Source organism: Pseudomonas sp. HMSC066A08 (genome assembly GCF_001813025.1).
GTDB classification, from domain to species: domain Bacteria; phylum Pseudomonadota; class Gammaproteobacteria; order Pseudomonadales; family Pseudomonadaceae; genus Pseudomonas; species Pseudomonas aeruginosa.
On record NZ_KV811290.1, the window covers coordinates 257679 to 312474 of the forward strand.

The window sequence follows — 54796 nt, forward strand, 5'->3', positions numbered from 1 at the left end:
CCTCACGCCTTCGCGCCTGCGGCGCTGCGCTTGCGAACAATCCCACGGCCAGCGCTATGGCGCGTCGCGCTCCTTCAGCACGGCTTCGACCTCCAGATACACCTGCGCCAGAAGCCGGTCGGCCTGCTGCACGTCGTCGCCGGCATACGCCAGTACCAACAGCGTGAGCGGATGAACTTCCATCACCTCGCACAGTTCGTCCAGCTTGCTCAGGGTCGGGCTTTTCAGGTTGCGCTCCAGGGTACTCAGATAGGTGCGGCTCGACACGTCAGAGAACGCTTCCTGGCTCAAGCCACGCGCTTTCCTGATTGTCTTTAACGCCTTCGCCAACGAATACCCAGCCGCCACCTTTGGTTCCCCTCAAAAACCAAGATGACAGCCCATTGCGCTCTATAGGGCTACAATCTATAGTGTTCATTCGGTGCCGCCGCTTCCTGCTCCGTGCCTTTACGGAAATCCGCATTTGCGGATGGCTCCAAATCCGGGGAATCGCATTCGTGTCTTTCCTGACCTGCACAATGCCGCTTCTGCGTTTCCGTGCATGTACGGATTCGACGGCTTGCGCTTTCCTGCTTTCGCACAAAAGCACGCTTCCGCTTCGCCCGTTCCACGCTTTGGCGGAAATCAGCATCCCTACATCGTCGGATTCGTGGGAGTGCTGTCCATGACCCTGCCGCTCATCACCGCCGAACAGCGCGCGCAACTGCTCGCTGCCGGCGAGGCGCGCGCCGCCGGCCAGAGCGTTGACCCGATGCCGGCGGTGCGGCTGTTCACACCCGATGCGCACGTCACCTGGCTGCTCGCTGCGCTCGACCCAGCGGATGGCGATACGGCCTGGGGACTGATCGACCTGGGGATTGGCATGCCTGCCTTGGGGACGGTGAATCTGTCCGAGCTGGCAGCCATCGTCGGGCCGTCCAAGCAGCCCGTGATGCGCGATCGTTACTTCTTGGCGGTGCGGCGACTTTCGGAGTACGTCCGCCTGGCGCAGGAAAACGGCTCGATCACAGACTGATGCACGCCAGCACATTGGAGCCAAACGGGGCGCATTGTGACTATTTTGGTCTGATTCAAGACTGGATCGGTCTGAATCTGCATTCTTGCACCAACGCAGTGCGCTTCTGATGCAAACAGTCATGATGCCGGGCGCGGCATGCGGCAGGGTGTCCCATGCTGCCCGCCATTCTTTCGGCGGCGCAGCCGTCGCATTCAAGCGATTTCAGCAATGCCCCGGAGCGAATCTGTCTTGACACCCGTAATTTCAGCTTACCCCGATTTCGATGACGACTTGATGGCGATTCGATAGCTCCCGCGTGGCGGAATTCGTGGCGACGTTCCTGATGAACGACAGGGAGGTTGCGTCATGGCCGCACCGAGCGCCGAGCACTGGTATCCGACGGCTGCCTATCTCTACACCCTGCACTTGGACGGCCCCGCGCTGGCTTGGGAATACCTGCGCAGGAATCGCGATTACCGGATCGACTGGCTGCGCCCGCGCCGGCGGCTGGAGGCCGCCAAGCGCTGGGGCCTGCGCTTTCTGGAAGATCCGGCACTGGATGCGCGCGACGCGCATCCGGCCTGGTTCCCCGACCATGATGCCGTGCTCCAGCTCCACCCGGATGCCGACCCGCCCCCCGAAGCCCACTGCTTCGAGTTCTGGCGCGTCCCTGGCCGCAAGCACCTGATCCATGACGGCAAGCGCCTGGTGCTCGTAACGCGCTGGCCTGGCTGCTGCATGCGGCTCGCGCTCGCGCCGGACCTGGCCGATGGCATGGCCTACCTCTACGCCATCCGCGCCTGCGCCACACCTTGCGCACGCTGCGGCGCGCTGGCGGCCGGGCTAGATGCCTTGGCCGTGGCCACGGCTGCCGCCCCCGCGGCGGCGGCCCGTTCCCGACCCACGCCCGCCGCGCTACTGGAACTGCATACCTTGCAGGCGCTCGACGCGAGCCTCGCGGGCGCGTCCTTGCGCGAGGTCGCCGAAGGGGTGTTCGGTGCGGATGCCGTCGTGGCCGACTGGCATGCCGACAGCGCCTTGCGTGCCCGCGTGCGCCGGCTGGTGCGTCGGGGCAATGCGCTGATGCGCGGCGGCTACCGCCGGCTCGCGCAGCTTCCGCCGCACTAGGGGGGGACGTTTCGCGTCCGCTGCAAAACGTCCCTGAACAGAAAGCCTTGCTTTCTTGAGACTGCCTCCATCCGGCCGCGCTGGTGCTGCCGGCTTTATCGAACGATGGAGGCACATCCCATGCGACCCGCTCCCTTGCGGCCTGCTGCCGCTGCCGCACCCACGCAGCCCCAACGCTACCTGACCAACGACGAGGCCGCCGACTACCTGCGCCTGTCGCCGCGCACGCTGGAGAAACAGCGCGTGATCGGCGGCGGCCCGAAGTTCCGCAAGTTCGGCCGCCGCGTCATGTACGCCGTGAGCGACCTTGATTCCTGGGCCGACCAGCGCAGCTACGAGGCCACGTCCGACCCGGAATACGCCGAGCGTCATGCGGGCGACTACCGTGATGGCCGCTGATCGTCGGCTCGCCGGTGGCTGCCGTCATGTCCAGCCCATCGCTGCCATTGGAGCAGCGAGCGAAGCAGCGCGAACAGCTCGACCTGTTCCGCGCGTTGCCGGGCGACATGGCGCCGCGCGACAGCCAGGACCTCATGGCCTTTCCGTTCTTCAGCCTGGCGAAGTCTCGGCGCGTTGCGCCGATCGACTTCCGCAGCGGCAACGTCACCATCCGCGTGGAGGGCACCATCGAGCACGGCATCGCCACGATATGGGATGCCGACGTGCTCATCTGGGCCGCCTCGCAAATCGTGGAAGCGCGCGACGCCGGCATTCGCCCGTCGCGCTGGATACGCGCGACGCCTTACGAAATCCTCCGCTTCATCGGGCGCGGCACGTCCCTGAACGACTACCTGCGCCTGAAAGCCGCGCTCGACCGGCTGCAATCGACCAGCGTAGCCACGTCCATCCGCGAGACCACCGGCCGGCGCCTGCATCGCTTTTCATGGGTGAACGAATGGCGCGAGCTGGCCGATGCCAGCGGCACGCCGCTGGGCATCGAGCTGATCCTGCCGGACTGGTTCTATGCCGGCGTGCTCGACGCCGCCCTGGTGCTGACCATCGACCCCGCGTATTTCCGGCTCAAAGGCGGCATCGAGCGGTGGCTGTATCGCCTGGTGCGCAAGCACGGCGGGCGGCAGGAGTACGGCTGGCAATTCGACTTCCGGCACCTGCACCGCAAGTCCGGCAGCGCAGCGCGCTTCTCGGACTTCGCCTACGACCTGCGCGTGCTGGTCGCACGGCAATCGTTGCCCGGCTACGTCCTCGGCATCGAGCGCCTGACCGGCGACAACATCGAACTGCTGACCTTCCGGCCCGTGTCGGCCACGGCACGGGGATAACTGCGGGAAAACGTGTGGACGGCCTCGTGCTATCAGGAGTACCGGGTATCGTGCTATCGGGAGTACGCCTATCGTGCTATCAGGAGTACGAAAACGCCGCAAAGCCAGTAACGGCGCGGGTTTGCGGCCCCTCTAACTTACCTAACTATAAATCTCTAACTTTTAGTAGAAGCGCGCCGTTTCGGTGGACAACCGCAAAACGGCACGGCCAGACCGGCTTTCCAGCAGGGAGGGCCGCGTCATGATCGTCGCGTTGTTGAACCAGAAAGGCGGCGTGGGCAAGACCACGCTCGCCACCCACATCGCAGGCGAACTCGCGCTGCGCGGCCAGCACGTCATCCTGCTGGATGCCGACCCGCAAGGCTCATCGCTGGACTGGACACAGCGCAGAAGCCAGCAGGGATTGCCCCGGCTGTTCAGCGCCGTGGGCCTCGCCCGCGAGACGCTGCATCAGGAAGCGCCGGAGCTGGCCCGCCGCGCAGATCACGTCATCATCGACGGCCCACCGCGCATCGCCGCCCTGGCGCGCTCCGCGCTGCTGGCGGCAGAGCGCGTGCTGATCCCCGTACAGCCCAGCCCCTACGACGTATGGGCCAGCGCCGAGATGGTGGCACTGATACGTGAGGCACAGGTGTTCCGGCCTGCGCTGCGCGCGGCCTTCGTCATCAACCGGCGCGTCAGCACCACCATCATCGGCAGGGAGGCGCGGCAATCGCTGGCCGAGCAGCCGCTACCAGCACTGCGCTCGGAGATCCACCAGCGCATCGTCTTCGCTGACAGCGTGGCCGCTGGCCGGCTCGCCCGCGAAACCGCGCCCGACAGCGCCGCCGCACGCGAGATCGCCGCGCTCACCGACGAACTGCTGCGGTGGCCGACATGACAGCGAAGCCACCACCACGCGGCAAGCGCGTCGGCATCGGCGCACGTCCGCCCGCGAATCCTCACGCCGAGGCGTGGATTCGCCAGGGCGATGCCGATGCGCTCAACAAGGGCGACCTCTACACGGCTCGCCTGACCCTCGACGTGACGCCCGGGCTGCGCGCGCGCATCAAGATCGCCGCCTTCGGCCAGGGCGTGACCGTGGCCGAACTGCTGCGCGGCCTGCTGGAGCGGGAGTTTCCCGACAAGCGCCCGGAGAACCTGCCATGAACGCATCCGCCTTGCCTGCCGCTAACGCGGCGATGGCTGCACCGGCTGCTGCGCCGCCGCCTTCGCTTTCGGCACTCGCCGGCCAGGCCGGCAACGTGCCGCTGACCCGCGTATCGCTCGCCTACATCGAGCCGCGATTCAAGCTCTACCTGCGATTCGGCGAACCGGCGCGCACGCTGCGGCTCGACCGCTGGCGGCGCTGCGCGGTGTTCCTGCCGCGTGCAATGTTCTGCCGCGTGCGCTGGGAAGCAAACGACTACGGCACGATCCGCTGGCAGCTCATGGTGATGCAAGTCGCCACGCCGCTGGACGACATGCAGCGCATCCCTGGCGTGCGGCCGGGCGCACGCCTGCTGCTGCACGCCGAAGGCGAAAACGCGGTGCGTGCCGTGCTGGAACGCATCGACGGCATCGACGCGCAGGGCATCGCTGCCATCGACGTGTCGCCCGCGTACTGGCGCACGCTGGGCAACCGTCTGGCGGCCCGCCTGCCGCTGCCCGAATACACCGCCGAGCGGCATGCTGCCTGGCTCGCTGGAAGGGCGCTGCCATGACGACCCAATCCAACACCACATGCACGCACGAAGCCGTGCCGCATCCTCGCTCGCGCCTGCGCGTTCGCATCGTGCTGGCGGGCTTCGCCGCTGTCGGCCTCGCTTCGCTGGCCTGGGCGGCTTTCGTGTCGCCGCTGCCACGTCTGACCTACAACCCGTCCGACAGCGTGGCGGTCGGCTGGTATCGCATCGAACCGTTCGACCCGCGCACCGCCTCGCTGCCACGTCCGCTGTCCGTGGGCAGCATCGTGCTGGTGCCGCTGCCCAACAGGGCCGCCATGCTGGCTGCGCAGCGCGGCTACCTGCCGACCCGCGTTCCGCTGCTCAAACGTGTGGGCGCGGTCGCGCCGCAACACGTTTGCATCGTCGCCGGGCAGGTACGCATCGACGGCGTGCCTACGGCCGCCGCGCTGCCTGCCGACCGGCTGGGCCGGCCGCTGCCATCCTTGCAGCTTTGCCGTCGCCTCGAAACGGGCGAGCTGTTCCTGTTGAGCGTGACCAATCCGGCATCGTTCGACAGCCGCTATTTCGGCCCGGTCAGCGCATCCGCCGTGATCGGCGTCGCGCATCCGGTCTGGCTGGAGACACGCCCGTGATGGCCGCCGATTCGCTGCACGTTGCCGTGCATCTCATCGTGCCATCGGGCATGTCGTTCCGGCTGCTACCGCCGTGTCGTCGCGCGTGCAGCGCGGGCGCATTCGCGCCGCGCTTCGCGCAACATCCGGCGCAGCCGTCCAACGTGCAGGCGTCTTGCCTCGAACGCGCCCGGCCTGCGGCCATTGGCGCGTTCGCCGGCGGGCGGGCTGCAAGCAGCACAGCGCCGCCGGGCCGCCGACGCCCGGAGCGACAGCGAAGGGCAAAGGCGGAAGGCAAGACAAAAGGACGCGGCACCGGGCCGCGTCGAAAGCCTGTCTGCACATGGGGGTGGCGCGGCACGCAGCGGCTTCGCCGCCGTGCCGCGTGGGGCGCGAGGCCCGCGCCAATGCAGGCATGTCCGCGTGCTTCGCACGACCGGACATGCCAGAGCTTGCCGAGGGAACTGCCATGAGCGACCGCCGCGACGACGATTTCCGGGTGCGCCCGAGCGCCCCGAAGAACCGGGGCAAGGGCCAAGGGCAGAGCTTCGTTTCCAAGGTGCTCAAGCAGGCTGGCAAGGCCAGCAGCGGCAAGTCGGCGGTGCGCCGTCCTGGCACTGGAGGCAACGGACAGCGTGCTGGCCAGCGGCCCGGCTCGCGCCTGGGACGCGGCCATACGGCGGCGCGTTTCGCCGGGGCGAAGCTGACCCCCATGTCGCGGCGCGTGACGATCAAGACCCTGCTGGTCAATCAACGCAATGCCAGCCCGCAATCGCTCGCCAAGCATCTGCGCTACATCGAGCGCGACGGCGCCGGCCGCGATGGCGAACCGGGCCGGGCCTACGGCCCGCAGACCGACGAGGCCGACCTCGACGCCTTCAAGGAGCGGGCCGCCGACGACCGGCACCATTTCCGCTTCATCGTCTCCCCGGAGGACGGGGCCGAACTGGACGACTTGCGCACCTACACCCGGCATCTGGTGAACCGCATGGAAGCCGACCTGGGCACGCGGCTGGATTGGGTGGCGGTCGATCACTGGAACACCGATAACCCGCACACCCACCTGATCGTGCGCGGACGCGACGACACGGGCAAAGACCTCATCATCGCGGGCGACTACATCGCCCACGGCTTCCGCCATCGCGCCGCAGAACTGGCGACGGAATGGCTCGGGCCGCGCACCGAGCTGGAGATCCAGCAGACCTTGCAGCGCGAGGTGGAACAGGAGCGGTGGACGAGCCTCGACCGCACGTTGCAGCGCGAGGCCAGCGAGGATGGCCGGGTGCAGATCGAACGCTTCAACGAACCCCGGCTGCAACGCCAGCGCCTGCTGCTGATCGGCCGCCTGCAACGCTTGCAGCGCCTGGGCCTGGCCGACGAGACGCAGCCTGGCACCTGGGCCATCCATGCGGACGCGGAGAAGACCTTGCGCGCCCTGGGCGAGCGCGGCGACATCATCCGCACCATGCAGCGCGCCATGAGCGGCCAGCCGCGCGAGCTGGCGGTGTTCGAGCCGGGCGAGGATGGCCGAACCGTCATCGGCCGCGTGTCCGCCAAGGGGCTGGCCGACGAGCTGCATGACCGCGGCTATCTGGTCATCGACGGCGTGGACGGAAAGGCCCACTACGTCGCGTTGAACGCCCGCGACGAGCTGGCGAACTATCCCACCGGCGCGGTGGTGGAAGTGCGCGGTTCCGCCGAGGTGCGGGCGGCCGACAAGAACATTGCTGCGCTGGCGAGCGATGGCCTGTATCGCGCCGATCATCACCTGGCGATCGAGCAAGGCCGGGCCAAGGCCGGACGCGACCCGCAGGAAGTCGTCGCGGCCCATGTCCGCCGGCTGGAAGCACTGCGCCGGGCCGGCATCGTGGAGCGCGTGGTCGAAGGATTATGGAAGGTGCCGGACGACCTGGCCGAGCGTGGCCGCCAATACGACGCGCAGCGGCTGGGCGGCGTGGCGGTGGAGCTGAAATCGCACCTGCCCATCGAGCGGCAGACCCGCGTCATCGGGGCGACCTGGCTAGACCAGCAGTTGATCGGCGGTGGCCGAGGGTTGGGAGACCTGGGCTTTGGCAGCGAGGTCAGGACCGCGCTCCAACAGCGCGCCGATTACCTCGAAGAACAAGGGCTGGCCCAGCGGAAGGGGCAGCGCGTGATCCTGGCGCGCAACCTGCTGGCGACACTGCGCAATCGGGAGCTGGAGCAGGCCGCGAAAGGCATTTCCGCCGAGACCGGCATGGAACATCGCCCGGTCGCCGACGGGCAGCGCGTCGCTGGCATCTACCGGCGCAGCGTCATGCTGGCGAGCGGGCGCTACGCGATGCTCGATGACGGCATGGGGTTCAGCCTGGTGCCGTGGAAGCCGGTGATCGAACATCGCCTGGGCCAGCAGCTTGCCGCGACCGTGCGCGGCGGCGCCGTGTCTTGGGAGCTGGGGAGGCAACGAGGCCCCGCCGTGGGCTGATCCCTTGTCCCGGCGACCATCGCCTTGACTCCACGAACGTCGGACAGCCAGCGATCCGTCAGGCGGCTGCGCCGCCTCGCTGGATGCGCCACAAGGCCAACGTGCCGGCGCCCATCAAGGCAGCAGCGAGACCGAACCCGAACACTGGCGAAACCGCCGTCCAGAGCAAACCGACCGTCGCGCTGGAAAGGAATTTCGCGCCGCCATTGACCGTGCCCAGCGCGCCGTAGCTGGTCGCCAGCGTTTCGGAACCCACCATGTCGGCCGTCACGGTGGATTCCAGGGCCTCTTGCACCGCGACGTACAGCCCGGCGGCAACGAAGACGCCAGCGAGCAGCGGCACGCTGGCGGTGTGGAACCAGAAGGCCAGGACCATCAACACGGCCGTCAGTGCGCCGAGCGCGTATCCCACCACGAGCAGCGGCAGCGAGCCGATACGGTCGGCCCATGCGCCGATGGGATAGGAGGCCAGCACCTGAACCACGTTGCGGCCGACGTACAGCAGCCCGGCGACCTGCGCGGCCTGTACGACGCCGAGCGACGACGTGAGCAATTGCGTCGCCCCGAGAATCAGCAGGCTGTGCGAGAAGTCGCCCAAGCCGAATATCCCCACCGCGCCCAGGTAGCGCTTGAAGCGTCCCGGCAGGCCGCGCAGCGTGCTCCACAGCCGCAGGCCCGGATTGGGCGAATGCTCCGGGTCTTTGACCAGGGCCAGGAATGCCAGCACGGCCAGCACGCCCGGAATCACCGACAGCCAGAGGACGAAGCGAAACGGCCCGGCCGCATCGTCCCAATGCAGGGACTGCGCCCAGCCCAGCACGGCCACGCCCAGCAAGGGGCCGATGACCGCGCCGATGGTGTCCACCGCGCGGTGGAAGCCGAAGGCACGGCCTCGCGTTTGCGGGCTGACGGCTTGGATCACGATGGCGTCGCGCAAGGGGCCGCGCAGTCCCTTGCCGAACCACGACACCAGCCGTCCAAGCAGCAGCAGCGGCCAGCCCGCCGCCAGCGCGATGAAGACCTGCCCCACCGGCGTCAGCGCATAGCCGACCAGCACGAGGCTCTTGCGGTGGCCGAGCTTGTCCGCGATGTGGCCCGACACCATCTTGGTGAAGCTGGCGACGGCATCGGCAATGCCCTCGATGATGCCCAGCGCCGCCGCCGGGATGCCCAGCACGGCCAGGAAGCCGGGCAGGATCACCGTCGTCGTTTCGTAGCAGAAGTCGCCCAGGGCGCTGGTCAGTCCCGCGCCGGCGACGGTGCGATTGAACCAGCCCTTCGTCGTGGCGGGGGCTTCGGGAGCCGCTTCTTGTAATTCATTCTGCATGGAGGGCAATTCGTGATGTGGGTCGTTAAGCGGCCGCAGGCGCAGGCGCGCGGCCAGTGTCGGGGGCAGCATGGGCAGGCTCCGAGGTCATTGCGGTAACTCGAAGCGTGCGAGGACGGGGTAGTGGTCCGAGGCGCCATCCGTGGCCGGCGTGCGGATCACCTCGTAATGCCGCGCCGCCTGGGCGAGCGAAGCGGAGGCCAACAGGTAGTCGCAGCGCATCGTCGCAAACTCGGTGCCCGTGAAGCCGGCCGTGGGCACGGTTGCCACCTTGGCCGGGTCCAGCCGGTGGCCTAGATCGACCCACCCAGCCGCCTCCAGATGCGCCAGCACGCTGCGGTCGGCGCTTTGCAGATCGTCGGCCAGGTAGCGGGCGCGATGATGCGCCGGCAGCGCGTCGAAACCTTCCGGCTCGGGATCGTGCGGCGAGGCCGAATTGAAGTCGCCAGTGACCAGCGTGAGCCGGTCCGGGGCGGCCTGCACCGCCAGGTAAGCCGCTTCGCGGCGTCGTACCTCGGGGCCGTTGGGGCACAGGTGCGCGCTGATGAAGGTGATCGGTTCGCTGCTGCCCGGCACGGCCACCTTGAGCGTTGCCAGCGCGTGGTGGAAGTGCGCGCCATCCGCGTCGAAGGCCAGCGGGCGCAGCGGCTCGCGGATGAAGATGGCGACGTTTTGGCCGGTGCGTGGCGCGATGGCGAGAAAGCCGCGCATGCCGATGCGATCTTCCGTGGCATACAGCCACGCGCCGCCATTGGCATCGAAGCCCTTGGCTTCCTGCATCAGAAACACATCGGGCCGCACTTGGTTGATAAGGTCGATTTGCGCCTGGGCACGTGCGTCGTTGGCGCCATCGCGGCCGGCGAACAGGGTGTTGTAGGTCAGGACGGTCAGTTTCATTGCGGCTCCTTTCAGCGGTTTTCGTCGTGTGACTCGAAGACCCGCTGGGCATAGGCGTCGAGCAGCGCCTCGCAGCGCTGCAGGCGCTGCTGCGCCTCGGCGGCCCGCGTAGCGCCGTAGAAGTCGAGCTTGCGAATCTTCTCCAGCCACGTCTGGAGCTTCTTGAGGTCGGCGTCGTTTTCTTCGAGTTCTGCGTAGGTGAAGTGGCTGGCCGCCGTCTCCTTGGCAATCTCCGCGTCGAAGTCGTCGCATTTGGCGATGAATTCGGTGTATTGCTCATCGCGGTCGGCCTTGAAGCGCGCCACGACTTTTTCCTCCTGGGACTTGTCCAGCGCGACGGTCTCCAGCAGCACCGACTCCCCGGCAATTTCGTCGATTTCGTTCTCGATGATCTTGAGGCGGCGAGTGTGGTCGTCGGTCTTGGGTAGCAGGCAGACGCCGTTCTGCAAGTAGATGGCTCCCATGCCCTTGAGCCTGCGCCAGATAGCGATGCGCTTCTTGGCGGGTTCGGCGGGCACCTTGTACGTGAGCAACAGCCAGTTCTGAATTTTCATGCGAACAATCATAATGAAACCACCGTAACAAATCAACTGTTTCAATAAGGCATCCCTGTTGTTCTGGATACACACGTCCTATGAAATCAATGTGGACGCGCCAACGGGGATGCGGTAAATTACGTGGTAGGAGATGGCGTTCCTCCTTTAACCGCAGCGATTTCTTAGCTGCTGATGACGCCTACAGACACCTGACCACGGTCGGGGGCTGTAGGCGCTCGCGTTCACATCCCTTGCCGTTGGTCAGCCCGATTCATTTCGAGCAGACATGACCAATGCGCCGATTCCGTCCCGAACAACTTGAGCTGCTGCCCTACATCGGCAAGTGGCTTGTCATCGCCAGCCTGGTTGCCTTCCTGGCAGGCACCGCTTCCGCCTTCTTTCTCGTGTCCCTGGATCGCGCCACCGCGTGGCGCGAGGCGCACCGCTGGGTCATCTGGCTGCTGCCGGTAGCCGGCTTCGCTGTCGGGTGGATCTACCACCTGATGGGCAAGACCGTCGATGGCGGCAACAACCTCATCATTGACGAGATCCACGACCCCAAGAAGGTCGTGCCGCTGCGCATGGTTCCGCTGGTGCTGGGCGGCACCGTCGTTTCCCATCTGTTCGGTGCCTCGGTAGGCCGCGAGGGAACCGCCGTGCAGATGGGCGGCGCGCTGGCCGACCAGTTCACCCACCTGTTTCGCATGAAGCACGAGGACCGGCGCATCCTGTTGATGGCCGGCATCAGCGCCGGCTTCGCGTCCGTGTTCGGCACGCCGCTGGCCGGCGCCGTGTTCGGTCTTGAAATCCTCGCCATTGGGCGCATGCGCTACGACGCGCTGTTCCCGTGCGTCGTGGCCGGCATCGTCGCCGATCAGGTCTGCTTGGCCTGGGGCGTCCACCACACGCACTACGTGATGGGCGAAATCGTGCCCATCAGTTTCTGGAGCGTGATGGCGGTGGTCGCGGCCGGGATCGTGTTCGGCCTCGTGGGCATGTTGTTCGCCACGGCCGCCCACAAATTGAGCGCGTGGGTCAAACGCCTGATTCACTACGCGCCGCTTCGGCCCGCTGCTGGCGGCATCGTCATCGCCACGGCGGTGTGGGCGCTCGATGCCTACAGCTACATCGGCCTGGGCATCCCTGACATCGTGCGCTCCTTCCAGGAGCCGATGGCGCCCTGGGACTTCCTCGGCAAGATGGCGTTCACGGTCGTCTCGCTGGGCACGGGATTCAAGGGTGGCGAAGTCACGCCGCTGTTCTACATCGGCGCGACGCTGGGCAACGCCCTGGCCCCGCTGCTGCAATTGCCGTTTCCCATGCTGGCCGGCATCGGCTTCGTCGCCGTGTTCGCGGGCGCTGCCAATACGCCCATTGCCACCACGCTCATGGCGATGGAACTGTTCGGCGCGGAAATCGGCCCGCTGGCCGCCGTCGGCTGCATCACGGCCTATCTGTTCTCCGGCCACACGGGCATCTACCACGCGCAGCGCGTGGGCCACAGCAAGCACAGCAAGCACCGCAACGCCGTTCCCGAAGAACTGCGCATTGCCGACCTCGCGCATTTCCGCAAACAGAAGGACGAGTCGGCGAAAGAAGTCCCGCCGGCGCCGGAGAACAAGGCCGAAACATCCGTCACGACCAAGGAAAACGCCCAATGACCTCAAAAGCCAGTCAGCAGCATATCGCCGCCTTGCGGCTGTATTTCCCGATCGCCACCAAAGCCAAGGTCACGCGCTTCTGGCATCACTTGAGCGCGCCGGCGCTGGCACATCATCTGCTGACGGTCGCCAAGCAGGCCAACATCGTGCAGGCCATGCTGCATCAGGTCAGCTCCGGCTACCTGCCGGGCGAACGCATGTCGCACCACCATCCCGAATTGACCGGCATGCGGCATCCGCAATGCCTGGAGCTGCTGGATACCGAGGAGCGCCTGCGCGAGTTCATGCACGAGCACGCCGAGGAACTGCGCAAGGTGCATGCCGTGCTGTTCCTGTGCGAATTGCCGCTGGGTCGCCACCGCGCCGCGCATGCGACACATGCCAGCAAGGCCAGCTAACGATGGCTGGCGCCTACGCAATCCTCGCGGTGAGCATCGGGTCGGTGATCGGCGCGCTGATGCGCTACGGCCTGAGCTTGAGCATGAACGCGCTTGCGCCGCACATCCCAATGGGCACCCTGGCGTCCAACCTGATCGCGGCCTACATCGTGGGTGCCGCCATCGCCTATTTCGGCTCGGAGCCGAACCTGTCGCCGGCCTGGCGGCTGTTCGTCATCACCGGCCTGGCCGGCGGCTTATCCACCTTCTCGACGTTCTCGGCCGAACTGCTGACGCTGCTGCGCGACGGCCGCCTGGGGTGGTCGGCCGGCATGCTGGCACTGCACGTGGGCGGCTCGCTCGCGATGACGGTGCTTGGCATGGCCACGGTTTCCCTCATTCGCCAACCATGACCCAAGGAGCTGCTATGAAAGGCTATCAACTCACGTTCTTCACGGGACAAGACCGCAGGCACCGGCACACGCCCATTGGCGAGTGGTTACTGAAATTCGCCAAGGAACAAGGCGCCGTCGGCGGCACGCTGGTCGGCGGCGCGGAAGGATTCGACCACGCCGGGCGCTTCCATTCCGCCCATTTCTTCGAGCTGGCAGACCAGCCGCTCGCAATCACCGTCTCGGTGGACGAGGCGGCCTGCCAGCGCCTGATGGACGCGCTCGCCCAGGAAGAAATCAACCTGACCTACGTGAAAGTACCCGTCGAGTACGGGCGCGTGGGGAAGGCTGCGAAGTGACCGGCATGCCATGCCGGAGGTGTTCATTACTCATACACAAGGAGAGCCATCATGTTGACTGTTCGCAATCTTCCCCCTGAACCCACTTTGTCCGACTGGTTCCGGGACAACAACAATCTGCTCGCTGGACTGATCTTGTGGGCGGCTGTCCTGTTGTGCATTGCCGGTGCGGCTCCGCGCTTGGTCGAGTCCGCTTGGTACAACGTCAGCTTCGTCGAAGGCGGCTTGATGTACGACCGCATGCCGGATGAAGCGGCGTGCCGTGCCAGCGTGGCGGACAACACCACCGCCTGCCTCTCGGGTGCGGAACTGGACGGGAGCGGTTCCGGCCATTGAGAACACCTCATGTTGAGCAGGGGCCGCGGCATTGCTCCCGATGCCCCGGCGCCCTGCGCAATGTACTTCCGCCTTTTGCATCGGAGTCAGCTATGGAGTCTGCGATCCAGACGATACACGCCCGCGAAATTCTGGATTCACGTGGCAATCCCACCATCGAGGTGGATGTGCGGCTTACCGGCGGCGCGACCGGCCGGGCAGCCGTACCTTCGGGCGCATCGACTGGCATCCATGAGGCGGTCGAGTTGCGCGACGACGACCCGCACCGCTTTGAAGGCAAAGGCGTGCGCAGAGCCGTCGCGCACGTCAACAAGGCCATCGGAGCCGTCTTGCATGGCCTGGACGCGCAGGATCAAGCCGCCATCGACCACGCCCTGATCGCGTTCGACGGCACGCCGAACAAGGCCCGGCTCGGGGCCAACGCCATCCTGGGCGTCAGCCTGGCCGTCGCGCGGGCTGCGGCACAGACGGCCGGGCTGCCGCTGTTCCAGTACCTGGGCGGCGCGCAAGCCTGCCGTATGCCCGTGCCCATGTTCAACATCCTCAACGGCGGCGTGCATGCCAACTGGCAGGGTACGGACTTCCAAGAATTCATGATCGCTCCGGTTGGCGCGGCAACCTTCGCCGAAGGCGTGCGCTGGGGTGCGGAGATTTACCATCGCCTACGCGCCACGTTGAAAGAACGTGGCTACTCCACGGCGGTCGGCGATGAAGGCGGCTTTGCTCCCGCCCTGAAGCACAACAGCGACGCGGTAGAGCTGATCCTCGCGGCCATCGAGAGCGCCGGCTACACGCCCGGCGAGGATGTGGTGATCGCGCTCGATCCTGCATCCAGCGGCTTCTATGAGAACGGCCTGTACCACCTGCGCAGCGAAGACCGCCATGTCACGGCGGAGCAGATGGTGGAGCTGTATGCCGACTGGATCGCCAGGTATCCCATCGCCGTGCTGGAAGACGGACTGGCGGAAGACGACTGGACTGGCTGGAAGCTGCTGAATCAGGCGCTGGGAAGCAGGATCGAACTGGTGGGTGATGATCTGTTCGTCACCAACGTGGAACGCATCGAGCGCGGCATCCGCGAGGACGTAGCCAATGCGGTGCTCATCAAGCCCAACCAGATCGGCACGCTCACCGAAACCCGTGCCGCTGTGGATACGGCCTATCTGGCTGGGTGGGGTACAATGGTGTCGCACCGCAGCGGCGAAACCGTGGACAGCTTCATTGCCGACCTCACCGTGGCGCTGGGCACGGGCCATCTCAAAACGGGCGCGCCATGTCGTGGCGAGCGCGTCGAAAAGTACAACCAGCTCATGCGCATCGAAGAAGTGCTGGGCAAGGCCGCCGTCTATGCCGGACATGCCGCATTCGTGCGGTGACTGATCTTTTAGCTACATGGAGCAGACCTTATGACGACCATCATCCTGACACGCCACGGCCACGTGGATTGGATTGCCCCCGAACGTTTCCGCGGACGGGCCGAAATCCCACTGTCCGAGCTGGGACAGCGGCAGGCCAAGGCCCTCGGCCAGCGCGTGGCCCAAACATGGAAGCCCGACGCGATCTACACCAGTCCGCTGGGCCGTTGCGTGCGGACTGGCGCGGAGATTGGCGAAGCAACGGGCGCCAAGCCTGAAGTTCTCGATGACCTGGCCGACACGCACTACGGCGAATGGCAGGGTCTCACGCATGATGAAGTGCGCGCCCGCTGGCCGGAGGAACATCGGATCTGGTTCGAGGCGCCGGACCTCGCCGCCATCCCCGGCGGCGAAACGCTCGCTCAGGTTCTGGTGCGTGGCATCAGCGTGCTGCAACGGGTGTTGAAGAAGCACAAGGGCCAGACCGTGGTTCTGGTCGGTCACGACAGCATCAACCGGGTGCTCCTGACGCATGCCCTCGGCTTGCCCTTGTCCCGCTATTGGCGGATCAAGCAGGAGCCGTGCTGCATCAATGAAATTTCCATTGATGGAGAGACCTTCACCATCCAACGCATCAACGAAAGCCATCACTTGATCGATGTAGGCCGATGAAGTGATCTAGGCGCCAACGACAGGGACGCGATAGATGGAGATTCGACACCTACGCTGCTTCTTGGCTGTTGCGGAAGAACTCCACTTCGCCCGTGCAGCGGAAAAACTGCACATCGAGCAGTCGCCGCTTTCACGCGCGATCAAGGAGCTGGAGGAAGAACTCGGCGTGGTGCTGTTCGCCCGTACCACGCGCAGCACGCGCCTAACCCGCGCCGGCAAGCTGTTTCTTGAGCATGTGCCGCGCGTCTTCACGGCATTACAGCAGGCCCGTGACAGCGTGAAGGCAGCGGCCAACGGATTTCATCGGCAGTTGCGAATCGCCTTGTCCGATGGCATTACGCCATCGCGCCTGCCCGCTTTGCTGGCACTCTGCCGGCAAGAAGAACCCGAGGTCGAGATTCGGCTGTTCGAGGTGCCGCTGTCGCAGCAAATCAAAGGGCTGAACGACGACCTTTACGATGTGGGATTCGCGCGCTCCGATGAAGTCGGTGATGGAGTCGTCGCCTTGCCGGTCTGGACCGACCCGCTGGTGGTGGCAGTGCCGGCACGACACGATTTGCTCAAGTACAAGAGGATTCCGCTGGAGGAAGTGCTGCGCTTCCCGCTGGTGCTCTGCGATCCACAGGCATGCGAGGGGCACGCGCGGCAGGTCGAACGGGTACTGCGCCGCGTTGACATGGAACCGCTGGTTGCCGAGCGTGTAGCCTCCTGCGACTTGATGATGGTGCTGGTATCCGCAGGCTTCGCCCTGGGCCTGACTGGAGCCTCGCACATCGCGGCCAGCCGGGAGCAAGGCATTGTCTTGCGCCCGCTGGCTGGCCGCTCGCCGGTGCTGACGACCTATCTGCTGCGCCCGGAAGGTGAACCTTCGGAAACGCTGGCCCGATTCATCGAGCGCGTGCAGTCCATCGAATCGCCCGAAGCCAGCAGGCCCGCTCCCGCATTGGAGCGCTATCCCGACAACTTGGAGGAACCCAATCCATGAAGAAGACACTCCCGCTTTTACTGGCTGTGGCGTTGACGGCCTGCGGCCAGTCCGAGACGCCCCGGAATACAGACCTGCCGACCGTTGAAGAACTGGCATCCAATCCCGAACGGCTGAAAGAGCTGCGCCAGCAGTGCAAGCTGGAGCGCGCCAAGCTGGGCGACGAACTGTGCAACCGCGTGGCCGAAGCCACGCGCAAGCGGTTCTACGGCGATGGCAACGTGCCCTACACGCCGCCGAAGGAATCGCCGAAGTTCTGATCGTCGGCACGTCGCCACGAATCTTCCGTTTTTTCGCTCAACACGCCGCAACGCGCCTTCGCTTGCGGCGTTTTTCTTTTCTGCGCCCCTGCGCGAACCCTTGCTTTTTGCTCGACCTTTCTCCCGATAACGGTCTTTGACCGGCGCCGATCCGACTCCGATCCTCACGTGTGCGGCACGTTGTTGTGCCGCTTCTGAATGAGGAATCAACGCAGGAGAAATCGGAGGCCAGTCAATGCAAGCTCAGGGCGTGCTGTTCGGGCAGATCGCCGTCGTTTTCGGCATCGTGACCGCCGGCGTATGGAGTGCAACGCAATGGACAGCCGCCGCCCTGGGCTATCAACTACGCCTTGGCTCGCCGTGGTTCGATTTCCTTGGAACGCCCGTCTATCACCCCTGGCGGCTCTTTGAGTGGTGGTTCTTCTTCGATGCCTACGCGCCGCATGTCTTCGACATTGGCGGGGCTATCGCAGGTGGCAGCGGCTTGGTGGCCGTTGTCGTCGCCATCGCCATGTCGGTGTGGCGCTCGCGGCAATCGCGCCTTGTCACCACCTATGGCTCCGCGCGTTGGGCAACTGACGAGGAAATCAAGCGCGCCGGCTTGACGCAGACTGCGGGCGTCTTCCTGGGCCGGATGCTGGGCAGGCTCCGTTACTACCTGCGGCACTTCGGCCCCGAACACATCATCGCCTTTGCCCCCACGCGCACCGGCAAGGGCGTCAGCATGGTGATACCGACGCTGCTGTCCTGGCTTGCATCGGTGGTCATTCACGACATCAAGGGCGAGAACTGGAAGCTGACTTCCGGCTGGCGCAGCCGATTCAGCCACTGCCTGCTGTTCAACCCCACCGATCCGGCATCTGCTGCCTACAACCCGCTGCTGGAAGTGCGGCGCGGCGTACATGAAGTCCGCGACGTGCAGAACATCGCGGACATTCTGGTCGATCCCGAAGGCGCGTTGGAGAAGCGCAACCATTGGGAAAAGACCTCGCACGCGCTGCTGGTCGGCGCGATCCTGCATGTGCTCTATGCAGGCGAGGACAAGACGCTGCGCGGCGTCGCCAACTTCCTCAGCGACCCGGCTTGCCCGTTCGAGCTGACGCTGCACCGGATGATGACGACGAAGCACCTGGGCGATGCACCGCACCCGGTTGTTGCATCCGCTGCGCGGGAAGTGCTCAACAAGTCGGACAACGAACGCTCCGGCGTGTTGAGCACCGCCATGTCTTTCTTGGGCCTGTATCGCGATCCCACGGTGGCCGCAGTCACCTCGCGATGCGACTGGCGCATCGCCGACCTTATTTCCGCCGAACGGCCTGTGTCGCTGTATCTGGTGGTGCCGCCTTCGGACATAAGCCGAACCAAGCCACTCGTGCGCCTGATCCTCAACCAGATCGGCCGCCGGCTCACCGAGTCCCTTGATGGTTCGGATGGCATCCAGCGCAAGCGGGAACTGCTGCTGATGCTCGATGAGTTCCCCGCGCTGGGCCGACTGGACTTCTTCGAGACGGCCCTTGCGTTCATGGCCGGCTACGGCATCCGCAGTTTCCTCATCGCGCAGTCGCTCAACCAGATCGAAAAGGCTTACGGCCCGAACAACTCCATTTTGGACAACTGCCATGTGCGGGTCGCGTATGCGACCAACGACGAACGCACGGCCAAACGCATTTCCGAAATGCTCGGCACCGCCACCGAACTGCGGGCGCAGCGCAACTACGCGGGCCATCGCCTGGCACCGTGGCTCGGCCACCTCATGGTGTCGCGTCAGGAGATGGCTCGACCGCTGTTGACGCCGGGCGAGGTGATGCAGCTCCCCCCCGACGAGGCGGTGGTCATGGTCTCCGGCCATCCGCCGATCAAGGCGCGCAAGCTGCGCTACTACGAAGACGAGAACTTCACGCGCCGCGTGTTGCCGCCGCCCACGCTCGCGGCCGGGCAGTACGCCGACGCGCCGCCATCGCGGCCCGACGACTGGAGCGGCTTGGCGATTCCTGCCGTTCCTGCCACACCAGCCGCGGCATCCACCGATGCCCTGGGCGGCACCGATGACGGCGGCCCGCGCCGCCAGCCCGAACTCTCCGAAGCCGTCGCCTACGACCCCGAGCCGGATGCACAGGCTTCCGACCTGGCATTGCTCGACGACGACGACCTGGCGCTGCCGCTTCCCGGCCAGCTCGACCCGGCCATGCAGCGCACGGCTCGGCTGGCTTCCCTCGACCCTAACGACGGAATCGAGCTATGAGCCAGTACCGCCTCAATCTTTTCATCCAGCACGAGCACGCCAAGCGCCTGGAAGAACTGGCCGCCAAGAAAGGCGTGTCCAAGTCGTCCATCGTCGCCGCGGCGCTGGCGTCCTGGCTGTCGCCTGACGCGGCCGACCAACGCGAGGCCGCCATCGCCAAGCGGCTCGATCGCCTGTCGCGCCAATTCGAGCGCCTGGAGCGCGACCAGAACATCCAGATCGAAACACTGGCGCTGTTCGTCCGCTACTTCCTGACAGTCAGCACGCCGGTTCCCGAAGCGCATCAGGAAGCGGCCCGCGCCCAAGGCAAGGCCCGTTTCGAGCAATTCGTCGAACAGCTCGGCCGCCACCTGCTGCGTGGCCGCAGCCTCGTGCGCGACGTGGTGGAAGAACTGCACCCGGACACCGCGCGGATGGATGACGCGGCGGCGCTGGCCGAAGCCCAGGAGCGTGCCTCATGAGCGCCGTTCCGCAACTTCCGCCCGAGCCTCGTTCGTCCGCCGCCACGTCGCTGGATCGCCGCATCCAGATGCTGCGCACAGCGATGGGTCCGCTGATCGCCGCTGCGCTGGAAGACCCGGACGTGGTGGAAATCATGCTCAACCCCGACCGCACGCTATGGGTGGATCGGCTGTCGTCGGGCCGTGCGCCGTTGGGCGTGGAACTGTCGGAAGCCGATGGCGAACGCATCATCCGTCTGGTCGCGGCCCATGTCGGCGCGGAAGTGCATCGCGGCCAGCCGCTGCTGACCGCCGAGCTGCCCGAGACGGGCGAGCGCTTCGAGGGCATCTTGCCGCCGGCCGCGCCCGGCCCGGCGTTCGCGCTGCGCAAGCGCGCCGTGAGCATCATCGGCTTGGATCGCTATGTGGCCGACGGCATCCTGACCGCCGGGCAGACCGAGTTCATGCGCCGCGCCGTGCGCGAGCGGCAGAACATTCTGATCGCAGGCGGCACCAGCACCGGCAAGACCACGCTGGCGAACGCGCTGCTGGCCGAGATCGCGGCCACCGGCGACCGCGTGCTGGTGCTCGAAGACACCATCGAGCTGCAATGCGCGGCCCGCGACCATGTGCCGCTGCGCACTCGTGCTGGCGTCGTGACCATGACCGAGCTGGTGCGCGCCACGATGCGCCTGCGCCCCGATCGCGTGATCGTCGGCGAGGTGCGCGGTGGCGAAGCCCTCGACCTCATCAAAGTGTGGGGCACGGGGCATCCGGGTGGCATCGCCACCATTCACGCGGGTTCCGCGCTGGGCGCGCTGCTGCGCCTCGAACAGTTGATTCTCGAAGTGGCGGTGAACCCGCCGCGGGCGCTGATCGCCGAGGCAGTCAACGTCGTCGTCCACATCGCTGGCCGTGGCCGCAAGCGCCACGTCGAAAGCATCGCTCGTGTCGTCGGCTTCGACGGCACCGGCTACCGCCTGGCGGATGCACTGGAAACACCGTTTCCCGAGCTGCCGCCGCTTCCTTCCCCGTCCCCTGACCAACCTGGAGAACTGCCATGACGCAGACGAACGCTGCTGCTTTCCGTTTTTCCGTAAATCCGGCTTCGGGCCTCGCACGCCTGCGGCGCCTCGCTGCGCCGGCACATCACGGCCTGCTGCTGGCCGCCCTCATGCTGATGACGGCCGGCACGGCGAAGGCCGCCGGTTCTTCGATGCCGTGGGAAGGCCCGCTGCAATCCATCCTCGACTCCATTCAGGGGCCGGTCGCGCGCATCGTGGCGGTCATCATCATCATCGCCACGGGCCTCGCGCTGGCCTTCGGCGACACGTCGGGCGGCTTCCGCAAGCTCATCCAGATCGTGTTCGGATTGAGCATCGCGTTCGCCGCGTCCTCGTTCTTTCTGTCGTTCTTCAGCTTCTCCGGCGGGGCCGTTGTATGAGCACGGCCAGCGACCTTCCGGGCTTCGAGGTGCCGCTGCATCGCTCGCTGACCGAGCCGATCCTGCTGGGCGGTGCGCCGCGCACGGTCGCCATTGCGAACGGCACGCTGGCCGCCGCCGTCGGGCTGGGCCTGCAACTGTGGATTCCCGGCCTAGTGCTCTGGATCGTCGGCCATTCGCTGGCGGTGTGGGGCGCACACCTCGATCCGCAGTTCATGCAGGTCTTCGCCCGCCACATCAAGCACAAGCCGCTGCTGGACGTGTAGGGAGATGCCGCGATGCTGAACCTTGCCGAATACCGCCAGCGGCCCGCGCTGCTCGCCGACTGGCTGCCCTGGGCCGGACTGGTGGCGCCGGGTGTCGTCTTGAACAAGGACGGCAGTTTCCAGCGCACGGTCCGCTTTCGCGGCCCCGACTTGGACAGCGCCACGCAGGGCGAATTGATCGCCACCTCTGCGCGGCTCAACAACGCACTGCGCCGGCTGGGTTCGGGCTGGGCGCTGTTCATCGAGGCCGAGCGCCGGCCGGCAGCGGATTACCCGCACTCCGAATTTCCCGAGCCGCTGTCCTGGCTGGTCGATGAAGAACGCCGCGCCGCCTTCGAGGAGTCAGGCCATCACTTCGAGAGCGGCTATCACCTGACGCTGGCCTATCTGCCGCCCGAGGAATCGCGCGCCCGCGCGGCCAAGCTGCTCTACGAGAACGCGCCCGGCGACGGCGTGGACTGGCGTGGCCGGCTCGATGCCTTCTTGGCAGAAACGGATCGCGTGTTCGACCTGCTCGACGGCGTGATGCCGGAGATCGCCTGGCTGGACGACAGCCAGACGCTGACCTACTTGCACGCGACCGTCTCGACGCGGCGCTACCGCATCGGCGTTCCCGAGGTGCCGTTCTACCTCGACGCGCTGCTGGCCGATTCCGCCCTGGTCGGTGGTCTTGCGCCTACCTTGGGCGACCAACACCTGCGCGTGGTGTCGGTGCGTGGCTTTCCGACCTCGACCTGGCCGGGCCTGCTGGATGACCTCAACCGCCTCGGCTTTGGCTACCGTTGGAGCACGCGCTTTCTCTGCATGGACAAAGCCGAAGCGGAAAAGGAACTCGGCCGTCTGCGCCGCCAGTGGTTTGCAAAGCGGAAGAACGTCGTCGCGCTGCTGCGCGAAACGATCTTCCAGCAGGAAAGCCCACTGGTGGATACCGACGCGAGCAACAAGGCCGCCGACGCCGATGCCGCCTTGCAGGAATTGGGCAGCGATCAGGTCGCGTTCGGCTACCTCACCGCCACGGTGACGGTGCTCGATGCCGACGCGGCCGTGGCCGACGAAAAGCTGCGCATGGTGGAGCGCGTCATCCAGGGCCGGGGTTTCGTGACCATCCCCGAAACGCTCAACGCCGTCGATGCGTGGCTGTCGTCCATTCCTGGCAACGCTTACGCCAACGTGCGCCAGCCCATCGTCTCCACGCTGAACCTGGCGCACATGATGCCCTTGTCGGCGGTGTGGGCCGGTCCCGAGAAGAACGACCACCTCGACGGCCCGCCGCTGATCGTCACGCGCACCGATGGCGCCACGCCTTTTCGGTTGGTCACGCACATCGGCGATGTGGGGCATATGCTGGTCGCCGGCCCGACGGGCATGGGCAAGTCGGTCTTTCTGGCGATGCTGGCCTTGCAGTTCCGCCGCTATTTCGGCTCGCGGATTTTCGCGTTCGACATGGGCCGTTCGATGCGCGCCACCATCCAGGGCCTGGGCGGCGAGCACTACGACCTCGGCGCCGATGGCGGCATCGCGTTCCAGCCGCTCGCCCGCATCGACCGGGAAGGCTACCGCTCCTGGGCCGCCGAATGGGTGGAAGGCCGCCTGCTGCATGAAGGCGTGACCGTCGGCCCGGATGAGAAAGCGGCCATCTGGTCGGCGCTGGGCAGCCTTGCCGGCGCGCCGCTGGAACAGCGCACGATGACCGGCCTTTCCGTGCTGCTGCAATCGAACGCGCTGCGCCAGGCACTCGCGCCTTATGCCCTGGGCGGCGCGCACGGCAAGCTGCTGGATGCCGACCATGACCGCCTGGGCATGGCCGACGTGCAGGGCTTCGAGATGGAAGAACTGATGCACAGCCCGGCCGCCGTGCAAGCAGTGCTGCGTTACCTGTTCGCCCGCTTCGACGAGCGTTTCGATGGCGCGGCCACGCTGCTGATTCTCGATGAAGCGTGGCTGTTCCTCGATGAGCCGTCCTTTGCCGCCCGCATCCGGCAATGGCTCAAGACGCTGCGCAAAAAGGAGGTCAGCGTCATCTTCGCCACGCAGTCGCTGGCCGACATAAAGGACTCGACCATCGCGCCCGCGATCATCGAGAGCTGCGCGAGCAGAATTTTCTTACCTAATCCGCAGGCCACCGAGCCACAGATTCGCACGATCTACGAGGGCTTCGGCCTCAACAGCCGGCAAATCGAAATCGTCGCCACCGCACAGCCCAAGCGCGATTACTACTACCAATCGCGCTTAGGCAATCGCCTGTTCGACCTCGACCTGGGGCCGGCTGCGCTGGCGTTTGCCGCCGCTTCTACACCGCAAGACCAACGCGACATAGATCGCGTGCTGATGCAGGCCGGCGCCCCCGGCTTCACCGGCGCGTGGCTGCGCCATCGCGGCCTTGATTGGGCGGCGGACCTGCTGCCCGAGTTCCCCGGCCTCGCGCCGGCTTCCGCTTCCTTCCTTTCTCACCCACTGGAGAACCTGCGATGAAAGTTCATACCCCCAAACTCGCCGCACTGGCCGTTGCCTGCACGCTGGCCTTCGGAGCTGTGCAGCCCGCGCATGCGCTTTTCGGTGTTGGCGACATCGTGCTCGACCCAACCAACCTGGTGCAGAACACGCTGACCGCCATTCGCACCCTGGAACAGATCAACAACCAGATCCAGCAGCTTCAGAACGAGGCGCAGATGCTGATGAACCAGGCGCGCAACCTTGCCAGCCTGCCGTCCAGCGTGGTCAACCGTCTGCGCACCAACCTGGCGACGACGCAGCGGCTGATCGACGAAGCCAGGGGACTGGCCTACGACGTGGCGAACGTGGATCGGGAATTCGCCCGTCTGTACCCGGAGCAGTACGCCGCCACCGTGAGCGGAAATCAGATGTACGAGGACGCCCAAGCGCGCTGGAAAAACACGCTCAACGGCTTGCAGACCACCATGCGGATGCAGGCCCAGGTGTCGCAGAACCTGGGCGAAGACGAAAGCGTGCTGGCCGACCTTGTGAGCAAGAGCCAGTCGGCCGAAGGGGCGCTCCAAGCGATGCAGGCGATGAACCAGTTGCTGGCCTTGCAGGCCAAGCAGTCGATCCAATCGCAGCGGCTCCAGATCACCCAGGACCGGGCGACCTCGTTGGAGCTGGCGCGGCAGGCGGCGGCTACCGAGCGCGCCCGCGAGGTGCGGCGGCGCTTCCTCGGCACGGGCACGGCCTACACGCCGCAGCGCGTGGACTTCTATTCCAACTGACGGGAGACGGCCATGCGATGCGTCCTTGCCCTCTCGGTTTCGTTGCTGGCTGTGCTGCTGACCGCATGCGGCCAGCAGCCAGCCGGGGACCTGGCCGATACGTTGAGTGCCGACCCCGTGCGGCTCAAGGCACTGCGCGCGCAATGTGCGGCGGATCGGCAGGCCGCAGGCGAGGACGCCTGCCGCGCTGCCGCCGAAGCGTTCCGACGGCGTTTCTTCGCCGGCCAGGCCGGGCCGGACGAGTACCAGACGCTGGCCGATCTGCCGCCGATTCCGCCGAGCTTCGATGAACCCATCGGGGAGGACGCGCCGTGAATGACGTAACCATCATCGACCGCTTCCTCGACACGTTCTCGCGCTACATCGACTCCGGTTTCGGTCTGCTGCAAAGCGAAGTCGCGTTCCTGACCGCCACGCTCATCGTCATCGACATGACCATCGCCGGTTTGTATTGGGCGATGAGCCACGCCACCGGGCAGGGCGAGGACGTGATCGCCAAGCTGCTGCACAAGGTGCTCTACGTCGGCGCCTTCGCTTACATCATCAACAACTTCAATCTGCTGGCCGGCATCGTGTTTCGATCGTTCGCCGGGCTGGGCATCACGGCCACCGGCTCGGCCATCACGATGGAGAACTTCCTGCAACCGGGGCGGCTGGCGAAGACCGGCATCGACGCGGGTGCGCCGATTCTGGAGCAGATCGGGGACATGGCCGGGTTCCCCGAGGTGTTCGTGAACCTCGACCCCATCGTGGTGATGTTCATTGCCTGGCTGGTCGTGGTGCTTTGCTTCTTCGTGCTGGCGATCCAGCTTTTCATCACGCTCATCGAGTTCAAGCTGACCACGCTCGCCGGCTTCGTGCTTGTGCCGTTCGCACTCTGGAACAAGACGAGCTTCCTGGCGGAAAAGGTGCTCGGCAACGTGGTGTCGTCGGGCATCAAGGTCTTGGTGCTGGCCGTCATCGTCGGCATTGGTTCGGGCCTGTTCGCGGAGTTCCAGGTTCATCCCGATGAACCCTCCATCGACCATGCGCTGGTCATCATGCTTGCGTCGCTATCGCTACTGGCTTTGGGAATATTCGGGCCGGGTATCGCCACGGGGCTGATCTCCGGCGGCCCGCAGCTTGGAGCCGGTGCGATGGCCGGCGCGGCGCTGGGCGCCGCCGGTACGGCTGTCGCCATCGGCGCCGCAGCGACCGGCGTAGGCGGTGCTGTGGCGGCCGGCGCTCGCATGGCACCGGCCGCCGCCAAGCTGGCCGGCAGCGGTGCGCGTGCCGCCACGTCGGCAGCCGGCAGCGCACGATCGGCGTTCCAGGCCGGGTCCGCCGCCGCAGGTGGCGGCGCCAAGGGCGCGATGGCTGGCTTGGGCAACGTCGCCAAGACTGGCGCACAAGCCGCCGGCCGCAGCGCGGCATCCCGCACGTCCGCCTTCGCTCAGAAGATGACCGGCCCATTCCGCGCCGGATGGAACGGCACGGCTACAGAAGGCGGGACCGCTTCCGGCGGCGGTGCTGCGGCAAGAGCCGCTGCATCCGGGCATGGCGATGCCGGCGAAGCCGCCGGCGGTTCCGCCAATGCGCAGAAGCAAGAACAACCCGCCTGGGCCAAGCGCCTGCACCGCCGCCAGCAGATCACCCATGCCGCGACCACCGCTGCACACACGCTGCGCGGTGGCGACGGTGGCGGCTCCGCGCAAGGCCCCAGCCTGCGCGATTCCGATTCATAAGGAGAAACGACCATGCGATTCAAGCGACCGCAGGTGCGCTATGCCGACACGCCGCAGCCTGCCACCCCCTATCAAGCCGCAGGCCAGGTGTGGGACGACCGTATCGGTTCGTCCCGTGCTCAAACGAAGAACTGGCGCCTTATGGCCTTCGGCTGTCTCGGACTGGCACTGCTGCTGGCGGGCGACCGCATCTGGCATTCCACGCAGTCGCTGGTGACGCCCTACGTCGTGGAAATCGAGCGAGGTGGTCCTGTTCGCGTCGTGAGCGAGGCCACCACGCCGTATCGGCCGTCCGACGCGCAGACCGCCTATCACATCGCGCATTTCATCACGCTGGTTCGCTCGCTCTCCATTGACCCCATCGTGGTGCGACAGAACTGGCTCGATGCCTACGACTACACCACCGACAAGGGCGCGGCCGTGCTCAACGACTATGCCCGCACCAATGACCCGTTCGCCCGCATCGGCCGCGAGTCGGTGACGGTGCAGATCACCAGCGTCGTGCGCGCAAGCGACACGTCTTTCAACGTGCGCTGGACGGAACGCCGCTACGTCAATGGCGCGGCCGCCGGGCTGGAGCGATGGACGGCCGTGGTGTCCGTCGTCCTGCAAACCCCACGCACCGAAGAACGCCTGCGCCGCAACCCGCTGGGCATCTACGTCAATGGCCTGTCGTGGAGCCGCGAGCTGGATTCTTCCGAAGGAGCCAAACCATGAACCTGCCTTTCCGCTTTTACGTTTTGCCGATGGTGCTGCTGGCCCTGTCGGGCTGCGCCACGCAGGGCAAGCCGCCGCCCGTGATTTCGCTGGATGAGCCGGTGCAAGCCCAGCCGCTGCCCGAACCGCCCAAGCCGGTGGAAGTCGTCGCCATTCCCGAGCCGCTGGCGCTGCCGGCGCAGTTGAAGCCGCTGCCGGAGGTGGACGAAGCCAAGCCCGCGCCGGAACCGGCCGACGAAACCATGCGCGTTTCCCGCGCGAACGCCGAGGCACGCATCGCACCCACGCGCGAGGGCTACGTCAATGCGATTCAGGTCTGGCCGTACACCGATGGCGCCCTCTATCAAGTCTATGCCGCGCCGGGGCGCGTCACCGTGGTGTCGCTCCAGCCGGGCGAGGAACTGGTGACGGTTGCTGCTGGCGATACCGTGCGCTGGATCGTCGGTGACACATCCAGCGGCAGCGGAGACGAGCTGCGCGTCAACGTGCTGGTCAAGCCCATCCGCTCCAGCCTCAAGACAAATCTTGTCATCACCACCAATCGCCGGACATATCTGCTCGAACTGACCTCGACGGAAAAAGCGTGGATGGCCTCGGTATCCTGGGACTATCCGAAAGACCGCATGCTGGCGTTGCAGCGCCAGGCACAGGCGGCGCAGGCGACCGCGCCGGTGGATACCGGCCTGTCGCTGGAACGCATCCGCTTCCGCTACGCGATCAGCGGCAGCAATCCGCCTTGGAAGCCGCTACGCGCCTTCGACGACGGCGAAAAAGTCTATATCCAGTTCCCGCCGGGCATTGCGCAAGGCGAGCTACCGCCCTTGTTCGTGATCGGCGCGCAAGGCGACGGGCAACTGGTGAACTACCGTTTCCGCCCCCCTTATTACATCGTCGATCGGCTGTTCGGTGCGGCTGAACTGCGCCTGGGCGGGGACGGGGGTGACATGGTGCGCATCGAGCGCACGGATGGCACGCGGGGGAACTGACCATGAGCCAGGATGAAACCCCGGATGTGCCCATTCCCGACGCTGCGCCGAAGGTCGCGCCGGAGAATGTGGCGCTGCGGGCGCAGCCGCGCCCGGTGACGCGCCTCAATCGGCGCACGTTGGCACTCATGACAGGCGGCCTCGGCATCGCCGTGCTGGGCGCCACACTTTGGTCGTTGCAGCCGGCGCATCGGCGCGGAGCCAACGAGCCGGCCGAGCTATACAACGTAGATCGCGTCTCGCGTTCCGAAGGACTCGACCAGCTCCCGGCCGACTACTCGAAGCTGCCACCGGCCTTGCCGCCGGAAGTGCCCGAGTTAGGGCCGCCATTGCCGGGCGATCTTGGGCCAGCCATCGTGAGGTCGCAGCAGCCGGCGGTGGCCAGCTACGCGCCGCCCGGCCAAGACCCGGCGGCGGCCGAGCGCGACGCGCGGCGCAAGGAGGCCGAAGCCGCGGCGGGTTCCTCGGTGTTCTTCCGCACCAGCACGCAGAATGCGGCGCCGGTGGCGCAGTCGCAGGTCGCCGCTGCGCCGAGCTTCACCGCCAATGCGGCCTTCGACCCGCTGGCGGCCGGGCCAGCCTCGACGGCGGCCCAGCCTGCCGATCCGACCGCCGTACAGAACCGGCAAGACCAGAAAGAGGCATTCCTGAAAGGCGCCTCCACGGAAACCCGCAATTCCGGCAACCTGACGCTTCCGGCATCGCCCTATCAGGTGATGGCCGGGACAGTCATCGCCGGGGCACTGGTGACGGGCATCAAGTCGGACTTGCCGGGCGATGTGATTGCCACTGTGACGGAGCCGATCTATGACACGGCCACCGGGCGCTTCCTGCTGATCCCGCAGGGTTCGCGCATCCTCGGCCGCTACAACAGCCAGGTCAGCTACGGGCAGAGCCGCGTTCAAGTCGTCTGGAACCGGATCATCCTGCCCGACACGTCTTCGCTCACGCTCGACAACCTGGCCGGCACTGATCCGGCCGGCTACGCCGGCCTGGAGGATGGCGTCGATTGGCATTGGGATCGCATCTTTGCCGGCGCGGCGCTGACCACGCTGCTGGGCGTCGGTGCCGAGCTGGCCGCGCCGGAGAACCGGCAGGACGGCGATCGCGTCATCATCGCCGGCCGCGACAGCTTGCAGGACAGCGTGAACCAGGTCGGCCAGGAGATGACCCGGCGCAACCTCAACATCCAGCCCACCTTGACCGAGCGGCCGGGCCTGCCGGTTCGCATCATCGTCAACCGGGATCTGGTGCTGCGCCCCTACCAACCGCTGTTCTTCAACCGAGGGACTTCACGATGAGCATGACCAAGAAGCTGCGGCTTGGACCGCTGCCGAAGACCGAGAACGTCAAGCTGACCTTTCCCTGCCCGGCCAGCCTGAAAGCCGACCTCGACCGCTACGCCGCGCTGCACGCGCAGGCGTATGGCGAAGCGGTCGATGCGGTCACGCTGATTCCGCACATGCTGGAGGCATTCATGGCGGGGGATCGGGGGTTCAGGAAGGGAACGACAGTCAAACCCGCGCCACCGAAACAACCATAACGAAACCGTGCATCGACCTGACAAAGCGCAGCCCACAGGCTGCGCTTTTGCTTTGGGAGGCAGATTGAGGCAGTTCGGGGGCTATGATAAAAATGCGACGGTGCCCGCTGCGACGCTCCTACGCTTGTCACCGCGAAGCGCCTATGCAGCACCTAGCGCGAAAAGCAGCAGGGGCGCGCGACGGCCGAAATCTAGCCAAACCCGTTGTCCCATAAGACCTTTCGCACCGCTGCATGTCCGCATCAATGGCTTGACAGCGGACATTTTTTAATGCGTGGACGAAGGGCCGAAATAGCAGGCAGGGTTCGGAAGCGATGCATGCCCCTCTCGCGACGCGGAGGGGCGGCGGGGAGGGTCAGGCGGCCTTCGGTTCCGGTTCGAACTGGTCGCGGTACTGCTCGATGAGGTGCAGGTTATTGTGCTGCCAGGGGTGGAAGTCCTTCTTGTAGAAGTCCAGGTAGACGCCCACCAGCGAGCGGAACACGCCGTCCTTGCCCCACAGCCACTTGATGCCGTCGCGCCAGACCTTGAAGTTCCACAGCAGGCCGTCGCGCTTGAGCATGTGGACCAGGCCCTTGGTGGTGTCGAGGGCGAAGAAGAAGGTGCCCTGGACCATCGCCCGGCGGCGCAGCCTGGCCTTGCCGTTGACCAGCATGAATACGTCGTAGGCCACCGCCTTGTGCTCGGTTTCCTCCAGTGCGTGCCAACGCCACAGGCGGGCCATGGTCGGGTCGGCGCCTTCCAGCCACCTGGGGTTGCTCAGCAGGCCGTCGGCCATGATCGCGGTGAGGTGCTCCAGGGCCGCGGTGGCCGCCAGTTGCCGCGACGGGTGCAGTTTCTGCTGGGCGAAGCGGATGCGCCGCTTGGCGCCGCCTTCCAGGCGGTCGATGTCGTAGCCGAGGGCGCGCAGGCGGTCGCTGTAGACCAGGTGCTCGCGGCTGTGGTGGCCTTCCTGGCCGATGAAGCCACGGATCTGCTGCTTCAGGGCCGGGTCCTCGACCCGTTCGCGGTAGTGGCGCACGGAGTCGATGAAGAAGCGCTCGCCATCGGGGAACAGCACCGACATGGCGTTGAACATGTGGGTCTTGAAAGCGTCGCCGCTGTGCCAGTGGCGCGGCATCGGATCGGGCAGGTCGAAGTCCAGATGACGCGGGCGGATCTCCAGACCTTCGGGGGTGGTGCTGGCCATAGCGGCTCCCTGTGATGGTGAAGGACCATGGGATCGACTATCGCTTGCGGGGGGTAGCCTCACAAGGTTATCTTCTGCCAACTTTCCGGTCATATCCGGCCAGCGGTCAGAACAATAAACAGCCATGAAACAACCGCTCAATTTCACCGCCGAACTGGTGCCGGTGGCCTATGCCGAGGCACTCCTCGATCTCGTCGCGGAGTACGGCGTGTCCCGCCAGGCGCTGTTCGACGCCGCTCGGGTACGTCCCGAGGTGCTGGACAGCCCGAACGGCCGCCTGTCCTTCCTCGACTTCAACCAGCTCACCTACAGCGCCCAGGCCCTGTGCGGCGAGCCGGCGCTGGGGCTGGTGCTCGGCCAGCGCCTGAACGTCTCCGCCCACGGCATCCTCGGCTACGCGGTGCTGTCCAGCGCGAACCTGGGCAAGGCCATCCAGTTCGCCCTCAAGTACTACCGGGTGCTCGGCCTGGCCTACGAACTGGAACTGGTGCTCGATGACGGCCGCGCCGAGTTGCGCGCGGTGGAGTCGATGCCGCTGGGCGCCGCCTCGGTGTTCGCCGCCGAGGGCCTGATGGCGACGCTGTATTCCATCGCCTGCTTCCTGGTCGGCGAGCCGTTGCAGGACGTGCGGGTCGGCTTCGCCTATCCGCCGCCGGCCCATGCCCGGCGCTACGCCGAGGTGTTCGGGGTGGCCGCGGAGTTCGAGCAGCCCTGGCACTGGCTGAGCATGCCCAGCGAGTACCTGGAACGACCGATGGCGCTGGCCAACCCGGCCACGGTGCAGATGTGCGAGCAGCAGTGCGAGGCGCTGCTGGCCACCCTGGACGTCCAGGAAGGCCTGCTGACCCGCGTGCGCCGCCTGCTGCTGGCGCGTCCCGGCGACTTTCCCGATCTCGAACAGGCCGCCCGCGAACTGCACACCAGCGGGCGCAGCCTGCGCCGGCACCTGTCGTCGTTGGGCACCACCTACCAGCAGGTCCTCGACGATGTGCGCAAGCGCCTGGCCCTGCAATACCTGACCACCACCCAGCTACCGCTGTACGAGATCGCCCTGTTGCTCGGCTTCAACGACTCGTCGAACTTCCGCCGGGCGTTCCGCAAGTGGACCGGCAAGCTGCCCAGCGACTACCGCGAAGCGCCCTGAGCCGACGCCGGTGGTCCTCGGCAGCGGATGGATGTGCCATGCTTGGCGTTTCATAGAAATCCATGGCGCGCTTGCCGCGCCGACCGTGATCGGAGTCTTGCATGTCGACATCCCCCGCGCTGATCCGCGAAACCTTTCCCGTCGGGCCTTTGCAGTGCAACTGCACCATCATTGGCGATCCGCTGACCAGGAAGGCCATCGTCGTCGATCCGGGCGGCGACCACGAACTCATCCTGCAGCGCCTCGACCGCCTCGGCCTGCAGGTGGTCAGCATCATCCATACCCACGCGCACCTGGATCACTTCCTCGCCTCCGGCGAGATGAAGAAGCGCACCGGCGCCAGCCTGCACCTGCACAAGGACGACCAGTTCCTCTGGGACAACCTGGAGATGCAGTGCCAGCTGTTCGGCGTGCCCTACACGCCGGTGCCGGCGCCGGACCGCTGGCTGGCCGACGACGAGGAGCTGGCCTGCGGTTGCGGAGTGGCACTGCACACGCCGGGGCATACGCCGGGCTCGATGAGTTTCTGGTTCCCCCGGGCGAAGCTGCTGATCGCCGGCGACACCCTGTTCCGCCGTGGCATCGGCCGCACCGACCTGTGGGGCGGCGACTCGGCGGCGATCCAGCGTTCGATCAGGCAGCGCCTGTACAGCCTCGACGAGGACGCCACGGTGGTCGCCGGCCATGGCCCGGACACCACGCTGGGCGAAGAGATGCGCGAGAACCCCTTCGTCAGGGGCTGAAAAGGATTTTTCCGAGCATCGGGAATTTTGCCACTTGGCTATGCTCTAAGATATCGGCCGCCCCTCACGCAGGGGCGTTTCAGTACCTCGAGGAGTAGTTTTCCCATGTTCACCTCCCGTTGCCTGCCTCTGGCCGCAGCCGTCACCGCACTGGCGCTGCTTGCCGGTTGTGCCAACAACAACCCCTACGACACGCAAAGCCAAAGCCAGGGTGGCATGAGCAAGACGGCCAAGTACGGCGGACTGGGTGCGCTGGCCGGCGCCGTCGCCGGCGCCGCGATCGACCACAACAACCGTGGCAAGGGCGCGCTGATCGGCGCTGCCGTTGCCGGCGCCGCCGCCGCGGGTTATGGCTACTACGCCGACAAGCAGGAAGCCGAGCTGCGTCGGCAGATGGAAGGCACCGGCGTGGAAGTGCAGCGCCAGGGTGACGACATCAAGCTGATCATGCCGGGCAACATCACCTTCGCCACCGATTCGGCGAACATCGCCCCGAGCTTCTACGCGCCGCTGAACAACCTGGCGAACTCGTTCAAGCAGTACAACCAGAACACCATCGAGATCGTCGGCTACACCGACAGCACCGGCAGCCGCCAGCACAACATGGACCTGTCCCAGCGTCGTGCGCAGAGCGTGGCGGGCTACCTGACCGCCCAGGGCGTCGACGGCACCCGCCTGAGCACCCGCGGCATGGGCCCGGACCAACCGATCGCGAGCAACTCCACTGCCGACGGTCGCGCGCAGAACCGGCGCGTCGAGGTCAACCTGCGACCGGTTCCGGGCGCCCAGGGCCCGGCGCAGACCCAGCCGCAGTACTGATCGCGGCCTGGACGAAAGAGCCCGCCATTCGGCGGGCTTTTTCATGGGGTGCTGTCGGCGCTCTTCGTCCTACGCCTTGGCGTTACCGGGAAACTCGCGGTGCAGGCTGTCGAGCAACTGGTCCTTGCGCTCCCACAGCTGGTTGACCCATTGCTGGAACTCCGCGCGGTAGCCGGCGTCCTGGTCGTAGCTCTTGCCGACGAACTGGCGCGGGATGTCCAGTTCCTCGAAGCGCACCACGACGTCCTTCAGGCGTCCGGAAAGCAGGCACCAGAAGGTCGGGCTGCCGTCCGGGTAGTGGATGGTCACGTTGACCAGGGTCTTCAATTGCTCGCCCATGGCGTCGAGGACGAAGGCGATGCCGCCGGCCTTGGGCTTGAGCAGGTGGCGGAACGGCGACTGCTGCTCGTCGTGCTTGGCGCGGGTGAAACGGGTGCCTTCGAGGAAGTTGAACACCGCTACCGGGATGCGGCTGAACTTGGCGCAGGCCTTGCGCGTGGTCGCCAGGTCCTGGCCTTTCTTCTCCGGGTGCCTGGCCAGGTAGGCCTTGCTGTAGCGCTTCATGAAGGGGAAATCGAGGGCCCACCAGCACAGGCCGATGATCGGGACCCAGATCAGTTCCTGCTTGAGGAAGAAGCGCAGCAGCGGGATGCGTCGGTTCAACTGGTATTGCAGGACGAGGATGTCGACCCAGCTCTGGTGGTTGCTGGTGACCAGGTAGGAGTGTTGGTACTCCAGGCCCTCCAGGCCCTGGACGTTCCAGCGGGTGCGCTGGACCAGGTTCATCCAGCCCTTGTTGCAGGCGATCCAGCCTTCGGCGATCAGGCTCATGATCTTGCTGCACAGGCGCTGGGCGGCGGCGAACGGCAGGAGCAGCTTGACCAGGGTCATGCCGAACAGCAGGCAGGCCCAGCACAGGGTGCTGGACACCAGCAGCAGGCCGGCCAGGGAGCCGCGCAGGAAATGGGGTAGAAACGACAGCATCAAGGAGTCCTTGTACGTAGGCGCCCGGCCAGGGCCGGGCGCGTGGAGCGGGGCGTGGTCCCGCCGTTCACATGGCACATCCTCGTGCCTGGCCGAAGCCAGTGCCGCCCATTGGGCGGCGTTCCTTCAGGCCGGGGCCTGGGCGTCCGCCTGGATGGCGGTGAGGGCGATGGTGTAGACGATGTCTTCCACCAGCGCGCCGCGCGACAGGTCGTTCACCGGTTTGCGCAGGCCTTGCAGCATCGGCCCGACGCTGACGCAATCGGCGCTGCGCTGCACCGCCTTGTAGGTGGTGTTGCCGGTGTTCAGGTCGGGGAAGATGAACACCGTGGCCTGCCCGGCCACCGGGCTGTTCGGCGCCTTCTGGCGGCCGACGCTGGCGATGGCGGCGGCATCATACTGCAAGGGTCCGTCGATCAACAGGTCGGGTCGCTGCTCGCGCGCCAGGCGGGTGGCTTCGCGAACCTTGTCGACATCGACCCCGGAACCGGAGTCGCCGGTGGAATAGCTGATCATCGCGACCCGTGCCGGGATGCCGAAAGCCTGCGCCGACGCGGCACTCTGCACGGCGATCTCGGCCAGGTCACTGGCCGAAGGATCGGGATTCACCGCGCAATCGCCGTAGACCAGCACCTGGTCCGGTAACAACATGAAAAACACTGACGACACCAGGTTGTAGCCGGGCGCGGTCTTGATCAGTTGCAGCGCCGGGCGGATGGTGCTGGCAGTGGTGTGGATGGCGCCGGAGACCAGGCCGTCGACCTCGTCCAGGGCAAGCATCATGGTCGCCAGGACCACGCTGTCCTCCAGTTGCTGCTCCGCCATCGGCGCGTTCAACCCCTTGCCCTTGCGCAGTTCGACCATCGGTTCGACGTAGCGCTGCCGCACCAGGTCCGGGTCGATGATCTCCAGGCCTTCCGGTAGCACGATGCCCTGGGCCTGGGCCACCGCCTGGACCTCTTCCGGCTTGGCCAGCAGCACGCAGCGGGCGATGCCGCGCGCCTGGCAGATCGCCGCCGCCTGTACGGTGCGCGGCTCGCTGCCCTCGGGCAGGACGATGCGCTTGCCGGCCTTCTGCGCGCGTTGCACCACCTGGTAGCGGAACGCCGGCGGCGACAGGCGCAGTTCGCGCGGCGTGCCGCAGCGCTGCTTGAGCCATTCGAAATCGATGTGCCCGGCGACGAACTCGGTGACCCGCTCGGCGCGCTCGCGGTCGTCCACCGGGATTTCCTTGTTCATCCGGTTCAGGTTGGTCGCGGTGTCGTAGGAGCCGGTGGCCACCGACAGCACCGGCAGGCCGCCCTGCAGGGCGCCGCGGCAGAGTTCCATGATCCGCGGGTCGGGCGGGAAGTCGCTGCACAGCAGCAGGCCGGCCAAGGGTACGCCGTTCATCGCGGCCAGGCTGGCGGCGAGGATGATGTCGTCGCGGTCGCCAGGGGTCACCACCAGTACGCCGGGCTTGAGCAGTTGCACGGTGTTGGGCACGGCGCGGGCGCATAGCACGATCTTCTGCACCCGGCGCTGTTCGTAGTCGCCGGCGTTGATCACCCGTGCGCTGAGCAGGTCGGCGATGTCGCGGGTGCGCGCGGCGTTGAGTTCGTCCTGCCAGGGAATGCAGCCGATCAGGCGGAAGTCGTCGCGCAGCAGCGGCGAGTGCTCGGTGAGGCGCCGGGCGAAGTCCGCCACGCCGTCCTCGGCGCTGGCCGCGTCGGCCTCGCCGCGGACCTTGTTGAGGATCACCCCGAGCACCTTCGGATCGCGCGGGCCGCCGAACAGCTGGGCCTGGATCTCGATACGGTCGGTCAGTTCGGTGAGCGTCTCGTTTTCCGGCGCGGAGACCAGGATCACCTCGGCGTCGAGGCTCTTCGCCAGGTGGAAGTTGACCCGCGCGGCGTAGCTGGCGTGACGGGTCGGCACCATGCCTTCGACGATCACCACGTCCTTGTCGGCGGCGGCGCGCTGGTAGAGGCTGATGATCTCTTCGAGCAGTTCGTCCAGTTGGCCGTCGCCGAGCATCCGCTCGACCTGGGCCAGCGGCAGCGGCTTCGGCGTATCCAGGCCGTGGGTGCGCGCCACCAGTTCGCTGGAGCGCTCCGGGCCGAGGTCGCCGGGATGCAGCTGGGCGATGGGTTTGAAGAAGCCGACCTTCAGCCCGGCGCGTTCCAGGGCGCGAAGCAGGCCGAGGCTGATCGAAGTGAGGCCGACGCCGAAACCGGTCGGGGCGATGAAGAAGGTATGCATCTGGGCTCCTTAAGCCGTGCGTTTGGCCTCACCGCCTGGTCGGGCGGGGGCGTCGATCCAGTTCAGTCGAGCAGGGCCAGCGTGTCGAGGGCGATCTGCCGCTCTTCGTTGGTCGGGATCACCAGTACCCGCGGATGCCCCGCGGCCTGGATCGGCCCGGCGACGCCGCGCACGCAGCGGGCGTTGGCCTCCTGGTCGAGGCGCAGGTCGAACAGCCGCAGGTGGGCGGCGGTCTTGGCGCGCACCAGCGGCGAGTTCTCGCCGATGCCACCGGTGAAGATCACCCCGTCCAGTTGCGGCAGGGCGCAGCTCATCGCCGCCAGGGACTTGGCCAGGCGGTAGCAGAACACCTCGATCGCCAGGGCCGCGCCGGGGTGGCCCTGCTCGCGCTCCTGCTCCAGGGTACGCATGTCGTTGGACAGGTCGGAGAGGCCGAGCAGGCCGCTTTCGTTGTTCAGCATCGAGTCGATGCGCTCCAGGCTCCAGCCCAGGGTCCGCGCCAGGTGGCTGTGCAGGTTGGGGTCGACGTCGCCGCTGCGGGTGCCCATCACCAGGCCTTCCAGCGGGGTCAGGCCCATGCTGGTGTCGAGGCTCTGGCCGTTGACGATGGCGCAGGTCGAGCTGCCGTTGCCGAGGTGGGCGCTGAGCCAACTGCTGTCGCCGACCGCCAGCCCGGCCATTTCCGCGGCGCGGTGGCTGACGTAGCGGTGGCTGGTGCCGTGGAAGCCGTAGCGGCGCACGCCATGCTCGCGGTAGAGGGCTTCCGGCAGGGCGTAGCGGTAGGCGTGTTCCGGCAGGCTCTGGTGGAAGGCGGTGTCGAACACGGCGACGTGGGGCAGCTTGGGAAACAGCGTCATCGCCGCCTCGATGCCTTGCAGGTTGGCCGGATTGTGCAGGGGCGCCAGTGGCGCGGTGGCCCGGATCGCCTCGACCACCCGGTCGTCGATGCGCGTGGCATGGGTGAACAGCTCGCCGCCATGCACCACCCGGTGGCCGATGCCGTGGAGCTTGCCGCCCGCGGCGTTCTGCACCATCGGCAGCAACTGGGCGAGGGCGGCGCGGTGGTCGGCGTTGGGAATCATCAGGCTGTCGCTGTCGCCGCCGCGCTTCCAGCGCAGCACCGCATCGCGGCTGCCCAGGCGCTCGGCGAGACCGTGCAGGGGAAACAGGGAGTGGGCCTCGTTGACCAGGGCGAACTTGATCGACGAACTGCCGCAGTTGATCACCAGTATGTTGCGTGAGGGCATCACTGCTCCTTGGTCTGCTCTTCTTCTTCCCGGGCACACCAGCCGCAGCGAAATTCGCGGCCGAGCTGTCTGTGCCGCTCGTTTTCGTCAAGGACCCAGGCGCGCGATTGCCAGGGCGGTTGGTGGCGCAGGTGTTGAGTATGGCCACAGGACAAGACTGCCACCCAATGGCCTTCCTCGTCCTGATGAAAATCAATCACCCGCGACGGCGCTCGCGCGCCCCGTTCATCAGGGGCGCGGTCGCTTTCGGGGCTATTGATGCGTACACTTACGCATTCATCTTCTTTATCGAAAAGGTTTCGAACCATGCAGATCGCGGCCAACAAGGCGGTTTCCATCGACTATACCCTGACCAACGACGCCGGGGATGTCATCGACAGTTCCGCTGGTGGCGCGCCGCTGGTCTACCTGCACGGTGCCGGCAACATCATCGTCGGCCTGGAGAAGGCCCTGGAAGGCAAGAACGTCGGTGACGAACTGAGCGTCGCCATCGAGCCGGAAGACGCCTATGGCGAATACAGCGCCGAACTGGTCGCGACCCTGACCCGCGAGATGTTCGAAGGCGTCGACGAACTGGAAGTCGGCATGCAGTTCCACGCCTCGGCTCCGGACGGCGGCATGCAGATCGTCACCATCCGCGACATCGACGGCGACGACGTGACCGTCGACGGCAACCATCCGCTGGCCGGCCAGCGCCTGAACTTCAAGGTCAAGGTAGTCGACGTGCGCGAGGCCAACGCCGAGGAAATCGCCCACGGCCACATCCATGGCGAAGGCGGTCACCACCACTGATCGGCGTTCATTCGCCGATTGATGGCCTGGGCCGTCCGCCGGCGGAACTGCTAAGCTGGTATAGCGAAAGGCGCCTGTGGGCGCCTTTCGCGTCATGCGCCATGCCTGGGCTCTTTACCCCGTCCCTGGGGATGCGCCGCAGCCAGGGTTCTTGCCTGGTGCGGGGCTTGGCACGTTGTGTCGCTGAATGCGCAAGGAGTACGTCATGAGTGCCTTTCACGATCTCACCCTGCAGGGGTTGGATGGACAGGACCTGCCGCTTTCCCCGTTCAAGGGCAAGGTGCTGCTGGTGGTCAATGTCGCCTCCAAATGCGGCCTGACACCCCAGTACGCCGGCCTGGAGAATCTCTACCAGACCTACCGCGAGCGCGGTTTCGCGGTGCTCGGCGTGCCCTGCAACCAGTTCGCCGGGCAGGAGCCGGGCAGCGAGGCGGATATCCAGTCCTTCTGCAGCCTGAACTATGGCGTCAGCTTCCCGATGAGCGCCAAGGTCGAGGTCAACGGCAGCGCGCGGCATCCGCTCTATCGCCTGCTGGCGGGCGAGGGCGCGGAGTTTCCCGGCGACATCACCTGGAACTTCGAGAAATTCCTGCTCGGTCCCGACGGTCGCGTGCTGGCGCGTTTCAGCCCGCGCACGGCGCCGGACGACCCGGCCCTGGTGCAAGCCATCGAGAAGGCCCTGGGTTGATCTCCCGCGGGACGCGTTCGCGTCCCGCCGCTTCCTTTCCTGTCTTGCGCCGCTTCATGACGCAACGCGATAAGCCTCTGCCTGTAACGCTTGATCACCGCCGTTGATAATGCTGGGCGGACGAGACGACCGGTCATATTCTCTCGTTCCATGACTAGCAACCGACTCGACAAGCGCGAACTGATCCTGGCCAAGGGCTCCGAGGTCATGACCCGACGTGGCTACCACGGCACCGGGGTGCTGGAGATCGTCCAGGCCGCGCGCATCCCCAAGGGCTCTTTCTATCACTACTTCGATAGCAAGGAAGCTTTCGCCCAGCAGGCCCTGGAGCACGTCTACGCGCCGCGCCTGGCGCGCTACGCCCAGGCCCTCGGCGATAGCCGCTTCAGCCCGCGCGAGCGGGTGCTGCGCTACTACGGCGAGCTGCTGGAGCACTTCGCCCGCCAGGAAAAGCCCGAATACCACTGCTTCATCGGCAGCCTGAGCTTCGAGATGGCCGAGCTGTCGCCGCCGATCGCGGCCAAGGTCGAGTCGATCCTGCAGGCTTCCGCGCGAATCCTCCAGGACTGTCTGGAGCAGGCGCGCGAGGCCGGCGAACTGGCCGCCGACGAGGACTGCGCGAGCCTGGCCGGCTTCATCGGCTTCGCCTGGCAGGGCGCCCTGGCGCGCTTCAAGGTCGGCGCCGGCCTCGCTCCGCTGAATGCTTTCATGTCGCGCCTGGAGCTGCTGCTCCGCGCCTGATACCTGCCCGAACCTCCCATTCCCCCTCAGGAGTCCGTCCATGAGTGCCCCCGTAGAAGCCCTGTTCCAACCGTTCCGCCTCGGCGCCCTGGAACTGCCCACCCGTGTGGTGATGGCACCGATGACCCGCAACTTTTCCCCCGGCGGCGTACCCAACGCCAAGGTCGTCGAGTACTACCGCCGGCGCGCCGCCGCCGGCGTCGGCCTGATCGTCAGCGAAGGCACAACGGTCGGCCACAAGGCCGCCAACGGCTATCCGAACGTGCCGCGCTTCTATGGCGAGGACGCCCTGGCCGGCTGGAAGCAGGTGGTCGACGCGGTGCATGCCGAGGGCGGGCGCATCGTTCCGCAGCTCTGGCACGTCGGCAGCGTTCGGCGCCTGGGCGTGGAGCCGGACGCCAGCGTGCCCGGCTACGGCCCGATGGAGAAGGCCAAGGACGGCAAGGTGCTGGTCCACGGCATGAGCAAGGCCGACATCCAGGACGTCATCGCCGCCTTCGCCCAGGCCGCCCGCGACGCCCAGGCGATCGGCATGGACGGGGTGGAGATCCACGGCGCCCACGGCTACCTGATCGACCAGTTCTTCTGGGAAGGCAGCAACCAGCGGGACGACGAGTACGGCGGCAGCCTGGCCAATCGCTCGCGCTTCGCCGTCGAGCTGGTGCGGGCGGTGCGCGCGGCGGTCGGCGCGGATTTCCCGATCATCTTCCGCTTCTCCCAATGGAAGCAGCAGGACTATTCCGCGCGCCTGGTGGAAACCCCGGAGGGCCTGCGCGAGTTCCTCGCGCCGCTGGTGGAGGCCGGCGTCGATATCTTCCACTGCTCGACCCGCCGCTTCTGGATTCCCGAGTTCGAAGGCTCGGAACTCAACCTGGCCGGCTGGACCCGCGAGCTGACCGGGAAGCCGACCATTACCGTGGGTAACGTCGGCCTGGACGGCAGCGAGTTCCTGCAATTCTTCGGCAAAACCGACGAGGTGGCGCAGCCGGCGAGCATCGACGGCCTGGTGGAGCGCCTGGACAAGGGCGAGTTCGACCTGGTCGCGGTGGGCCGCGCGCTGCTGGTGGATCCGGAATGGGCGGTGAAGGTCCGCGAGGGGCGTATCGGCGACATCAAGCCGTTCAGCCGCGAGGCCCTGGCCAGCCTGGTCTGAGGCCGCGTCCGCGGCGCACCGGCCCGGCGCCGCGCCGGCAAGGAGATCCCACCCCTCGGGGTGGGATTTTTCATGCCCGTGATTTTTCCGAAAACCCGCCGTGCGGCCGGCTGACTTCAAAGTCCGAAACGGGCATTGTATGACCGCCAACACAACAATAGGCCGAGAAACGGCCAGAGGAGCGAATCCATGCGTATCGGCCTAGTGGTCGACGCGACCTGCGACCTGCCGCCCGAATTCCTCGCCGCCCACGGCATCCGCGTGATGCCGATCGGGATCCGCCTGGGCGAGCAGCGGCTCATCGATCGACGCGACCCCGACACCACCCTGAGCTTCTACCGCGACCACCTGCCCAAAGTCGGCAGCAAGGACGGCAGCCAGCCGCTCTCCGCCGCCGAGTTGCAGCAATGGTTCCTCGACGAACTGGTGACCGACTTCGACTACGTGGTCTGCCTCACCGTCGACAGCCTGCGCAGCCCGATCTTCGAGCACGCCACCCAGGCTTCCTTCGGCCTGCTCCAGCATTACCACGAGCGCCGCCACGAGGCCGGCATCGCCGGTCCCTTCACCCTACGCGTGCTCGACAGCCACTCGGTGTTCGCCGGCATCGCCTGCCTGGCGGCCGAGGGCACGCGCCTGCTGGCGCAGGGCAGCCACCCCAACGCGCTGCGCACGCGCCTCGAACAGCTCAGCCAGCAGACCTGCACCTACCTGGTCGCCGACGACCTGGGCCACTTGCGCCGGCGCGGCTTCCAGAAAGGCGATCGCAGCGGTTTCGTCGACCGGGTCAAGGGCGCGGCGCTGGGGTTGGGCTCGCTGCTCGACGTCAAGCCGGTGTTCAGCCTGGCCGATGGCGAGGACAAACCGGTGACGCTCTCGCCGAGCTTCGAGAAGTCGGCGGAGAAGCTGTTCGGCTATGCCCTGGCGCGGGTACAGGCGGGTGAGTTGCTGGCACCGCAACTGGCTCTCAGCTATGCCGGCGATCCGACCGCGCTGCGCGATCTGCCGGGCTTCGCCGCGCTGGAGAACGCCTGCCGCGAGCGCGACATCCACTTGCACCTGGGCATGCTCAGCCCTACCGGCGGTATCAACCTGGGCGCCGGGGCCATGAGCCTGGGCTTCATCGCCACGCCGAAAGCCTTTGCCTGAGACCTACTCGCGGCTGCGTGGCAAGGCTCCGCCGTCCTCTGCCGGCGGCCGCTCGGGCTTCGACCGAGCGGGCTGGACCAGCGGACTGGCGCAGGCGTCCTCCAGGTAGTTCTGGAAGTGCTCGACAATACTGTCCCAACCTTGCCGGCTGGCGTGTTGGCGGGCGTTGAGACGGACCCGGCGCAGGCGTTCCTGGTCGTCCAGCAGCCAACTGGCGACTTCGACGAAGCCGCTCTTGTCGCCCGGCGCGGCGAGCACGCCGTTGTGCCCATGGCGGATGTGCTGGCCGGCGGCGGCCTGGTCGAAGGCGACCACCGCGAGGCCGGCGGCCTGGGCTTCGAGGACCACGTTGCCGAAGGTCTCCGACAGGCTTGGGAAGAGGAACAGGTCGCCCGAGGCGTAGTGGGCGGCCAGGGTTTCGCCGCGCTGGACGCCGCAGAACAGCGCTTCGGGGAGGTCGCGTTCGAGGTGCTTGCGCTCCGGCCCGTCGCCCACCAGTACCAGGCGCAGCTTCAGTTGCGGATGGGCGGCGCAGAGCGCGCGGAAGGTGCCGCCGAGCAGGCCGAGGTTCTTCTCCGCCGCCAGCCGGCCGACGTGCAGCACGGCGATGTCCTGTTCGCCCAGGCCCCAGCGCCGGCGTAGTTCGGGATCGCGCCGGGAGGGATGGAAGAGTTGGCTGTCGACCCCGCGGGAAAGCAGGTTGAGACGTTCGAAACCGCGCCGCTGCAATTCCATGCGCTGGCTGCCGCTGGGCACCAGGGTCATCTGCGTGCGGTTGTGGAACCAGCGCAGGTAGCCGGTGACCAGCCGGGTCAGCGGACCGAAGCCGTAGTGCTCGCTGTACTGCTGGAAGTTGGTGTGGAAGCCGCTGACCGCCGGGATGCCCAGGCGCCGCGCGGCGCGCAGGGCAGAGAAGCCGAGCGGGCCTTCGGTGGCGATGTAGAGCACGTCCGGGCGCTGGCGCTTCCAGCAGCGCAGCAGCTTGTGCAGGCTCGACATGCCCCATTGCAGGCCGGGGTAGCCGGGCAACGGCCAGCCGCGGGTGAGCACCAGCTCGGCGTCGCTGCGCCGGCCGTCGTCGCCGGGCTGGCGTGGGCGCACCACCTGGACCCGATGGCCAAGCTGCTGGAGGCCGGCATGCAGGCGACCCAGGGTATTGGCGACGCCGTTGACTTCCGGCGGGTAGGTTTCGCTGATCAGGGCGATGCTTAGAGGTCTGCTCATGACGTCAGTGTCGACCGACGCCGTGTAGCGGATGTGAAGTTTTGGTGACGCTTGCGTGACGGCGCCCCTGTCGGGGCGCCGTGGATTTCAGCGTTGCAGCAGGCGCGGGTTTTCCTCACCGAAGATCTGCTTGCGCAGGGCCTTGAGGCGTTCGTCGATGGCGGCGTGACGCTGCTCCTCGCCGTCGACGCTGGCGAGCACCTCGGCGATCACCTTGTCCGACTCTTGTGCGTATTCGCGCAGTTGCTCTTCCTCGCCAGGCGTCGGCGCTTGCTGCTGGACGGAGGCGTTGTCCTTGAGCGCCATCCAGATCTCGAAGTCGAGCGCCTCGCGGCGCCTGGCATCGGCCTCCACATAGGGCGTCAGACGCTGGATCTCCTCGAAGGTCTGGCGCGGATCGGCGCCGACCGCCACCTCGCGCTTGAGCTGTTCGATCAGGCCTTCGGCGGCCTGCTTGCGTTCGATCTCGGACATCTGCCCGGCGTTGCGGCCGAACTCGCCGAGTTGCTGTTCCAGGTTGTCGGGAGCGGTGGCTGTATTCATCTCGGGGGCTCGGGAAGGAATGGAAGGTTTTGCCGCCGGCGTGGCCTGCGGGGGAGACGCGAAGGGCGCGACGGGCGCCGGCTCCGATGGGTAAAACAACAGGACGGCGCCGATGGCCGTGCCGCAGAGCACCAGGGCCAGCAAGGTCCAGGTCAGGGTAGGTCTCATGCGATGGAGTCCTCGCTTCAGGTCGCTGCGATGTCGAGCAATGGATCGCTCCTGCTCGGCTTGCCGGTCTCGACGTGTCCGGCCAGGCGGCGGAGATAGTTGGCTTCCGTATTGCTGGCGGTCACGCTGAGGTCGTACCAGCCCTGGCTGCTGCGTAACAGCCACACTTCACTGATCGCCTGGTTCGGTTCGAGTTCATAGCGACGGCTGCCTTCCCGGGTATAGGCCGGGTTGGGCGTCACCGTCACGCTGCACGGCAGGCGGCCGAGATTGCGGATGTTCAACTGCAGGTTGCCGTTGCGTTGATAGGTGACCGATACCTCGGGCCGCGCCATCTGCGCGGCGAGATGCAGGTTGCCGTGGAACTCGCGGAAGAAGCCGTTGGGGCCGTGCACTTCGAAGGCGTAGCGGCCGTTGGCGTCGAGCAGGTCGTCGAGTTCGTCGTTGAGAGTCCGGCCCAGTTCCTCTCCGCTTTCCTGGACCACCGGATAGCTGGTCACGGTATAGAAGCGCGGATTGCCGACTTCCCGCGGCTGCACCTGGAATACCGCAGCGGAGTGTCCCTGCGGATTGCCCGGCAGGTTCATGCCGTCGTTGCCCAGGGTCAGGCGCAGCCTGCCGGCGGCGATGTCGAGGGCCAGCGTGGCGTGCAACTGGTAGGGCACCGCGAGGGTAGGGCGCTGGCCCTTTTCCTGGCCGGGCAGGCTCTTGGGCTCGTAGGACCAGTACTTGGGGCTGGGCCGGTAGAACTGCTGCCAGTAGGCGTCCTCCTTGCGCGCGTCGCTCTGCGGGACGTTGGTCAGGTCGGGGGCGACCTGGGTATCGCCTGCGCCCTGGAAGTCGAACAGCGAAGTCAGGTCGCCGCAGACGGCACGCCGCCAGGGCGAGATGTTTTCCTCGACGACGCCGAAGCGGCGTTCGAGGAAGCGCAGCACCGAGGTATGGTCGAACACTTCGGCGCTGACCTTGCCGCCCTTCGACCAGGGCGAGATGGCGATCAGCGGGACGCGGTGGCCGAGCCCGATGGGCAGTCCGCTGGATGCCTCGATCTCGCCGGCGGTGCTGACCGTGGAAAGGCCGACGCCGTCCTTCCACGGCGGCACCGGGGCGCTGGCGTGGTCATAGAAGCCGTCGCCCTCGTCGTAGTTGAGGATGAACACGGTCCTGGCCCAGACCTCGGGGTTGCTGGTCAGCGCGTCGAGCACCCGGGTCACGTAGTACTCGCCGAACGAGGGACCCCACCAGGGATGCTCGCAGTAGCAGTAGGGCGCGACGATCCACGACACCTGCGGCAGCGTGTTCTCCTGCACATCCTTGCGCAACTGGTCGACGCCGCGGGCGAGCATGGCGCGCTGCCAGAGGTCCGAATCGCGCGGGGCGTTCTTGAAGTTCCTGAACCAGGCGAGGGCGTTGCAGTCATAGTTGTTCTGCTCCTGGAGCCGGTATTTCCAGTAGGCGTCGACGTACAGGTACCAGAGCGACGAGGAGCGGTAGCCGCCTTCCTGGTAGACCCGCCAGTCCACGCCAGCGGCGCTTAGCCGCTCGGGATAGGTGGTCCAGTCCACCGTGCCGCTGGCGCCGATGGTGCCGTCGCCCATGTCGTTGCCGATGTGTACGTCCTTGCCGTCGCCGCTGGGGGCGGCGCGTCCGCTCATGTGGTAGAGGCGGTTCGGATTGGTCGGGCCCATCATCGACTGGTGGTAGGCCTCGCACAGGGTGAAGGCGTCGGCCAGGGCGTAGTAGTAGGGAATGTCGCCGCGCTTGAAGTAGCCCATGGCTTCGGGGTACTGCACCGCCATCCACTTGTCGTTGCGGCCCTGGTTCCAGATCGCGTGGAAGGCCGACCATTCATGGTTCTGCGAACTCACCCACTGGGCGCTGGTGACCTTGGTATCCCAGTGATAGGGGGAGAACTCGTACTTGTAGTTCTGGTACCAGACCGGCTTGCCGTCCTGGCGCTTGAGCGCGCGAGGGTCGTTGAAGCCGCGGACGCCGTTGAGGTGGCCGAAGTAGTGATCGAAGCTGCGGTTCTCCTGCATCAGGATGACCACGTGCTGGACGTCCTGGATGGTTCCGGTGCGGATGTCCGGCTCGATGGCCAGGGCGCGCCGAAGGGTCTCCGGGAACAGCCCGGAAAGGCCGGCCAGGGTAGCGGCCTGGGCGCCGTGCTTGAGAAAGGTTCGACGGCGGAATTTCCAGTTTTCGGTCATCGTTTTATTTCCCGGGTGGTTTTTTGATTTCCATCAATCTGCGTACTTCTTGTTTCGAGATGATTAATCGTCTTCGCTGTTTTTCCGGCAGGGAATACAGCGAGCCGATGGTTTCATGGCAATAATTTTCTGGTTGATTCCGAAAGCGACTTCGATATGACCTTGAGCGACAACTTGAGAAGTTTTTCGGGATAAATAGAAAAAGGGCATGGATATGGAGTTCCATGCCCTTCCCGGTTGAATGAAAGCTCACTTTTTCGTGTGCTGGGTATCACACTTTATTTGACGACTTCCATGTGTCATAAAGTTGGCTGGCGAATCTCGAAACCTTGGCTGGAGTCCGCTAGGGAGCGGTGCCGAGCACCTCGAAGGAGCGAGTCGAGCCGCCGATTTCGCTGATCTTCTGGGTCCAGAAGTTCTTCGCGTTGCCGTAGTGCCTGATGTAGTAATGGCCGGGCTCGGTCCCTGGTGGAATGGACCAGTTGATAGTCGCTTTCGAGGCAGATATACCCACTCTCTCCCAGCGGTACTGAGTATCCCAGTCATTGTCGGTGGCAATGGTCACGGGCGTCTGTTTGCCATCCTTGCCGATACTCACCACTTCCAGGAAAGTCTTCTCGGTGCGCAAGTCATTCTTCGGATGTCCGGTCACGAAAGCGACGGTCACCTTGTCGCCGATGCGATAACTTTCCCTGGGTTGTTGCAATACGTCGCCGAAGGACTTGCCGATATAGGGATCATCGGCCACTACTCCGGTCTGGAAGTTCATCTGGCAGCAGGACAGGTCCGGCGCTATCGCCGAGGTTTCCACCGGCAGGCGTTCGCGCAGCGCCACCGCCATGTCGACGAACAACTGCTGGTAGGCGGCCTGGGTCCAGGGGCCGTAGAGGGTCGAGCCGCCTTCGTATTCCTGGGCGGCGTATTCCTCGCGGGTGGTGACGTAGCTGGCATAGGCATTCGCGTAGCCATTGAAGATCACATGGCGGATACCGGCCGCTTCGCTGGCCGCCTGCACCGCGCGGCGGATCCGCACCCCGGCCATCACGGTGAACTCGGCGGGGGCGCCGAGCAATTCCAACTGGCCGATGCGGAACATCTGGATCGGCAGCACCGTCGGCGTCCAGGGGTAGGGTTTCTTGTTGCCGGTGTCGGCGAGGATGGTCTTTTCTGCCTGGCATTGCACCAGCTCCTGCGGCGGCACGCCGGTGAGCAACCCGCCAAGGGCCGAGAGGAACGGATTGTTGCCTTCCTCCAGCCCCAGCGGGCCTGGCCCGTCTTCGGTGCTACCGGCGGCCAGGCTGGTGCCGATGGCCGCGGTGCACAGTTGGCGCGGCTGGCCGTCGGTGAACTCCGGGCGGATCGGCAGGCGGGTGAAGTCGACGAAACGGAAGCGCGAATCCAGTTCGCCGAGCACTTCCTCCTGGGCCTGGCCGGCGATCTCGTAGGCCTTGGCGAATTGGCGCAGACCGATCTCGCGGGTGTTGTCGAACTCGTTGTCGAAGGGACCGGAGCCGGGCTTCAGGTTCAGGTTGGGCGACAGGTTGCCTGCATTGGTCTGGGCGAAGGCGGCGACGAAACCGCTCTTGCGGCTGACGTCGTGCTCCCAGTGATAGGAAGCGTAGCCCTTGTTGTCCGGGGAGATCAGGTGATTGGCGTTGGTCATCGAGGTGCTGTGCACCGGGAACCAGCTGATCGCGCCGGCCAGCTCGCCGTTGGCGTCGACGAAGCTGAGCACGCTCATCTGCGGGTCGATGCCATCCTCGTAGCCGGCGATGTCCGGATTCTTCAGGTGCGACAGCAGCGAGCGGTTGCGGCTGGCGTTGCGCAGCTCGCCGCTGCCGTAGAACAGGCGGCCGGGCTGCAAGCTGGCCTGGGCCCGCTCGATGGAGCGGACGATGCCGTCGACGATGGCGTTGAAGGTCTTCTCCTGGAAGCCGAGCACCGACAGGTTGTACATCGCGTAGTGGGAGAAGCCGCCCGGACCGGAGTGGGTGTGGGTGGCGGCGAGCATCACGTTGTTCTCGTCGTAGACCCCGGGGTACTTCGCCTTGAGCCGCTCCAGGACCTTCAGGTGCACGGCCTGGAAGATCATCCCCAGGTCGGTGTTGACGTAGACGAGCCGGCGCCCGCTGGCGGGCTCCTCGATGACGAAGGCACGCGCCCACTGGCGCATGTGGATGCCGGCGGTCTTCTGTTCGAGGGAGGAGTAACCCATCATGCCGACTTCGGCGGCTTCGCCGGTGATGTCCGCCTTGCCCAGGCCGAAACGGTAGGGCAGGTCGTCGGCTCGCAAGGGCTGGGAAAGGAGCAGGAGGACACAGGAAAGCAATAGCGTGGTGAGCGCGGAACGTGACATGGCGACCCTCTTCTTGTTTGCCGCTGGTGGGCTGGGGACGGTGGTCATCGAAAGCGGGCCGGAGCCTGCTTCGCCTGGTTGCCACTGTAGTGCCAGGATGGCGGAGTCGAGGGGGGCGTAGCGGACAGGAAGGGGGTGAGCGCCGGCCATCCTGCATGGACGGCGAGGCAGGCGGGTAAAAAAAGGCCGCCTGCGTGGGGAAGCACCGGCGGCCAGTCGGTTCGGCAGCGTCGAGCCGGTCTGCAAGGGCTGGCGCAGGTCTCGGCTGCGGCCTGCGCCGACGCTCCCGAGGGCATTCGTAGTGTGCCCGACGCCGGCTGTCAGGGCGCTGACGCCCGCCTGACAATGCCGACAGCGGACACCGGGCGCATGCTTATTTCACCAGTGCCTTCTCGCCTTCCTCGCGGACCCAGAACAGGGTGGCGCCGGCGACGGCGGCGGGCATCATGACCAGGTTGACCAGCGGGATCAGCAGCGCCAGGTAGGTCACCCCGCCGAAACCCATGCACGCCCAGCGCTTGCTGCGCAGCCAGGCGAGCATCTCGTTCCAGCCGAGCTTGTGGTTGTCCGCCGGATAGTCGATGTACTGCACCGCCATCATCCAGATGCCGAAGAGGATCCACAGCGGCGTGGCGATCAGGTTGACCCCGGGCACGAAGCTCAGCACCAGCAGCACCAGCGCGCGCGGCAGGAAGTAGGCGAGCTTGCGCATCTCGCGACCCATGGTGCGCGGGATCATCGCCAGCAGTTCGGCCCAGCTGAACGGCGGGAAGTCGTCGCGGCCGCGAACCACCACCTCGACCTTTTCCGAGAGGAAGCCGTTGAACGGCGCGGAGATGATGTTGGCGACCATGGTGAAGGTGAAGAACACGATCACCAGCACCAGCAGGACGAACAACGGCCAGACGATGTACTGCAGGAAGCTCAGCCAGTCGGGCAGGCTGGGCATCAGCAGGTCGACCCAGTGGCTGAACTGCTGCATCGCGAAGCCGATCAGCAGGGCGAACACCAGCAGGTTGAGGGTCAGGGGGATCAGCACGAACAGGCGCAGGCCGGGACGCATGATCAGCTTCAGGCCTTCGCCGAGGTATTGCGGGCCGCTCAGGGCTGGCATAGGGAATGGTTCTCCGATGGGATGCGGGCTGAAACCTTAGCAGACTGGCGAAAGCCCGCGACAGAGCCTGTTTGACCGCGCATTTCAGGCTGGCGCCTGGTACAGGCAATAGTGGTTGCGCTGGCGCTTGGCCTCGTACATGGCGCTGTCGGCGGCACGGACCAGTCCTTCGGCATCGCCGGCATGCCGTGGGTAGAGAGCGATGCCGATGCTCGGGGTGACGAAGTCGATGCGTTCGCCATTCAGCGCGATCGGTTGGACCAGCGCCGCCAGCAGGCGTTCTGCGAGGCGCTGCGGATTGTTTTCCTGGCTGTCCTCGAGGAGCACGGCGAATTCGTCGCCGCCCAGGCGGTAGGCCTTGTCCGGCTGCCGCAGGGTGCTGCGTACCCGTTCGGCGACGGCCCTGAGGAGGGCGTCGCCGATGTCGTGGCCGAAGCGGTCGTTGACCTCCTTGAAGCGGTCCAGGTCCAGGTACAGCAGCGCCAGTTCGCTTCCGCCGGAGCCGGCGCGAAGCAACGCCTGGCCGAGCTGTTCCTCGAAGGCCTTGCGGTTGCCCAGACCGGTCAGCGGGTCGCGGTAGGCCATTTCCAGCAATTGCTGCTGGTAGGCGATCTGGTCGCTGACGTCGCGGACGATGCCGCGGTAGCCCCGCAGTTCGCCCTGCAGGTCGTGGATCAGCGAAACCGTGGCCTCGAAGTAGCCGAGGCTGCCGTCGGCGCGCTGCAGAGGGATGGCGAAGGTCTTGCCTGCGCCGCTCTGCATGGCGCGCTGGAAGGGTTGGCGGGCACGCGCCAGGTCGTCTTCGCCGAGCAGCTCGTAGTAGGGATGGCCGATCAGCGCTTCGCGCGTCTGGCCGAGCAGTTGGCAGAGCGCGGGGTTGACGGTGAGGATCACGCCGTCGACGTCCATTTCGAAGTAGCCGTCGCGCATCGACTGGAGGATCGCCCGGTCGCGCGCCTCGCTGTGCTCCAGGCGCTCGAGCATCTGGTTCATCTCGCCCGCCAGTTGTCCCAGCTCGTCGTTGCCGAAGTCGCTCAGGCGTATCGAGTGGGCGTTGCGCCCGACTTCGGCGACCTCCCGGTTGAGCCGTTGGACCCGGCGCAGGACCCACAGCTCCAGGGCCAGGTAGCCGACCAGGAAAGCGCCCAGCGCGACCAGCAGGGAGGCGCCGAGGAAGAAGTTGATGGCCTTCTCGCCCTGGATGTAGAGCAGGCGTTTCTTGGTGATGTCGAAGCGCAGCTGCGGCTCGCCGCTGGAACTCAGGTACTGCACCGAGACCTGCTGGACATGTTCGCCGATGAACCGCCGCGGGCTGAGCAGGGCCTGGTTGTGGGTACTGCCGCTGCGGCTGCGCAGCGGCTTCCAGGTGGAGTCGGTGGCGATATTGGGCATCGGTTGCAGGTCGGCCTGCATCTGTTCGCGGAGGTTGGCCAGGCGTTCCCGGTCGAGGAAGTAGCCGGCGAGGATCGCGCCCTTCGCCGGCGCGCTACCCTGGTTGTTGCTGATAGGCACGCTGACCAGCAGGGTCGGCAGGTTGTCGACCAGCAGCAGCTCGCTCAGGCTGTGGTCGGTGCGTCCGCGAAAGTCCAGCGCGCCGAGGCGGATGGCGCGTTGCTGCAGCGCCTCGAGCAGGGCCTGGTCGCTCGCCGAGGGGGCGCCGAAGAGCACGCGCTGGTCGGGCGCGGGCGGGGACCACTGCTTCAGTTGCAGGTGACCCCGGTCGTCGAGGAACAGGACGAAGTCGAATCCCAGGTCGTCGAGCATCTCGTGGTCGAGGTTTTCCTGTTCGAAGGTCTCGTTGGGGCGCTGGATGAAGTCGTAGCTGGCATCCCACCAAGCGTAGGTGCGAACGATGTCCAGGTGGCGCTTCAACTCGAAGTCCAGCCGGTTGTGCAGGACGGTGGCGCCCTCCTGCAGGCGTTGCTGGTCCTCTCGGTCGAAACGGCTCAGCAGGATGCTTTCCGACAAGAGCCAGATACCGCCGAGACTGGCGGCCAGCAACGGCAGGAACAGCCAGAGCAGGCGTGTGCGTAGGGGCATGCGGTGAGGACGGGTAATGGGCGACAGCATGAGTCTAGCCGCAGGTTGAGAGCATAGGCCGACTCTATCGTGCGAATTGAAATTCGACATTTCAACGCATCGTCGTGGCTGGGTAACCTGCGCTGCATATTCTTCCGGGAGCCTGGCATCGCCGGGCGGAACCCAACCTTCTAGGAGCCTCGCGATGAGCGTACTGGTCAACAAGCAAGCCCCCGATTTCACTGCCGCCGCGGTCCTCGGCGATGGCTCGATCGTCGATGCCTTCCAGCTTTCCAGCCTGCGCGGCAAGTACGTCGTACTGTTCTTCTGGCCGCTCGACTTCACTTTCGTCTGCCCCTCGGAAATCATCGCCCACAACAACCGCATGGATAAGTTCCGCGAGCTGGGCGTCGAGGTGGTCGGTGTCTCCATCGACTCGCAGTTCACCCATCACGCCTGGCGCAGCACGCCGGTGGAGAAGGGCGGCATCGGCGCGGTCGAGTTCACCATGGTCGCCGACGTCAAGCACGAGATCACCCGCGCCTACGGCATCGAGCACGAGGACGGCGTGGCCTTGCGTGCTTCGTTCCTGATCGATCGCGCCGGGGTGGTCCAGCACCAGGTGGTGAACAACCTGCCGCTGGGGCGCGAGGTGGACGAGATGGTGCGCCTGGTAGAGGCCCTGCAGTTCACCGAGGAACACGGCGAGGTCTGCCCGGCCGGCTGGCGCAAGGGCCAGAAAGGCATGAAGGCGAGCGCCGAGGGCGTGGCCTCGTACCTGGCCGAGAACGCCGAGGCGCTGTGATCCCGATGCCGGGCGCGAAGTGTGCCCGGCCGACCTTTTCCCGGGGCGACCGCTCCTTCCAAGCCTTCCCCATGTGCTTTGGTGGCCCCGTTTTTATTCGCGCCGACCCTGAGGTCGGCAGGAGTCCGACGAGATGCCCGATACCCTCCGCCACGCCCGAGTGATCATCCTCGGTTCCGGTCCCGCCGGTTACAGCGCGGCTGTCTACGCCGCGCGCGCCAACCTCAAGCCGCTGCTGATCACCGGCATGCAGGCCGGCGGCCAGTTGACCACCACCACCGAGGTCGACAACTGGCCGGGCGACCCCCACGGCCTGACCGGCCCGGCACTGATGCAGCGGATGCAGGAGCACGCCGAGCGCTTCGAGACCGAGATCGTCTTCGACCACATCCATGCCGTGGACCTGGCCGGCAAGCCGTTCACCCTGCGCGGCGACAACGGCACCTACACCTGCGACGCACTGATCATCGCCACCGGTGCCAGCGCGCGCTACCTGGGGCTACCGTCGGAGCAGGCGTTCATGGGCAAGGGCGTGTCGGCCTGCGCTACCTGCGACGGTTTCTTCTACCGCAACCGCGAAGTGGCGGTGATCGGCGGCGGCAATACCGCTGTCGAAGAGGCCCTGTACCTGGCCAACATCGCCAGCCGGGTGACCCTGGTGCATCGTCGCGAGACCTTCCGCGCCGAGAAGATCCTCCAGGACAAGCTGCAGGCGCGGGTCGCCGAGGGCAAGATAGTGCTCAAGCTCAACGCCGAGGTCGATGAGGTGCTTGGCGACGCGATGGGCGTCACCGGCGTGCGCCTGAAGACTCGCGATGGCGGCAGCGAGGAGATCGCCGTGGATGGCATGTTCGTCGCCATCGGCCATACTCCCAATACCTCGCTGTTCGAAGGGCAACTGGCCCTGAAGGACGGCTACCTGGTGGTCAACGGCGGGCGCGAAGGCAACGCCACCGCGACCAACGTACCGGGTGTGTTCGCCGCCGGTGACGTGGCCGACCACGTCTACCGCCAGGCGATCACCTCGGCCGGCGCCGGCTGCATGGCCGCGCTGGATGTGGAGCGCTATCTCGATTCGCTCTGATGAGAAGACAGCCCTGAGTGCTGCGTGCAAGGAAGGCCCCGCTTCGGCGGGGTTTTTCTTTGTTCGTTCGGAAAGCCGCGGGCAGTGGGTCGTCCGGTTACGTATCCGCCGGCGGTGGACATCGAGGCCGAGCGGCGTGCCGGCAGAACACGACTTAAGGACGGCGGACCGCGAATAGAGCAATTGCTCTAGCCGGCCTAGAATCCAGACGCTTCATCCTTCCCACGACAAGACAATAGAAGGAGCGTCATCCATGTTTCTCAGCCCTAGCGCGATCTGCCTGCTCGGCCTGATCGCCTGGACCCTGTTGCTGGTCTTCCTGCTGGTCAGCCAGCGCGGCCTGTTGGTACTCGGCGGGCGGATGGCGGTGAACGCCTTCGCCGCCGATGGCAGCAACACGCCTGGCGGTTTCGGCCAGCGGCTGGTGCGGGTCCATGCCAACTGCGTGGAGAACCTGCCGCTGCTGGCCGGCGCGCTGCTCTACGCGATCGCC

General features: G+C 66.2%; 57 protein-coding genes and 1 riboswitch (1 of these 58 running past the window's edge). Of the genes, 42 read left to right on the top strand and 15 right to left on the bottom strand.

The window, feature by feature from the left end:
- Positions 1-54: 54 nt before the first annotated feature.
- On the bottom strand, positions 55-348 hold the full coding sequence (locus tag HMPREF2886_RS10410) for a helix-turn-helix domain-containing protein (protein ID WP_083318538.1): 294 nt from the start codon (positions 346-348) through the stop codon (positions 55-57).
- Positions 349-664: 316 nt separating this feature from the next.
- On the opposite strand from HMPREF2886_RS10410, the gene HMPREF2886_RS10415 reads away from it, so the two are divergent.
- The 9 genes from HMPREF2886_RS10415 (at position 665) to HMPREF2886_RS10455 (ending at position 8147) form a co-directional block, all read left to right on the top strand.
- Positions 665-1015, top strand: coding sequence for a DUF2958 domain-containing protein (locus HMPREF2886_RS10415; RefSeq protein WP_070747263.1), 351 nt, complete (start codon positions 665-667; stop codon positions 1013-1015).
- Between the two features lie 348 nt (positions 1016-1363).
- On the top strand, positions 1364-2125 hold the full coding sequence (locus tag HMPREF2886_RS10420) for a DUF2285 domain-containing protein (RefSeq protein ID WP_070747265.1): 762 nt from the start codon (positions 1364-1366) through the stop codon (positions 2123-2125).
- Positions 2126-2245: 120 nt separating this feature from the next.
- A complete protein-coding gene (locus HMPREF2886_RS10425; RefSeq protein ID WP_070747267.1) occupies positions 2246-2524 on the top strand; it encodes a helix-turn-helix transcriptional regulator in 279 nt (92 codons plus the stop codon).
- A gap of 26 nt (positions 2525-2550) precedes the next feature.
- Entirely contained in the window at positions 2551-3405 is an 855-nt protein-coding gene (locus HMPREF2886_RS10430; RefSeq protein ID WP_139148402.1) for a replication initiator protein A, read from the top strand.
- Between the two features lie 241 nt (positions 3406-3646).
- Positions 3647-4285: a ParA family partition ATPase gene (gene parA, locus HMPREF2886_RS10435; RefSeq protein ID WP_070747271.1), complete on the top strand. Its 639-nt coding sequence runs from the start codon at positions 3647-3649 to the stop codon at positions 4283-4285.
- Entirely contained in the window at positions 4282-4554 is a 273-nt protein-coding gene (locus HMPREF2886_RS10440) for a chromosome partitioning protein ParB (RefSeq protein WP_070747378.1), read from the top strand. Before parA ends, HMPREF2886_RS10440 begins: the two co-directional genes overlap by 4 nt.
- Positions 4551-5108 carry a DUF2840 domain-containing protein gene (locus HMPREF2886_RS10445; protein WP_070747273.1) on the top strand — a complete coding sequence of 186 codons (558 nt, stop codon included), beginning with the start codon at positions 4551-4553 and terminating at the stop codon, positions 5106-5108. The genes HMPREF2886_RS10440 and HMPREF2886_RS10445 overlap by 4 nt, the downstream gene beginning before the upstream one ends.
- Positions 5105-5704, top strand: coding sequence for a S26 family signal peptidase (locus HMPREF2886_RS10450; protein WP_070747275.1), 600 nt, complete (start codon positions 5105-5107; stop codon positions 5702-5704). Before HMPREF2886_RS10445 ends, HMPREF2886_RS10450 begins: the two co-directional genes overlap by 4 nt.
- A 448-nt stretch (positions 5705-6152) precedes the next feature.
- Positions 6153-8147 carry a relaxase/mobilization nuclease and DUF3363 domain-containing protein gene (locus tag HMPREF2886_RS10455; protein ID WP_070747277.1) on the top strand — a complete coding sequence of 665 codons (1995 nt, stop codon included), beginning with the start codon at positions 6153-6155 and terminating at the stop codon, positions 8145-8147.
- Between the two features lie 58 nt (positions 8148-8205).
- On the opposite strand, the gene HMPREF2886_RS10460 is transcribed toward HMPREF2886_RS10455, so the two are convergent.
- From HMPREF2886_RS10460 to HMPREF2886_RS10470, 3 genes are read right to left on the bottom strand one after another with little or no spacing between them, the layout of a single operon-like run.
- A complete protein-coding gene (locus tag HMPREF2886_RS10460; RefSeq protein WP_226236873.1) occupies positions 8206-9546 on the bottom strand; it encodes an MFS transporter in 1341 nt (446 codons plus the stop codon).
- Positions 9547-9561: 15 nt separating this feature from the next.
- Positions 9562-10371, bottom strand: coding sequence for an endonuclease/exonuclease/phosphatase family protein (locus HMPREF2886_RS10465; protein ID WP_070747281.1), 810 nt, complete (start codon positions 10369-10371; stop codon positions 9562-9564).
- An 11-nt stretch (positions 10372-10382) separates the two neighbouring features.
- Positions 10383-10970, bottom strand: a complete 588-nt coding sequence (locus HMPREF2886_RS10470; protein WP_217900563.1) for a Chromate resistance protein ChrB — start codon at positions 10968-10970, stop codon at positions 10383-10385.
- Between the two features lie 75 nt (positions 10971-11045).
- Positions 11046-11116: riboswitch (Fluoride riboswitch) on the top strand.
- An 84-nt stretch (positions 11117-11200) separates the two neighbouring features.
- On the opposite strand from HMPREF2886_RS10470, the gene HMPREF2886_RS10475 reads away from it, so the two are divergent.
- From HMPREF2886_RS10475 to HMPREF2886_RS10580, 22 genes are all read left to right on the top strand, one after another.
- A complete protein-coding gene (locus HMPREF2886_RS10475) occupies positions 11201-12568 on the top strand; it encodes a voltage-gated chloride channel family protein (protein WP_070747285.1) in 1368 nt (455 codons plus the stop codon).
- Complete coding sequence (locus HMPREF2886_RS10480; RefSeq protein ID WP_035882062.1) at positions 12565-12966, top strand: hypothetical protein; 402 nt, start codon at positions 12565-12567, stop codon at positions 12964-12966. Before HMPREF2886_RS10475 ends, HMPREF2886_RS10480 begins: the two co-directional genes overlap by 4 nt.
- 2 nt (positions 12967-12968) lie before the next feature.
- Complete coding sequence (gene crcB / locus HMPREF2886_RS10485; protein WP_070747286.1) at positions 12969-13358, top strand: fluoride efflux transporter CrcB; 390 nt, start codon at positions 12969-12971, stop codon at positions 13356-13358.
- 14 nt (positions 13359-13372) lie between these two features.
- Positions 13373-13696: a DUF190 domain-containing protein gene (locus tag HMPREF2886_RS10490; protein ID WP_070747288.1), complete on the top strand. Its 324-nt coding sequence runs from the start codon at positions 13373-13375 to the stop codon at positions 13694-13696.
- Between the two features lie 51 nt (positions 13697-13747).
- Positions 13748-14032 (top strand): hypothetical protein, encoded by a 285-nt coding sequence (locus HMPREF2886_RS10495; RefSeq protein WP_070747290.1) that lies wholly within the window; start codon positions 13748-13750, stop codon positions 14030-14032.
- 92 nt (positions 14033-14124) lie between these two features.
- Positions 14125-15408, top strand: a complete 1284-nt coding sequence (gene eno, locus HMPREF2886_RS10500) for a phosphopyruvate hydratase (protein WP_070747292.1) — start codon at positions 14125-14127, stop codon at positions 15406-15408.
- A gap of 30 nt (positions 15409-15438) precedes the next feature.
- Positions 15439-16059 (top strand): histidine phosphatase family protein, encoded by a 621-nt coding sequence (locus HMPREF2886_RS10505; RefSeq protein ID WP_070747294.1) that lies wholly within the window; start codon positions 15439-15441, stop codon positions 16057-16059.
- A gap of 34 nt (positions 16060-16093) precedes the next feature.
- Complete coding sequence (locus HMPREF2886_RS10510; RefSeq protein WP_070747296.1) at positions 16094-17044, top strand: LysR family transcriptional regulator; 951 nt, start codon at positions 16094-16096, stop codon at positions 17042-17044.
- Positions 17041-17304: an EexN family lipoprotein gene (locus HMPREF2886_RS10515; protein ID WP_070747298.1), complete on the top strand. Its 264-nt coding sequence runs from the start codon at positions 17041-17043 to the stop codon at positions 17302-17304. Before HMPREF2886_RS10510 ends, HMPREF2886_RS10515 begins: the two co-directional genes overlap by 4 nt.
- Positions 17305-17539: 235 nt before the next feature.
- Complete coding sequence (locus HMPREF2886_RS10520) at positions 17540-19546, top strand: conjugal transfer protein TraG (RefSeq protein ID WP_070747301.1); 2007 nt, start codon at positions 17540-17542, stop codon at positions 19544-19546.
- On the top strand, positions 19543-20007 hold the full coding sequence (locus tag HMPREF2886_RS10525) for a CopG family transcriptional regulator (protein ID WP_070747303.1): 465 nt from the start codon (positions 19543-19545) through the stop codon (positions 20005-20007). Before HMPREF2886_RS10520 ends, HMPREF2886_RS10525 begins: the two co-directional genes overlap by 4 nt.
- On the top strand, positions 20004-21050 hold the full coding sequence (gene trbB / locus HMPREF2886_RS10530; protein WP_070747305.1) for a P-type conjugative transfer ATPase TrbB: 1047 nt from the start codon (positions 20004-20006) through the stop codon (positions 21048-21050). The genes HMPREF2886_RS10525 and trbB overlap by 4 nt, the downstream gene beginning before the upstream one ends.
- Positions 21047-21430: a TrbC/VirB2 family type IV secretion system protein gene (locus tag HMPREF2886_RS10535; RefSeq protein ID WP_070747307.1), complete on the top strand. Its 384-nt coding sequence runs from the start codon at positions 21047-21049 to the stop codon at positions 21428-21430. Before trbB ends, HMPREF2886_RS10535 begins: the two co-directional genes overlap by 4 nt.
- The gene (locus HMPREF2886_RS10540; RefSeq protein ID WP_070747309.1) at positions 21427-21696 is read left to right on the top strand and encodes a VirB3 family type IV secretion system protein; all 270 of its coding nucleotides are present in this window, start codon (positions 21427-21429) and stop codon (positions 21694-21696) included. Before HMPREF2886_RS10535 ends, HMPREF2886_RS10540 begins: the two co-directional genes overlap by 4 nt.
- A 12-nt stretch (positions 21697-21708) precedes the next feature.
- Positions 21709-24168, top strand: a complete 2460-nt coding sequence (trbE, locus tag HMPREF2886_RS10545) for a conjugal transfer protein TrbE (protein WP_070747311.1) — start codon at positions 21709-21711, stop codon at positions 24166-24168.
- Positions 24165-24920 carry a P-type conjugative transfer protein TrbJ gene (trbJ, locus tag HMPREF2886_RS10550; RefSeq protein ID WP_070747313.1) on the top strand — a complete coding sequence of 252 codons (756 nt, stop codon included), beginning with the start codon at positions 24165-24167 and terminating at the stop codon, positions 24918-24920. The genes trbE and trbJ overlap by 4 nt, the downstream gene beginning before the upstream one ends.
- Positions 24921-24932: 12 nt before the next feature.
- Positions 24933-25235, top strand: coding sequence for a hypothetical protein (locus tag HMPREF2886_RS10555; RefSeq protein ID WP_070747316.1), 303 nt, complete (start codon positions 24933-24935; stop codon positions 25233-25235).
- The gene (trbL, locus tag HMPREF2886_RS10560) at positions 25232-26644 is read left to right on the top strand and encodes a P-type conjugative transfer protein TrbL (protein ID WP_070747318.1); all 1413 of its coding nucleotides are present in this window, start codon (positions 25232-25234) and stop codon (positions 26642-26644) included. The genes HMPREF2886_RS10555 and trbL overlap by 4 nt, the downstream gene beginning before the upstream one ends.
- Before the next feature lie 12 nt (positions 26645-26656).
- Positions 26657-27361, top strand: a complete 705-nt coding sequence (trbF, locus tag HMPREF2886_RS10565) for a conjugal transfer protein TrbF (protein WP_070747321.1) — start codon at positions 26657-26659, stop codon at positions 27359-27361.
- Positions 27358-28347, top strand: coding sequence for a P-type conjugative transfer protein TrbG (gene trbG, locus HMPREF2886_RS10570; protein WP_070747322.1), 990 nt, complete (start codon positions 27358-27360; stop codon positions 28345-28347). The genes trbF and trbG overlap by 4 nt, the downstream gene beginning before the upstream one ends.
- 2 nt (positions 28348-28349) lie before the next feature.
- Positions 28350-29648, top strand: coding sequence for a TraB/TrbI/VirB10 family type IV secretion system protein (locus HMPREF2886_RS10575; protein ID WP_070747323.1), 1299 nt, complete (start codon positions 28350-28352; stop codon positions 29646-29648).
- Positions 29645-29890 (top strand): DUF2274 domain-containing protein, encoded by a 246-nt coding sequence (locus tag HMPREF2886_RS10580; RefSeq protein WP_070747324.1) that lies wholly within the window; start codon positions 29645-29647, stop codon positions 29888-29890. Before HMPREF2886_RS10575 ends, HMPREF2886_RS10580 begins: the two co-directional genes overlap by 4 nt.
- A 355-nt stretch (positions 29891-30245) precedes the next feature.
- Here HMPREF2886_RS10580 and HMPREF2886_RS10585 read toward each other — a convergent pair whose 3' ends face one another.
- Positions 30246-31079 (bottom strand): metal-dependent hydrolase, encoded by an 834-nt coding sequence (locus HMPREF2886_RS10585; RefSeq protein ID WP_003109433.1) that lies wholly within the window; start codon positions 31077-31079, stop codon positions 30246-30248.
- A gap of 124 nt (positions 31080-31203) precedes the next feature.
- Between HMPREF2886_RS10585 and oruR the strand changes: the two genes are divergently transcribed.
- The 3 genes from oruR to HMPREF2886_RS10600 all read left to right on the top strand — a co-directional run bounded on the left by oruR (position 31204) and on the right by HMPREF2886_RS10600 (position 33785).
- Positions 31204-32223, top strand: coding sequence for an ornithine utilization transcriptional regulator OruR (gene oruR, locus HMPREF2886_RS10590; protein ID WP_003114220.1), 1020 nt, complete (start codon positions 31204-31206; stop codon positions 32221-32223).
- A 101-nt stretch (positions 32224-32324) separates the two neighbouring features.
- Complete coding sequence (locus HMPREF2886_RS10595) at positions 32325-32966, top strand: MBL fold metallo-hydrolase (RefSeq protein ID WP_003085806.1); 642 nt, start codon at positions 32325-32327, stop codon at positions 32964-32966.
- A 105-nt stretch (positions 32967-33071) separates the two neighbouring features.
- Entirely contained in the window at positions 33072-33785 is a 714-nt protein-coding gene (locus tag HMPREF2886_RS10600; protein WP_003085808.1) for a YiaD family glycine zipper/OmpA-like lipoprotein, read from the top strand.
- A 69-nt stretch (positions 33786-33854) separates the two neighbouring features.
- Here the strand turns inward: HMPREF2886_RS10600 and HMPREF2886_RS10605 are convergent, their stop codons facing one another.
- From HMPREF2886_RS10605 to HMPREF2886_RS33175, 4 genes are all read right to left on the bottom strand, one after another.
- Positions 33855-34769, bottom strand: a complete 915-nt coding sequence (locus HMPREF2886_RS10605; protein ID WP_033973554.1) for an acyltransferase — start codon at positions 34767-34769, stop codon at positions 33855-33857.
- A gap of 126 nt (positions 34770-34895) precedes the next feature.
- Positions 34896-37010 (bottom strand): phosphate acetyltransferase, encoded by a 2115-nt coding sequence (pta, locus tag HMPREF2886_RS10610; RefSeq protein ID WP_024918299.1) that lies wholly within the window; start codon positions 37008-37010, stop codon positions 34896-34898.
- Between the two features lie 62 nt (positions 37011-37072).
- A complete protein-coding gene (locus HMPREF2886_RS10615; protein ID WP_003085814.1) occupies positions 37073-38257 on the bottom strand; it encodes an acetate kinase in 1185 nt (394 codons plus the stop codon).
- Positions 38257-38595: a DUF3565 domain-containing protein gene (locus tag HMPREF2886_RS33175; RefSeq protein ID WP_003109430.1), complete on the bottom strand. Its 339-nt coding sequence runs from the start codon at positions 38593-38595 to the stop codon at positions 38257-38259. The genes HMPREF2886_RS10615 and HMPREF2886_RS33175 overlap by 1 nt, the downstream gene beginning before the upstream one ends.
- On the opposite strand from HMPREF2886_RS33175, the gene HMPREF2886_RS10620 reads away from it, so the two are divergent.
- From HMPREF2886_RS10620 to HMPREF2886_RS10640, 5 genes are all read left to right on the top strand, one after another.
- On the top strand, positions 38564-39049 hold the full coding sequence (locus tag HMPREF2886_RS10620) for an FKBP-type peptidyl-prolyl cis-trans isomerase (protein ID WP_003085816.1): 486 nt from the start codon (positions 38564-38566) through the stop codon (positions 39047-39049). The genes HMPREF2886_RS33175 and HMPREF2886_RS10620 overlap by 32 nt on opposite strands.
- 205 nt (positions 39050-39254) lie before the next feature.
- Entirely contained in the window at positions 39255-39737 is a 483-nt protein-coding gene (locus HMPREF2886_RS10625; RefSeq protein ID WP_003109429.1) for a glutathione peroxidase, read from the top strand.
- Between the two features lie 150 nt (positions 39738-39887).
- A complete protein-coding gene (locus tag HMPREF2886_RS10630; RefSeq protein WP_003116488.1) occupies positions 39888-40478 on the top strand; it encodes a TetR/AcrR family transcriptional regulator in 591 nt (196 codons plus the stop codon).
- Positions 40479-40518: 40 nt separating this feature from the next.
- Complete coding sequence (locus HMPREF2886_RS10635) at positions 40519-41631, top strand: NADH:flavin oxidoreductase (protein ID WP_003120762.1); 1113 nt, start codon at positions 40519-40521, stop codon at positions 41629-41631.
- 189 nt (positions 41632-41820) lie between these two features.
- Positions 41821-42780 (top strand): DegV family protein, encoded by a 960-nt coding sequence (locus HMPREF2886_RS10640; RefSeq protein WP_070747328.1) that lies wholly within the window; start codon positions 41821-41823, stop codon positions 42778-42780.
- A 3-nt stretch (positions 42781-42783) separates the two neighbouring features.
- On the opposite strand, the gene HMPREF2886_RS10645 is transcribed toward HMPREF2886_RS10640, so the two are convergent.
- From HMPREF2886_RS10645 to HMPREF2886_RS10670, 6 genes are all read right to left on the bottom strand, one after another.
- Positions 42784-44004, bottom strand: a complete 1221-nt coding sequence (locus tag HMPREF2886_RS10645; protein ID WP_003085828.1) for a glycosyltransferase family 4 protein — start codon at positions 44002-44004, stop codon at positions 42784-42786.
- An 87-nt stretch (positions 44005-44091) separates the two neighbouring features.
- Positions 44092-44715 (bottom strand): phospholipase C accessory protein PlcR, encoded by a 624-nt coding sequence (gene plcR, locus HMPREF2886_RS10650; RefSeq protein ID WP_039027268.1) that lies wholly within the window; start codon positions 44713-44715, stop codon positions 44092-44094.
- Positions 44716-44732: 17 nt separating this feature from the next.
- Positions 44733-46925, bottom strand: a complete 2193-nt coding sequence (locus tag HMPREF2886_RS10655; protein ID WP_070747330.1) for a phosphocholine-specific phospholipase C — start codon at positions 46923-46925, stop codon at positions 44733-44735.
- A 343-nt stretch (positions 46926-47268) separates the two neighbouring features.
- Positions 47269-49281, bottom strand: a complete 2013-nt coding sequence (gene cerN / locus HMPREF2886_RS10660) for a ceramidase CerN (RefSeq protein WP_039027269.1) — start codon at positions 49279-49281, stop codon at positions 47269-47271.
- 373 nt (positions 49282-49654) lie between these two features.
- Positions 49655-50395, bottom strand: a complete 741-nt coding sequence (gene cysZ / locus HMPREF2886_RS10665) for a sulfate transporter CysZ (RefSeq protein ID WP_003116482.1) — start codon at positions 50393-50395, stop codon at positions 49655-49657.
- Positions 50396-50479: 84 nt separating this feature from the next.
- The gene (locus HMPREF2886_RS10670) at positions 50480-52435 is read right to left on the bottom strand and encodes a sensor domain-containing diguanylate cyclase (RefSeq protein ID WP_033971264.1); all 1956 of its coding nucleotides are present in this window, start codon (positions 52433-52435) and stop codon (positions 50480-50482) included.
- A gap of 184 nt (positions 52436-52619) precedes the next feature.
- Here HMPREF2886_RS10670 and HMPREF2886_RS10675 point away from each other — a divergent pair, with 184 nt between their 5' ends.
- The 3 genes from HMPREF2886_RS10675 to HMPREF2886_RS10685 form a co-directional block, all read left to right on the top strand.
- A complete protein-coding gene (locus tag HMPREF2886_RS10675) occupies positions 52620-53219 on the top strand; it encodes a peroxiredoxin (RefSeq protein WP_003085842.1) in 600 nt (199 codons plus the stop codon).
- Positions 53220-53352: 133 nt separating this feature from the next.
- On the top strand, positions 53353-54303 hold the full coding sequence (gene trxB / locus HMPREF2886_RS10680) for a thioredoxin-disulfide reductase (RefSeq protein WP_033971259.1): 951 nt from the start codon (positions 53353-53355) through the stop codon (positions 54301-54303).
- A 253-nt stretch (positions 54304-54556) separates the two neighbouring features.
- A protein-coding gene (locus HMPREF2886_RS10685) for an MAPEG family protein (RefSeq protein WP_003085846.1) crosses the window boundary here: on the top strand, positions 54557-54796 show its 5' portion. It continues 180 nt past the right edge of the window; only the first 240 of its 420 coding nucleotides appear in the window; the start codon lies at positions 54557-54559; the stop codon falls past the right edge of the window.

Excerpts from the sequence above, each read along its gene's own strand:
- trbF (WP_070747321.1), top strand. The coding sequence starts at position 26,657 with ATGCGATTCAAGCGACCGCAGGTGCGCTATGCCGACACGCCGCAGCCT.
- HMPREF2886_RS10630 (WP_003116488.1), top strand. The coding sequence starts at position 39,888 with ATGACTAGCAACCGACTCGACAAGCGCGAACTGATCCTGGCCAAGGGC.
- plcR (WP_039027268.1), bottom strand. The coding sequence starts at position 44,715 with ATGAGACCTACCCTGACCTGGACCTTGCTGGCCCTGGTGCTCTGCGGC.
- HMPREF2886_RS10445 (WP_070747273.1), top strand. The coding sequence starts at position 4,551 with ATGAACGCATCCGCCTTGCCTGCCGCTAACGCGGCGATGGCTGCACCG.
- HMPREF2886_RS10600 (WP_003085808.1), top strand. The coding sequence starts at position 33,072 with ATGTTCACCTCCCGTTGCCTGCCTCTGGCCGCAGCCGTCACCGCACTG.
- HMPREF2886_RS10635 (WP_003120762.1), top strand. The coding sequence starts at position 40,519 with ATGAGTGCCCCCGTAGAAGCCCTGTTCCAACCGTTCCGCCTCGGCGCC.
- HMPREF2886_RS10645 (WP_003085828.1), bottom strand. The coding sequence starts at position 44,004 with ATGAGCAGACCTCTAAGCATCGCCCTGATCAGCGAAACCTACCCGCCG.
- parA (WP_070747271.1), top strand. The coding sequence starts at position 3,647 with ATGATCGTCGCGTTGTTGAACCAGAAAGGCGGCGTGGGCAAGACCACG.
- HMPREF2886_RS10505 (WP_070747294.1), top strand. The coding sequence starts at position 15,439 with ATGACGACCATCATCCTGACACGCCACGGCCACGTGGATTGGATTGCC.
- HMPREF2886_RS10440 (WP_070747378.1), top strand. The coding sequence starts at position 4,282 with ATGACAGCGAAGCCACCACCACGCGGCAAGCGCGTCGGCATCGGCGCA.
- HMPREF2886_RS10460 (WP_226236873.1), bottom strand. The coding sequence starts at position 9,546 with ATGCTGCCCCCGACACTGGCCGCGCGCCTGCGCCTGCGGCCGCTTAAC.
- HMPREF2886_RS10480 (WP_035882062.1), top strand. The coding sequence starts at position 12,565 with ATGACCTCAAAAGCCAGTCAGCAGCATATCGCCGCCTTGCGGCTGTAT.
- trxB (WP_033971259.1), top strand. The coding sequence starts at position 53,353 with ATGCCCGATACCCTCCGCCACGCCCGAGTGATCATCCTCGGTTCCGGT.
- HMPREF2886_RS10475 (WP_070747285.1), top strand. The coding sequence starts at position 11,201 with ATGCGCCGATTCCGTCCCGAACAACTTGAGCTGCTGCCCTACATCGGC.
- HMPREF2886_RS33175 (WP_003109430.1), bottom strand. The coding sequence starts at position 38,595 with ATGGAAACCGCCTTGTTGGCCGCGATCTGCATGGTTCGAAACCTTTTC.
- HMPREF2886_RS10420 (WP_070747265.1), top strand. The coding sequence starts at position 1,364 with ATGGCCGCACCGAGCGCCGAGCACTGGTATCCGACGGCTGCCTATCTC.
- trbG (WP_070747322.1), top strand. The coding sequence starts at position 27,358 with ATGAACCTGCCTTTCCGCTTTTACGTTTTGCCGATGGTGCTGCTGGCC.
- cysZ (WP_003116482.1), bottom strand. The coding sequence starts at position 50,395 with ATGCCAGCCCTGAGCGGCCCGCAATACCTCGGCGAAGGCCTGAAGCTG.
- HMPREF2886_RS10625 (WP_003109429.1), top strand. The coding sequence starts at position 39,255 with ATGAGTGCCTTTCACGATCTCACCCTGCAGGGGTTGGATGGACAGGAC.
- trbB (WP_070747305.1), top strand. The coding sequence starts at position 20,004 with ATGAGCGCCGTTCCGCAACTTCCGCCCGAGCCTCGTTCGTCCGCCGCC.
- HMPREF2886_RS10450 (WP_070747275.1), top strand. The coding sequence starts at position 5,105 with ATGACGACCCAATCCAACACCACATGCACGCACGAAGCCGTGCCGCAT.
- HMPREF2886_RS10510 (WP_070747296.1), top strand. The coding sequence starts at position 16,094 with ATGGAGATTCGACACCTACGCTGCTTCTTGGCTGTTGCGGAAGAACTC.
- HMPREF2886_RS10430 (WP_139148402.1), top strand. The coding sequence starts at position 2,551 with ATGTCCAGCCCATCGCTGCCATTGGAGCAGCGAGCGAAGCAGCGCGAA.
- HMPREF2886_RS10520 (WP_070747301.1), top strand. The coding sequence starts at position 17,540 with ATGCAAGCTCAGGGCGTGCTGTTCGGGCAGATCGCCGTCGTTTTCGGC.
- HMPREF2886_RS10415 (WP_070747263.1), top strand. The coding sequence starts at position 665 with ATGACCCTGCCGCTCATCACCGCCGAACAGCGCGCGCAACTGCTCGCT.
- cerN (WP_039027269.1), bottom strand. The coding sequence starts at position 49,281 with ATGTCACGTTCCGCGCTCACCACGCTATTGCTTTCCTGTGTCCTCCTG.
- HMPREF2886_RS10455 (WP_070747277.1), top strand. The coding sequence starts at position 6,153 with ATGAGCGACCGCCGCGACGACGATTTCCGGGTGCGCCCGAGCGCCCCG.
- HMPREF2886_RS10580 (WP_070747324.1), top strand. The coding sequence starts at position 29,645 with ATGAGCATGACCAAGAAGCTGCGGCTTGGACCGCTGCCGAAGACCGAG.
- HMPREF2886_RS10655 (WP_070747330.1), bottom strand. The coding sequence starts at position 46,925 with ATGACCGAAAACTGGAAATTCCGCCGTCGAACCTTTCTCAAGCACGGC.
- oruR (WP_003114220.1), top strand. The coding sequence starts at position 31,204 with ATGAAACAACCGCTCAATTTCACCGCCGAACTGGTGCCGGTGGCCTAT.
- trbJ (WP_070747313.1), top strand. The coding sequence starts at position 24,165 with ATGAAAGTTCATACCCCCAAACTCGCCGCACTGGCCGTTGCCTGCACG.
- HMPREF2886_RS10495 (WP_070747290.1), top strand. The coding sequence starts at position 13,748 with ATGTTGACTGTTCGCAATCTTCCCCCTGAACCCACTTTGTCCGACTGG.
- HMPREF2886_RS10675 (WP_003085842.1), top strand. The coding sequence starts at position 52,620 with ATGAGCGTACTGGTCAACAAGCAAGCCCCCGATTTCACTGCCGCCGCG.
- trbE (WP_070747311.1), top strand. The coding sequence starts at position 21,709 with ATGCTGAACCTTGCCGAATACCGCCAGCGGCCCGCGCTGCTCGCCGAC.
- HMPREF2886_RS10575 (WP_070747323.1), top strand. The coding sequence starts at position 28,350 with ATGAGCCAGGATGAAACCCCGGATGTGCCCATTCCCGACGCTGCGCCG.
- crcB (WP_070747286.1), top strand. The coding sequence starts at position 12,969 with ATGGCTGGCGCCTACGCAATCCTCGCGGTGAGCATCGGGTCGGTGATC.
- HMPREF2886_RS10585 (WP_003109433.1), bottom strand. The coding sequence starts at position 31,079 with ATGGCCAGCACCACCCCCGAAGGTCTGGAGATCCGCCCGCGTCATCTG.
- HMPREF2886_RS10670 (WP_033971264.1), bottom strand. The coding sequence starts at position 52,435 with ATGCCCCTACGCACACGCCTGCTCTGGCTGTTCCTGCCGTTGCTGGCC.
- HMPREF2886_RS10525 (WP_070747303.1), top strand. The coding sequence starts at position 19,543 with ATGAGCCAGTACCGCCTCAATCTTTTCATCCAGCACGAGCACGCCAAG.
- HMPREF2886_RS10640 (WP_070747328.1), top strand. The coding sequence starts at position 41,821 with ATGCGTATCGGCCTAGTGGTCGACGCGACCTGCGACCTGCCGCCCGAA.
- HMPREF2886_RS10605 (WP_033973554.1), bottom strand. The coding sequence starts at position 34,769 with ATGCTGTCGTTTCTACCCCATTTCCTGCGCGGCTCCCTGGCCGGCCTG.
- HMPREF2886_RS10540 (WP_070747309.1), top strand. The coding sequence starts at position 21,427 with ATGAGCACGGCCAGCGACCTTCCGGGCTTCGAGGTGCCGCTGCATCGC.
- pta (WP_024918299.1), bottom strand. The coding sequence starts at position 37,010 with ATGCATACCTTCTTCATCGCCCCGACCGGTTTCGGCGTCGGCCTCACT.
- HMPREF2886_RS10425 (WP_070747267.1), top strand. The coding sequence starts at position 2,246 with ATGCGACCCGCTCCCTTGCGGCCTGCTGCCGCTGCCGCACCCACGCAG.
- HMPREF2886_RS10615 (WP_003085814.1), bottom strand. The coding sequence starts at position 38,257 with ATGCCCTCACGCAACATACTGGTGATCAACTGCGGCAGTTCGTCGATC.
- HMPREF2886_RS10515 (WP_070747298.1), top strand. The coding sequence starts at position 17,041 with ATGAAGAAGACACTCCCGCTTTTACTGGCTGTGGCGTTGACGGCCTGC.
- HMPREF2886_RS10535 (WP_070747307.1), top strand. The coding sequence starts at position 21,047 with ATGACGCAGACGAACGCTGCTGCTTTCCGTTTTTCCGTAAATCCGGCT.
- HMPREF2886_RS10555 (WP_070747316.1), top strand. The coding sequence starts at position 24,933 with ATGCGATGCGTCCTTGCCCTCTCGGTTTCGTTGCTGGCTGTGCTGCTG.
- eno (WP_070747292.1), top strand. The coding sequence starts at position 14,125 with ATGGAGTCTGCGATCCAGACGATACACGCCCGCGAAATTCTGGATTCA.
- HMPREF2886_RS10595 (WP_003085806.1), top strand. The coding sequence starts at position 32,325 with ATGTCGACATCCCCCGCGCTGATCCGCGAAACCTTTCCCGTCGGGCCT.
- HMPREF2886_RS10620 (WP_003085816.1), top strand. The coding sequence starts at position 38,564 with ATGCAGATCGCGGCCAACAAGGCGGTTTCCATCGACTATACCCTGACC.
- HMPREF2886_RS10465 (WP_070747281.1), bottom strand. The coding sequence starts at position 10,371 with ATGAAACTGACCGTCCTGACCTACAACACCCTGTTCGCCGGCCGCGAT.
- HMPREF2886_RS10490 (WP_070747288.1), top strand. The coding sequence starts at position 13,373 with ATGAAAGGCTATCAACTCACGTTCTTCACGGGACAAGACCGCAGGCAC.